Source organism: Gemmatimonas aurantiaca T-27 (assembly GCF_000010305.1).
Classification (GTDB): Bacteria; Gemmatimonadota; Gemmatimonadetes; order Gemmatimonadales; family Gemmatimonadaceae; genus Gemmatimonas; species Gemmatimonas aurantiaca.
On the sequence record NC_012489.1, the window covers coordinates 345,339 to 402,215 of the forward strand.

Sequence of the window (56,877 nt, forward strand, 5' to 3'; positions counted from 1 at the left end):
GTGGCTGGCACGGATGGTGACGTCGTGGCGGCGGTCGCCGGTGCTGGTGACGTGCCCTGTGTCGAACTCGGTGACGGGGCTGGTGGGAGCGGCGTCGTGGAAGGAACGGGTGCGGGGCGATCCGTCCGGCGCGGTGTGGGGCGTGGACGTTCCGCGCTCGCCACAGTGGTCGGTGGCGCCGCAGACGGTCGCGGTGAGGCGGGGGCACTGGGGGCGATGGCCGTATCACCGATCGCGACCGCAGACGAGGCCGATGAGGCCAGCGTCAGGTCACGGGCGAGTGCGGAATCGACGGTGGCCGTCTTCGTGTCTCGACCACAGGCACCCATCAGTATCGCACCGGCCAACAGCGCCGTGCCCGATATGACCCGACGCATCGGGCGTCCGTGCCATCGTGTCGCAGAATCGAACGGATCCTGATCAAGTTGCCACATATGCAGGACGATAATCTGAAGTCGAGCGACGCTGCCACCATTGGCCTTCGAGCCGATGGCCTTCCGTTGAGTACGCCATGGGCCGCACTGCGTTCCCCGTCCTGATCCAGTCGAAATGTCCGCCCGCATGCCTGTCCATGATGTCGATGTGACGCCGCCACCCACGGCGCAGCACGTCTTTATTGCCCGTCAACCGATCTTTGATCGGGCGCCGGATCGTGTGGCGTACGAGTTGTTGTATCGCGCATCGCGTGAAGCGACGGCCGCGACGACCGACATGTCTCCCACGTTCATGTGCGGAGACACCGCCCTGCATGCGCTGCTGTCCATCGGACTGGAACGGTTGACGGCCGGCACGAAGGCCTTCGTGAACATCACCGAAGATCACCTTCTGGGCGAACTCTACAAGATCTTCGATGCGCAGGCGGTCGTGCTGGAGCCGCTGGAGACCATCGACGGGTCGCCGGCCGTGGTGGACGCTTGCAAGCGGGCGGTGGCTGATGGCTACACGCTGGCGCTCGACGACTACGATGGGCGCGTGTCCCTGGATCCGCTGCTGCCGCTGGCCACGATCGTGAAAGTGGATGTGCTGCCGCATACCAAGGCGGGAACACTCGAGCAGCTCGTTCCCCTCGTGGCTCGACTGAAGGGCATGGGACTCACGGTCCTGGCCGAACGGGTAGAGACGGCCGCGGAATTGGCGGCCTGTCGAGCGATGGGCTTCGATCTGTTCCAGGGATATGTGTTCAGTCGCCCTGAAACGCTCGACGGCCGGGCGGCCAATGTGCATCAGGCAGCGGTGTTCCAGATCGTGTCGATGCTGAATGAGCCACGGGTCACCGAATGGGATCTCGAGAACGCGTTCCGCGGTCATCCGTCGTTGTCGTTCACCCTGCTGCGCATCGTGAACTCGGCGTCATTCGGTGGGCGCAGTGTGGATTCCATTCCGCACGCCATCCGGTTGGTGGGTCGCGAGGCTCTGTCGCGTTGGATGATCATCATGCTGGTGGCATCGGTGGGTGCACAAAGTGCCGTGGCGCATGAAGCGGTGATGACGGCGCTGGTGCGTGGTCGTTTCTGCGAAGCGGTGAGTGCACATGCGGGGCACTCGGATCCGGCCGCGCGGTTCCTGGTGGGACTCCTGTCCCGCATGGACGTGCTGCTCGGTTTGCCCATGGACCAGGTGCTGGACCGGTTGCCCGTGAGCAAGGACGTGCGTGATGCGCTGCTGCGGGGCATCGGACCACATGCCGATGTGCTGCGTCTGGCCGATGCCTATGAACGGGCCGATTGGGAACAGGTGGAACAGGAAGTGCCGGGCATGCGGGCCGCATTCACCGAGTTGTACACGGAGTCGGTGATCTGGTCGGGGGATCGACTGGCGAGTGCTGCGCCACAGTAGCAGGAGCGGCACAGCAACACGGCGACGCCCGGAAGGAGACGTTGCCGTTGGCCACAAGAGAAAACGCCGTCGCGCTCACAGCACGACGGCGTTTTGCATCGATACCCGTTGTTCGTTCAGTACGTCTTCTTGATCGGTTCGACGATGCTGTTCACGATGGAATCCCGCTTGCCGTTCGCCAGAGCTTCGGCACTGCCGGCACTCTCCGGTACCACGGTGAACGGAATCAGCACGGAAATCCGACGATTGGCCGGCGCCTTCGGGTCATTGATCACCCGTGGCTTGGTGTCGGCATAGCCACGCACTTCGCTGATGCGCTTGGGGTCGATGCCGGCCGCCTGCAACACGCGACGGGCGGCGTTGGCGCGGTCGGCCGACAATTCCCAGTTCGTGTACGACGCATCCCGACCAAATGGCGCCGCATCGGTGTGCCCTTCGATGATGAGCGACTGCGCGATGGGCGAGAGTTCCTGACCGATGAGCTGCAGTGTCAGCACCGTGGCGCTGTTCATCTGCGACGAACCGATCGGGAAATACACATCGCCCCGCTCCGACTCCACCAGCTCGATGCGCAGTCCTTCCTGCGTCACCTGCACATCCACCTGGGCGTTCAGTCGCTTGAGTGAATCGCTGGTGGCGAGTTTGTCGAGAATGGCCTGCCGCATCTGCTCGAACGTGCGCTGCTCCGTAGAACGCACGATCATGCGCATCGGCGAGCGCTGGAGCGCGTTGACGGCGGACCCGGTGCCCAACGGGCTCGAGCCGGCGCCATATCCCTTCTTGTAACCCACCGGATTGGCGAAGTAGCCCTCGATGGCCTGCTTGGTCTTGTCGTCCATGCCGAGGATCCACATCACCATGAAGAAGGCCATCATGGCGGTCACGAAGTCGGCGTAGGCCACCTTCCATGAGCCGCCGTGGTGTCCACCACCTCCGGCGACCTTCTTCTTGACGATGACGATCTTCTTTCCACCACGAGCGGCCATGACTTACGCCGCCTTCTTGCGGGTGAGTTCTTCCAGCTCGGTGAAGCTCGGGCGCTCGTGCGGCTCGATGTTGCGGCGCGAGAATTCCACGGCGGTCATCGGGGCATCACCACGGGCGAAGGACAGCAGCGCCGTACGAATGCACAGCATGTAGTCATGCTCGGCGTGCAGACGGTTTTCCATGGCCTTGGCGACCGGGCCGAACACGCCGTACGCGAGCAGAATGCCGACGAACGTTCCGACGAGCGCGGCGGCCACCTTTTCGCCGATTTCGGACGCCGCGCCACCGATCGAGCCCATCGTGATGATAACGCCGAGCACGGCGGCCACGATGCCGAAGCCCGGCATGGCGTCACCGACGGTGGTGATGGCGTGCGGGGCCAGCATGCCCTCGTGGTGGTGCTTCTCGAGGTCGACGTCGAGGATTTCGGCGAGATTGTGGTCTTCCACCGTGCCCGTGAGCAGCACCTTGAGCGTGTCACACAGCAGCGACACGGCATGGTGATTGTTCGTGAACGACGGATACTTCTGGAAGATGTCGCTGCTTTCCGGCGCTTCGATGTGCGCTTCGAGGCCGACGAGACCGTCCTTGCGGGCCTTCTGGAACACTTCGTAGAGTACCTGCAGCAATTCGGCATAGGCCGACGCACCGTACGGATTGGGCTTGAGCAGGCCGAGCGTCTGAGCCACGCAGGCCTTGAGCACCGCCGGTGGGTTGGCGATGATCAGCGTGCCCAGACCGGCGCCGCCGATGATGATGAATTCGTTGATCTGAAACAGCACCGCGATTTGGCCATGGTGCATGACATAGCCACCGATGACGGAACCGAAGACAACAACCAGGCCAATGATGACAAACACGCGAGCGGTTCCCGGGTGCGAGTGGAGAGATCAGCGATGACCGACGCGCGTGGACACCTGACCCCGGGAGGGGCAGCCGCTGGAGAGGCGGCTGGTATCGCGCGATGGCTCACCGTACATGACGATTTGCTGCGTGGCCTGGCACATGCGGTGAGCAACCGTCTGGCGACGGTGTCCGCGATGGCTGGCATGCTGGAGGGCGGCGGCGCCCTGGACCCACGATTCGTGCGCGGGCTGCAGGGCGATGCCGAGCAGCTCGAGGGGTTGCTGCAGACGCTGCGCATGCTGCCGCGCCGCGAGGAGTCGGGTGTCGAGCCGATGCTGGTGAGCGATGCGGCCGATGCGGCGCGTCGCCTGGTGGAGCATCATCCCGCCCTGCGCGACGTGACCATCCAAGTGGAGGCGCTGAATGACGTGATGCCGGTGCTGGCCGATGCCACGGCGCTGGCCCACGCCATCGCGGTGAGTCTGCTGGGCGCTGCCCGCCGCATGGGGACGACGCGCGCCCTCACCGTCACCCTCGCCACAGCGGGCGACGATGTGCAGATCCGGACCCAGGCCACCGACGCGTTGTCCGGTGATGACGCCGACGATGCCATCGATCGTGCCGCCATCGACTGGCTGCTGGCCAGGAGTCATGGTCGCGCCGACACGAGTGCCCCGGGGTGCGGCATCAGCGTGACCACCCTCCAGGCATCGCGTCGCCGTACCTGACATCAGGCCGTCTCGGTGGATGCCGAGGCGTCGGCCGAGGGGGCAACAGGAGCGGACACGGCCGCCGGGGTCGCCGCTGGTGCCACCGGAGCGCCGAGCGTCGCGAGCCAGGAGGCATCGGTCGGCGCGGCAGCCCGCTGGTTTTCCTGAGCGACCTGCTGCGCGATCTCGCCACGCAGAATCTTGACGGTGCTCGGCGCTTCAATGCCGATACGCACGCCACCACGGTCGCAGGATACGACGACGATACGGATACCGCCGTCGATGATGATCGAGTCGCCTTCGCGACGTCCAAGAATTAGCATCGCCGTCAGACGAGGTTGATCAGTGTCTTGAGCATCTCGTCCGCGGCGGTGATCATCTTCGCGGCAGCCTGATACGACTGCTGCACGCGCAGCATGTTCACCAGTTCTTCATCGGTGTTCACTCCACTCACCGACTGCCGACGGATTTCGGCTTGCTGGACGAGATTCTCCGCCACCGCGGCGGAGTCATTGGCCGAAGCCGTATCCACGCCGAGGCGTGTGACAAGGCCACGAAAGAAGCCGACGAAAGAACCGGATTCCGTGGTGCCGTTGGGGGCGGTCCACGTCACGGTGCCATCGGCGATGCGCAGCGCGGCGAGTGCCTGGGCCGTGCCATTGCTGGTCGGTCCGTTGGCGTCGTTGCTGGCTGCGATCTTGCCCGGGTCGGCCGAGATGGCGTTGTCGAGCTTGATGTTGGAAGCGCGCACCGGGTTGGTGACCGTGCCCGCTTCGAAAAAGTTGCCAGCGGCGGTGCCTGGCACCGTGTTGCCGCTGAACACGTAACCAGCGGTGTGCGCGGTGTTGACCGCCGTCACGATCTGGCTGGCCATCGCGTCGAGACGACCGCGCGTGGCCGGGATGTCTTCGTTGAGCACCTTCACGATGGCCGATAGCTGACCATCGAGCGGTGCGAGTCGGTCCGGAGAATCACCGAGGCGGATCTTCACCGGCACATCGGTGAGCGGCACCGCCGGCGTCGGCACCGGCGGCTCCAACTGCGCCGACACCTTGTTCCAGGTATCCCCTTCCACGAGCGTCGAATTGCCGATGACCACGGTCACCGTGCCATTCGGCTGGTTCACCACCCGGGTGCCGGCCACGTTCGCGAGTTCGTCGAGCCGCAGATCGCGCATGTCGCGCAGGTCATTGGCCACATGGCCATTGCCTTCGCTGGCGAGAATGCGCGTGTTCAGTTCCGCGACCTGCGACGCCAGCGCGTTGATGCGACCGACGGTGTTGTCGAGCAGTTCGAGGTTTGACGTGCGCTGCTGCGTGAGCTGCGTGTCGTAGTCGTTGAACAACTGTCCGAGCTGACGACCGCGCTGCTGTACCACGGCACGCGCCGCGAGACTGTTGGGCTGCGCGGAGAGGTCGCTCCAGGAATTCCAGAACTGATCGAGGGCATTGGACATGCCCGTTTCACTCGGCTCACCGAAGACGTCTTCCACCTTCTGCATGAGATCGCGGCGCATGGTCGAGTTGCCCGCGAGCACATTGGCCGAGCGATAATTGTCGTCGAGCAACAGATCGCGCTTGCGCTGGATCGTTGCCACGTGCACACCCGTACCGACGTTGCCGTTGTAGAGGCGGACGGGGGTGTTGGCCGCCAGCACGGCCTCCTGCCGCGAAAAGCCCGGCGTTTCCGCGTTCGCCACATTGTGCGAAATCGTCTGGAGCGCCGTCTGATGCGACAGCAGGGCGCTGCGCGCGATGCTGAACAGGCCTGATCCCATCTTACACCGTCCGGTTCACGAGCACACCGCGCGAGCCGGCGGGTGTCGTGGGGAGAACGCCTTCGGATGCGTACGTGGCCGACATGGCCGCGCCTCCGGACAGCGTGCGTACATGCTGATTGGTGTTGCTGAGCGCTTCGCGCAGGAGCTTGCGGTTCATGCCCACTTCGCGCGTGAGCACGTCGGCCGCCTGCTGCAGACGCAGACGCGCGTCACGCAGGCGCTCATCGACACGATCGCCGAGCAGTTCTTCGAGTTCCCGCAGGGTGCATTCTTCGGAGCCGCCGAGCAGCACGTTGAGCTGGCGACGGCGCTGGCGCGCCTGGCCCAGGGTGGCCAGGATGCGATGCGTGGCGAAGGTGCTTTCGTCGACGCTATCGATATCGTCGGCCCCGACGGCCGTGCGCTGGCGACGCATCTGCGCGATGAGATCATCGAGCAGACGCCGTTCGCTGAACAGCGCGTCGTAAAGCGCTTCGAGCATCGCGGGCGAAACGCTCACGGCGCGAGAAGCGGTATCAGATGCGAGCAGAGTCGTCGGCGACATCAGTTCGTGGGTGAAACGGTGTTCATGGATGCGACATCGGAAGAGCGGTCTGCAGGGCTGGCGGGAAGAAAGCCGCGCAACTGACGGTACAACGCCTCGGAAAGACCGCTTCCCAATTGATTAGGAGTTTCGGCAGCAAGGTGCTCGTCCATCAGTCCGGTGAACATGTCTTCACCGGCACCGCCTGAAACGAAGCCTTCCTGCTGCGGAACGGTCTGTCGCATGACTTTGAAGAGCTGTTGGACGAAGAGGCCTTCGAGCTGCTTCGCCGTCTCACGCAGCTTGGTGTCAGCATCAGCGGAACGGGGAGGGGTGCCGGAGGTACTTGTGACACCCATTGCGCGCGACGTAACGGAGTCGATCATCTGACGATCACCTCGGCGGTGATGGCACCAACTTCACGGAGCGCCGCAAAGATCGCCGCGATCTCGTTCACCGGTGTTTGCACGGCGTGCAGGGCGGTGGCCACCCGTTGCACCGGGATGCCGGCCGGGAGACGCACGCTGCCGGGAATGGCGGCGGTGTCGTTGTCGGCCACCTTGCCGATGGCCAGGGTAATGGCGCCGTGGCTCACCGTGGCGGAACCCACCACCATGTCGCCACCAGCGACCACCGTACCGTCACGACCATCGATCACCAGGCGGGGACGCGATTCCGGCGCGATGGCCAGTTCGCGGATCTTCGCCATGGCCAGCGGCTTGGAGCCGGAGTCGGCGAGTGTGATGATCACCGCGCCTTCGTCTTCCACCAGTGCGGTCTTTTCGCCCATCGAGCCATTGATGGCGGCCGCAATCTTGGTGGCCATGCCGAGATCTGGTTCACGCAGCAGCAGACGCGACACCGCGGCAATGGCCGGACGCGGCAGGTCCGCTTCGAGCACACCACCGCTCGGAATGCGCGCGGTGGTTTCGTGGGTCGGCGTATAGCGCTGGACGGCACCACCATCACTCACCAGCAGCGCGCCCTGCGCCGAGGCCAGTGCGGGACCGTTGGCGTCCGCCACCAGCGGCGTCATGTACAGCACGCCACCACGCAGCGAGCGGGCGTCACCCATGCTCGACACGTGAATCTCGAAACGACCACCCGCGCGCAGGAACGGCGAGACTTCAGCCGTGACCAGCACGGCGGCCACGTTGCGCATGCGGATCAGATCCGCCGGCACTTCGATGTTGAAACGGCGGAGCGTGTTGATCACGCCCTGCACGGTGGGACCGGCGGTCTGGCCACCGATCGCACGATCACCCGTGCCATCGAGACCAACCGCGAGTCCGTATCCCACGAGGCGAACCGGCATCGCGCCTTCCTGCGCGGTGAGGTCGCGAATCTTGATGTCGTTCTGGGCCAGCACCGCGGACGGGGCGACCACCACCAGCGCGAGTGCCACTGCGCCAAGGATACGAGCGTTGATGTGGATCACGGCCAGAGTGCTCCCAGCACCTTGGTGAGGATACCCTGCTTGGGCTTGCCGAGCGGGCCGGGCGACGCATAGCCGATCTGCAGATCCGCGACGCGGCTGGATTCCACGAGATTGGCCACCGAGATGTCCTGCGCTCGCACCCACCCGGTGAAGACGATGTCCTGCTTGGACTTGTCGACGTCGATGATCTTCGAACCCTTCACTTGCAGCAGGCCGTTCTGCCCCACGGCGACCACGCGCACGCTGAGTTCATTCTGGAAGCGATTTTCGCGGCGCGCCTGGCCACGCTGTGTCTGGTCGGCGGCGTTGCGTGAATCGATGCCGACGCTCTTGGAGCTTTCGGGCATGCGGGCATTCACCGACAGGCCACGCGTGCGCGTATCCGACGAGACGTTTTCCTTCACGGCCGTGGTGATCGTGTAGTCATCCACCAGCACCGTGATGATGTCACCCACTGCGAAGGCTCGGCGGTCCGCCGTCCACGAGGTGCGTGGCACGATGGTTGGCGCGGGTGGGACACCCGGCGCGGCATTGGCGGCAGCCGGTGCTGCACCGGTGGCTGCGGCACCAGCCGTCTGGCCAGCAGCCTGCCCGGTCGGTGGGGCCTGGGCGATAAGCTGCTTGGGGGTGCCGAGCACGATCGCACCGGCAGCACCGAGTGTGGCAATGGTCTGCAGCAGCCGTGAACGCAGAAGTTCGGTCATGGCAAAGTTCTCAGCGAAGGCGAACAGTATTCGGCGCGATGGCGATGCCATCGAGTCGACGATTGCGGTCGATGCGCACACTGACCGGTGCGCCAACCGCTGCTGTGTTGGTGGCCACGCCCGCAAGGACGAGGCGAAGCGGTCCATCCTGCCAGATGGCCGTCACAGCGGCCCCACTGGTTACGACCGGTGGCGCCATCACGGCCGGTGCGCGCAGCACTTCGCCAGCGGCGATGGCACGACGCGTCACCCAACCCGCCGACGGACGCGTGGTGTCCGGATCGATCGAGCTCCACCGCCACACGATCGTGGTATCCACGAGGGTGATGTCTTCGGCCTGCAACGTCTCACCACGCACCATCGCGCGCGCCGCCACGGCGAGCGTGATCTGACGCTGATCGCGACGCAGTTGCGGCGCCGCCGACGGCGTGGCTGAGGATGCCGAGGACACCTGCGTGATCGACGCCGACACGTTGCCGGTCTGCGCGCGCAGTGCACATGCCGCGCCGAGCGACATGGCGACGACCACGAGGATGCGGGAGAGCCAAAGAGGCATGGTGCTGACTTACCGCGCGATGTTGTTGGCGATCTGACCCATCTCGTCGGCCGTCTTGATGGCCTTGGAGTTGATCTCGTATGCCCGCATCGCGGCGATCATTTCGACCATTTCCTGCACGATCTCGACGTTCGAGCCTTCGAGGCTGTTCTGCTGCAGGCGGCCCATGCCGGCGTCGTTCGGATAGCCGACCACCGGCTGGCCCGAGGCGGCGGTGGGTGCGAGCAGGTTCTGGCCGAGCGAGAGCAAGCCGGACGGATTCGCAAAGCGCGCGAGTTCGATGCGGCCGATTTCGGTGGGCTGGATATCGTTGCCGCGACGTACACTCACCACGCCCGTCGCGGACACGGTGAATTCCGATGCGTCATCGGGAATGCGCACCGGCGGCTGCAGCGCGTAGCCTGCGCTCGTCACGAGCACACCCTGATCGGAGATCTGCAGACTGCCGTCGCGCGAGTAGGCGGTTTCTCCCGAGGGAAGCTGAATCTGGAAGAAGCCTTCGCCTTCGATGGCGATATCGAGATTGCGCCCCGTTTCTTCGATGGGGCCCTGTTCATGCAGGCGCTGTACACCGGCCAGGCGCGTGCCGCGTCCGACCTGAATGGCGGGCGTGATCTGCGTATCGTTTTCGCCCAGCACCTGCTGACCCTGCACGGTTTGATAGAGCAGGTCTTCGAAGTGTGCACGGCTCCGCTTGAAGCCGGGCGTGTTCACGTTGGCGAGGTTGTGGGCGATGACTTCGGTGCGTGTCTGCTGCGCCATCATGCCGGTAGCGGCGGCGCGAAGTGCCGGATCCATACGTACTCCTTAGACGGGCTTGGCGAGGTCGGTCACGGCGATCCCGCGTACCGCATCGATGGTGGACAAGGTCTGCTGCGCGGCGCCGTAGCGATGCAGCACGGTCAGCATCTCGGTCATCGCCGACATCGGATTCACGTTCGATTCTTCAAGGAACCCCTGCTTCACCGTGCGTTCGGTGGGCGGGATGACCTGGCGTGAGGCGTCGGGAATGAAGCGGGTGCCACCTTCGTGCTCGAGATCGGTGCCGGATGCGACGCGTTCCACGCGAAGCCGCTGCTGGGGCTTCCCGTTCACGGTGATCAGGCCGGTGGCGTCGACTTCGATGGTTCCCTGCGGGAGGGAGATGGCGCCGTTTTCGCCGAGAACAGGGTTGCCCTGTTCGTCGGTGAGATGGCGGTTGGCATCGAGTCGGAAGTTGCCGTTGCGGACGAACCGCTCCCCGGCGGGCGTATCCACCACGAAGAACCCGTCCCCTTCGAGCGCGAGGTCGAGGGAGTTGTGGGTTTCGGTGAGGGTGCCGGGGGTGAGGTCGATGGCAGTGTCGGCCTTGGCCAGCTGGTTGCCCATCATGCGTGCGAACGTCGTCTCCGCCTTGAAGCCGCGGGTGGACGCGTTGGCGAGGTTGTTGGCGAGCACCTGCTGCTTCCGCTCCAGCATCTGGAGCGCGGAAGCGGCGCTGGACAACCCATTGTTCTGAACGGGACCTGGCATGTCGTGATCGGGATAGGGTGCACGAACTCACCAGGTGAGAAAGCAATGGGCGGGCCACGGTCGCTTGGTGGCGGGAGAATGTCTTAAGTCATTGCATTGCAACGCATTGTGCTGATATGCGGAAAATCGTGCCGCTGGGTTTTGGGGCCGGACATGCGGCAATTCGTGCCGGATGGGGGGTGTGGCGGCGGGAGTTGCCGGAGGGAGCGGGGCTGGGGGCCGCCTGCGGCGGCGATACCCGCAGGATTTTCTGGAGATAAGGGGCAGGATCAAGCCAATGAAACACGGAGTAATCGAAAGTCGCATTCAAAATCGAGCTGAATGATATCGCTGGTGCTATTATGTCATTATATTGGCTTGTTGTAGGCGTAAATTTCTGCTGCAATTACCTTCAGTATCGAATGGATAGCCGCTGCGGCGCGGACACTGTTCGCGGTTGGGGAGACCGAAGATGGGTATTCCATGTATGAGCCGCGGTGGTAGGGTCCGTTAAGTTCAGGTCCACAGGCTCTCCCAGACACCCTCTGTCCTTGCTGCCCACCGCGTGAAACGATCGGCCTGGCTTTCCCTCACCTGCTGCGCGCTGATGACGGCCCTCGGCACCGGTGCCGCTTGGCAGGCGCGCAGGGTGGTCGATCAACGGGGCAAGACCCACGAGTTCCGCAGTCCCGCCGAACGGGTCGTCACGATCGCCATTCCATTGTATTGGCACTTTCTGACCGTCGATGGCAGCGAGAAGCGTGTCGTGGGCGCCAATGCTGTGGCGGTGGAACAGATGCGCGAGGGGATCGTGTCACGGGTGTTTCCCAACGCATCCGCGGTTCCCACCGCGATTACCCGTGGGGGCACCTTCACCCCCAACGTGGAAGCGTTGCTGGCCCTCAGGCCGGACGCGGTTTTTCAGTGGGCGGATCGTGGCAATGCGTTGGTGGACGTGCTCGACGAGGTCGGGCTGCGCACGCTGGGTGTCAAGAATACCAACGCCGAATCGGACATCGACGCCTGGATCCGCATGAGCGGTGCGGCGTCAGGCAAGGTCGCACGTGCGGACTCGATCATTCGGTACATGCGCAACGGCAACAACCGGTTCGATGCCATCGCGGCAAAAATTCCCGCCACCCAGCGGCCACGCGTGCTGATGCTGACCGAGTACTCGCGCCAGATCACACCCAACGGGCCGGTGTCGTACGGCAATCTCATCATACGCCGTGCGGGCGGCATCAACGCCGCGACCACCGATGGCATTGTGAGCATCGAGCAGGTGCTCGCGTGGAATCCCGAGGTGATCCTGCTCACGCCCTTCGAGCGCAAGACACCGGCGGATCTCATGCAGGACCCGTTGTGGTCGCGCACCCCAGCGGCCCGTATGCGACGCGTTTACAAATTGCCATTCGGCCTGACCCGCTGGGGTGGCTATGGACCTGAGTCACCCATGTTTCTGGCCTGGCTGACCACGTTGCTGCACCCCGAGTTGCCGGGGATCGCGTTGCGTGACGAGATGCGCTCGGCGTATCGCTCGTTATATCGGTTCAGCGCCACGGACGCCGATCTCGATCAGGTGCTGCAGATGCACGTGAATCGTGAATCGGCCGGGTATTCGCGTTTCCAGTCGACTGCACGCCCATGAACGTCCAGGCAACGGTGCACACTCAGCAGCACTATCGTGTCCGAATCGTCCTGCTGGTGTTGAGTGTCCTGCTCGCGGCGTTGATGCTGTTGTCATTGTGTCTCGGTCGGTATCCGGTCTCCCCACATACGGCGCTGCAGATTCTGTGGAGTGGCATGACGGGGCTCGTGCCCAGCGTTCCCACGTGGACCGGCACCGATGTGCTGGTGGTGAACACGGTGCGACTGCCACGGGTTGTGGTCGCGTCGCTTGCGGGCGCCGCACTCGGATTGAGTGGTGCTACGCTGCAGGGATTGTTTCGCAATCCGTTGGTGGGGCCTCAGGTGGTCGGCATCTCCAACGGCGCAGCATGGGGCGGGGTGGTCGCCATTCTGCTGGGCGCGAGCTCTGTAGGATCTCTCGCGTGGACCTTCGGCTTTGCCATGCTCGCCCTCGTGGCCGTGTTCAGCCTGAGTCGACTCAGCGGCAATGCCAGCATCATGTCCGTTGTGCTGGCCGGCATCATCGTGAGTGCGTTTTTCACCGCGTTGGTGGGGCTCGCCGAATTTCTGGCCGATGCGGAGCGTCAGTTGCCGGGCATCGTGTACTGGCTGCTGGGCAGCTTTGCCACGGTCACGCGCACCTCGTTGTGGGTGATTGGCCTGCCTGTACTGATCGCGGGCATCCCTTTGCTGCTCATGCGGTGGCATATCAACGTGCTTTCACTCGGCGACGAAACCGCGACCGCACTGGGGCTGCGGGCTCCCCAGTTGCGCTGGCTGGTGCTGTGTCTCGTCACCTTGCTGGTGACGGCGCAGGTGTCGGTGAGTGGCGCGGTCGGCTGGGTTGGGCTGGTGGTGCCACATATTGCGCGACGCCTGGTGGGACCCAACCATCAGGCGTTGCTGCCGGCGTCCACGTTGCTGGGTGCGCTCTACCTGCTGGGCATGGACGACATCGCACGCACGATGGCCGAGCAGGAGTTGCCGATCGGTGTGCTGACGGCACTGATGGGTGCGCCCGTGTTTGCGGTGGTGTTCTGGCGATCGCAGGCGAGGGGGTGGGTGCGTGAGTGACGAATCGACACCCGTGGCCGTGAACACCGACGCGATCGTGTTGCGCGATGTGTCGTTTGCCTATCGCGCGGGCACACCGGTCATTGCGCACTGCTCGTTGCGCGCGCCGCGTGGTCGTATCCTGGCGCTGCTGGGTCCCAATGGCAGCGGAAAGACCACACTGCTCAAGTTGATTGCCGGCGCACTTGCACCAGAGCACGGCGTGGTGGAGCGAAGCGGCCTGGTTGGGTATGTGCCCCAACTGCTGCACCTCAACTTCGCGTACTCGGTGCTGGACGTGGTGCTGATGGGTCGGGCGCGACAGATCGGATTGTTTGCCACACCATCACGCCGGGATGTCGATGCAGCGATGACCGCGCTGGGCCGGGTGGGCATGCGAGGGTTCGCCGAACGTTCCTTCGATGAGTTGTCGGGCGGTGAACGGCAGTTGGTCGCACTGGCGCGGGCGTTGGCGGCGCATGCGGAGATACTCGTGCTCGATGAGCCCACATCGGCGCTGGACCTGCGCCACCAGGAGATGGTGCTGCAATGGATGCAGGCGTTGGTGCGTGAGGATGGCCTGACGGTGGTGTTCAGCACGCACCAGCCACAGCACGCCGATGCTGTAGCGCACGAGGTGGCGCTGGTGCAGGGCCCCGGTCATGTGGATGTGGGGCCGGCGGCGCGCATGCTGGATGCCGATGTGGTGGGCCGGTTGTTCGGCGTCGAGATACAGCGGGTGAGGGTGGACACCCTCGACGTGCTCACGCCGCGGTGGAAGCTGCGTCGCGGTTGAGCTCTGCGGGAACCGCGCGTCTTCCTGATTGATGGGCACGTTTTGGGGGCGCCAATGCAAATGAGGTCGTCGCGATCTCTCTCATCGCAACGACCTCTATGGCACTTCCCCTGCGTTGATACGTTACCGGGCTACAACTGCCGGTCCCGAGATCTGCAGCAGCATCGCGACGGCGTCCACTGGCAGTCCCATCTTTCGTGCAATCTCGGTGGGCGCGGCGCCTGCCGCTGCCAATGCCTGCACGGTGTGCGGGGTTTTCGACTTGCCGGCACCCCGCATGTTCATCGATGGCATGGCCGTCGCGCGCGTGCTGCGCAGGCGACGCTGGCGCAGGGCGTCGCGTGTCCACGCCACCACACGCATCACACCGTAGCCGAGTGCCACGAGCAGCGCGAACGCCGTCAGACCCATCGCGCCCATGATGCGCTGTTCCTTGCTCACGGCCGGTGACATGATGAGTGCGCCGGCCACCAGGCCCACGCCGGTCACCACGACCAACAACACCAGCAGCTTGAGCGTCTGTGCGATGCTCCGCCACACCGAGCGACGCGGGGTACGATCGGGAATAGCGCGCATGTTGCCCGCCGAACGGGTGGCCATCGTCTGCGTCGCCATTGTCACGCCACCTGATCGCGCAGCGGCTTGAGCTCCACACGCAGCTTGCTCAGCGCCTTGCTGCGGATCTGCGAGACACGCGACTCGGTCAGTTCGAGCACCTTGGCAATTTCGTGCAGCTTGAGCTCTTCGAAGTAGTACAGCGACAGCACGATGCGCTCCTGTTCCTTGAGTCGCAGGATCGCATCCTTGAGGTGTGACACTTCCTGTTCGTGCGTGAGGCTGTCTTCCACACCACTTTCTTCACCCGACGTCAGGACTTCGGCTGGCACGGGCGTGGTGTTTTCGCGTTCGCCCGGCGCGCGGTCGAGCGGAATATGATGGGCACCTTCCACATCGGCCTGCCAGCGCCACAGCGTCTCGAGATCGACGTTCAGTTGTTCGGCGAGCTCCCGGTCTTCCGGGGCACGGCCACTGGCCCGCTGGAACGCTTCGCGCGCCGCCGTGATCTCACGGGTCTTGCGACGGATGGAACGGGGCACGTGGTCCTGCTTGCGCAGCTCGTCGAGGATCGCGCCACGAATGCGGGGCGCCGCGAAGGTGCTGAACGCCAGGCCGCGCGAGGCGTCGAATCCCTCGAGCGCGGTCATGAGGCCAATGGTTCCGGCGCTCACCAGTTCGTCGAAGTCGGCGCGAACCGCCAACGTGCGCGACACCTGGCGAGCGACATGGTGCACGAGGCCAAGATGCTCTTCGAGCAGACGGTCACGGGCAGACGGATTGCCTGCCTGATACGACTGCCAGAGCTTGTTGTTCATGGCGACGGATCCCTGGGAGAGAGCGAGGGGCACGATCAAACACCGGAGCGAGAAAGGGGGCGGACAGTCAACGCGCGCGTCACGACATCGTGGGCGGCGACCGCTGCTGGCGACCCTGCTGCTGCATCTGCAAAGGTCATGCCTTTGCGAAGTGCCGCATCAAGCGTCGGATCAGCAGGAATTGCGCCAGCGAGACGCAACGAAAGACCGAGGAACTGGCGGGCACCGGCGTCGATGGCGTCGAAGCAACGCGCTGCTTCGCTCCCTTCCAGTCGATTGACGAGCAGCTCCACCGGAAGGGCACCGTGTCGAGTGGCCACCGCCTTGCAGAGCGCGTACGTCGAAGCAAGACCAACAGGGTCAGCGCCGGAGGCAATCGCCACCAACCGCTCACCCGAGTGTGGTGTGATGGCCGCCAGCACCGACTCGAGTCGGGCACCGCAGTCAATCACGACCAAATCCATCCCTTCAGAGAGTGCACTGAGTCGACGCAGGCAGGCCTTTCGTTCCGCACTGGTCAACTGTGGCGCTCCTTCACCGGCAAGACGTGCCGCACCGCCTGCCACCAGGGTGAGCGTGGTGCTCACCGGGGTGGCCACATCGGCCGGCGATACACGACCGCCACGCAAGTCCTGCCAACTGGCACGAGGTGTCACACCGAGGGTCATCGCCAGCGGTCCGACAAAATCGTCCGCGTCGATGAGCAGCACCCGATGCCCTTCACCGGCCGCCGCCACGGCAAGCAATGCCGAGATGAGTGTGGTGCCCGAACCGCCACGACCACTCGCGCAGAGCAGCGTGGTGGGGCCGATGGCATCACCGCTTCCCGTACGACGCGCCGCATACGCGGCTCCGCCGGCCAGCGCGTCGGCCTGCGAGCGATTCGACGAAGCGGACGACATGAGCGGAAGACTCATGCGGGCATCCAATCCGGCTCGGCATCGGCGCTCAGGCCGAGGTTGCGCAGCAGTCGCGCGACGCCGGGCTTGAGATCGGCCGGGACATCCTGGCCATCGGCAATCCAGCGTGTCGGCATTTCCAGCGACAGCGCCAGATCGGTCACACCGGTTTCGCGCGGCACTTCATCGAGCTTCGACAACAACAGATGGGTCGTGCCGCAGTGTGCGCGCGTGCCCCGATAGGCTCGGCCAATATCCACGGCGAGATCCGCACGCAACGTCGCCGGGATCACGAGATGCACTTCATCGGGCGCAATCGTGTCGAGCAGGGAACGCCACCGTTCGGTGAGTTCGGCGCTCGCGGGGCTGCGGCCCGGTGTGTCCACGATGACGATGTCGCACGTCTGCGAGAGACGCTTCATCGCCGCATCCACTTCCTTCTCATCGTACACCACTTCGAACGGCACATCGGCCAGCTCGGCGTACGTGGCCAACTGTTCCATGCCACCCACACGATACGTGTCGATGGTGAGCAGCCCCGGGCGCGCGGCGCCGAACATGCCACGACGTACGGCAAGCTTGGCGGCAGTCGTCGTCTTGCCGGCGCCGGTGGGACCCACCAGCGCGATGCAGTACGGACGACCATCCACCTTGCGCAGCTTGGGCGGCAACGGCGCGGGCTCGAGACGTGCACGCACCCGATCGATGGTCGAACCGGCCGCGGCGAGCACTTCCACCATCGGCACGCCTTCGTCACGGACCGTGCGGGTGTGCATGATCATCACGTCATCGCCGAGCAGGCGACGGGCGCGCTCGGAGACACGGGACAGATCGGCGCCGCGGAAACGCTCCATCGGCGTGTGATACGTGGTCGTCGACGGCTGGTTAGCCATTGGACATCTCCCAGGTGGTCACGCTGCTGAGCGTGATTTGCGCGGGCAGTTCCGCGAGTGAAATCACCGGCAGGCTCGGGAGCACAGGTTCGATGAGGCGCCGCACGCCCACGCGCAACGACGGCGGGGTGATGAGCGGCAACGGACGGCCATCCACGGCGTACGTGGTGGCGAGATGATTGAGGTCGCGCAGCATGGCAGCCAACGATTCCGGCGTGAGCATCGGTGCGTTCGGCTGCGACGAGCGCGGCGAGAACAATCCGACGAGTGCCGATTCGAGACGACCACCGATGGTGATGCCACGCACCGTACCGGTCTGGTCGGCGAACAACCGCGCAATGACGTTGGTGAGGGCCCGGCGCGCCACTTCGGTGAGCGCTTCGGGATCGCGCGTGGACTCCGCACCGTCGCCCAACGCTTCGAGGATCGTGACGAGATCGCGAATGGGCACACGCTCGCGCAGCAGACGCTGCAACACACGGTGCAACACACTGAGCGACACCTTGCCCGGGATGATTTCTTCCACGAGTGCGGGGTGCGACTTCTTGAGCGTCTCGACCATCTCCTGCACTTCCTGACGACCGAGCAGTTCGGAGGCGCTGAGCTTGAGCGTTTCGAGCAGATGCGTGGCGACCACCGTGGTGGGTTCCACCACCACGTAGCCAAGGGCCTCCGCTTCCGTGCGGCGGGCCGACGCCACCCAGCGCGCGGGCATCCCAAATGACGGATCCACGGTCTCCATCCCGTCGATCTCAGCCACCACACTGCCGGTGTTGAGCGCCATCAGAAAGCGCGGCAGCACTTCGGCGCGCGCCACTTCGGAGCCACGCAGCTTGATGACGTATTCGTTGGCCGGCAGCCGGATGTCGTCGCGAATGCGGATGGCCGGGATGAGAATGCCGAGTTCGAGTGCGGCCTGCTTGCGCAGCAGCGAGATGCGTTCGAGCAGGTCGCCGCCCTGGCCTTCGTCGATGAGCGGGATGAGCGCGTAACCCACTTCGAGTTCGATGGGATCGATCTGCAGCAGATCGCGCATCGGATCGGGCGGTGGCGGCAATTCTTCCATTTCCACCGGTGCGCTGATCGTCGCCAGTTCCAGGCGACGCGTCTCGGCCTTGGTCGCGGTGCGCGCCAGCAGCGCGGCACCGGCAGCCATGGCCAGGAACGGAAACATCGGCAAGCCGGGGATGAGCGCGAACGAACCGAGCACGCCGGCAGCGACCCACATCGCGCGCGGGTGATTGCCGAGCTGTTTGCTCAGCACCGCGCCCATCTTGTCGTTGTTGGTGGCGGCCGTGACCATGAGGCCGGCCGCGGTGCTGATGATCAGTGCCGGCACCTGCGTGACGAGGCCGTCACCCACCGTGAGGATGGTGTAGGTGCTCGCGGCCTTGCCGATCTCCATGCCACGCTGGATGACACCGATGAAGATGCCGCCCACAATGTTGACGATGACGACGAGAATGCCGAGGATCGCGTCGCCCTTCACGTACTTGGAGGCGCCGTCCATGGCGCCGTAGAAGTCGGCGGTGCGCGCGATTTCGTCGCGGCGCGTGCGAGCTTCCTTTTCGTCGATCAGGCCGGCCGACAGATCGGCGTCGATCGCCATCTGCTTGCCGGGCATCGCATCGAGGGTGAAGCGCGCGGCCACTTCCGCGATGCGCCCGGCACCCTTGGTGATGACGATGAAATTGATGCCGGTCAGGATCAGGAAGATGACAATACCGACCGCATAGTTGCCGCCGATGACGAACTGACCGAAGGCTTCAATGACCTTGCCGGCGTGCGCCTCGGAGAGAATCAGACGTGTCGACGACACGCTGAGCCCCATGCGGAAGAGCGTCAGCAGGAGCAGCAGCGCCGGAAAACTGCTGAAATCGAGCGGGTTGGTGGTCTGCAACGAGACCAGCAGTACCACCAGCGACAGTCCGATGCTCGCCGCGAGGCAGAGATCGAGCAGCACCGGCGGCAGGGGTACCACGATAAGGGCGATGAACAGCACCACCACCAGGGCAATGGCGATTTCCGCCTTCTTTGCCCCGGCAGAATTTGCCGGAATCGGGAGCGCAGCGCTGGTCATATATCACTCACTATGCAGCGACCGTGCCACGCCATTTGGCGCCGTACCGTTCGCGCTGGCGCATGACAAAGGCGAGCACTTCCGCCACCGCCAGGTACATCTCCACCGGAATGACCGTGCCCACCTTGGCGACCTTGATCAGGGCCCGGGCCAGCGGCTTGTTCTCGATGACCGGCACGCCGTGCTGGAAGGCCAGCTCCTTGATGCGCTGGGCGATCTTGCGCTCGCCGAGGGCCACGACGTACGGGGCCGGGGCGACATTTGGGTCGTACTTGATGGCAATGGCGATGTGCACCGGGTTCACGATGATCACGTCGGCCTTGGGTACCGCGGCAAACATCTGCCGGCGGATGCGCTCGCGGGCGATCGCCCGGCGGCGTCCCTTCACTTCCGGATTGCCTTCCTGCGACTTGTGCTCTTCCTTGACCTCTTGCTTGGTCATCTTGAGGTCTTCCATGGTCTTCCAGCGCTGGTAGCCGTAGTCGGCCATCGCGAGGACCAGGAACATCATGCCGGCATTCTTGATCAGGGCGAAGCCGTACTTCTGCACGACCTCGAGCAGTGCCATCGGTGAGGCATTGAGTGCCAGCGCCTGCAGATCGGGCCAGGCATCGGACACCGTCATGTACACGGCGTATCCGACGATCATCATCTTGAGCAGCGCTTTGGCGAGCTCGACAATGGACTGCTTGCCGAGGATGCGCCCGGCGTTGCTCATCGGATTGAGACGCTCGAACTTGGGCGCGAGGGTCTTGGTGGTGAGCAGACCACCGGTCTGCGCGGCCTGCACCGCCACGGCCACGACCGCCATGGCCGCGACGGCGCCGAGCATGGCGACGATGGTACGGAAGCTGATGACCTGCATCCAGGGGATGAGTCCCGCGCCCATGTGTTCGCTATCGCCGGCGGTGGCCAGCGAGGTGCCCATGGTATCCAGCAGAAAGCGCCAGAGCTGGGGGCCCGTGAACGAGAAGACGAGGAGAAATCCGAGGAGGAAGGCGGCGGTGGCAAACTCGGGGCTTTTGGCGATCTGCCCCTTCTCGCGCGCTTCCTCCAGTCGTTTGCCAGAGGCTTCTTCTGTCTTCTCTCCGCCGGATTCGCTTTCAGCCATGGACGGTCAACGCCCCTCGGCGGAAGGGGCAACGGCAGCCCCTTGGCTCATGGCCGGCAGACGTGGGGCCGTCTGGACGCTCGTCGTCTGGACCGTCGCCACACGGGCTCCCCGCACAAATGCATCAATGGTCTTGCCGTAGGGCGTCGTCCATTCACCGAGTGCGTGCACGATGAGTCCGACGGAACCGGCGAAGGTGAGCAGGCCAATGCCGATCTGCAGCGGGAAGGCCAGGCTCATGATCTGAAGCTGCGGCGCTGCACGGCCGAGGATGGCCAGCGCGATGTTCGTAACGAGAATGGCCGCGATGACCGGAGCGGCGAATTGCAGACCGGTGGCGAAGATGGTGCCGCCAGCCTTGGTCAGGGCCAGAAAGCCGGCCTGCATGTCGATGGGTGCGCCCAGCGGCAGCACGGAAAAGCTCTTGGCGATGGCCTCGATCATGACGATGTGGCCGCCGGTGATCAGCAGGAGCGTGAGCGCCATGAGCTGCATGAAGGAGCCGAAGATGGCGCCCTGGGTGTTGTTGACCGGGTCGAAGATGGCCGCGCCGGAGAGGCCGATCGTGGTGGTCATCAGTTCGCCAGCGAACTCTGCGCCGGCAATTACCAGTGCGGCCGCAAAACCGAACGCGAATCCGATAGCGGTCTCAGCCAGAAAAGTGGCCGGTGTGATCGCGAGCGTAGCGCGGTCGGTGGTGGCCAGTGCCGTGGGGAGCAACAGGACGGCAAAGAGCACGAGCATCGCGGTGCGCAGCTTCATCGGCACACTCTTGGCCGACCAGGCAGGGGCGATGAGCAGCAGGCCGCCAATACGGAGCGCGGTCAGCACGAGGGCTGTCGCGACGCCAGGGGCGGAGAAATCGGGGAGTCCGAAGATCAGATCGGCGCCCATGGGGCTGCTCGGATTCACCGGGGGCTGGTGGTCAGCCGACCATCGCGGGAATGCCGCGAATGATCTGGGTGGTGAACTTGATCATGATCTGCATCAGCCAGGGCAGGCCGACGATGAAGGCACCGCCGACCAAGATGAGCTTGGGCACAAAGACCAGCGTCTGCTCCTGGATCTGAGTGACCGACTGGATGATCGCGATGATGAGACCGACCCCGAGCGCCAGCAGGAGCAGCGGCGCCGAGACCATGAGGGCGGTCATGATGGCGTCGCGGGTCAGGTCGATGACGATCTGGTGTGACAAGGCGGTGGCCTGGGTTCGGGGACGTACGCGATTGGCGATGTAGGTGAAAGCAAGGGAGGGGCCAGTGAATCGGATTGTGTAAATGCGATCGTAAGTTGTTTGTGGAAAACAGGTTACGATGTTCTTGGTTCCTGCGGTCGATACCCCAAACACGGCAAAAAATGCCGAGTGCCTTGAGCGTCGATGAAGACGGCATGGCACCCGGCAGGAATTGCACGGTTGGCATGCGTGCGCTTCAGGTCGTGCCCGGCGTATTGCTCTCGTTGGCACCTTGGTCGCGCATCGACGCCGATTGACACCGCCGGCCCGGGGCGGAGAATTGGGGTATTGCTGGTGGGACTCTTTTGCCCGGGACAGAAGCAATGGTCGGAAGCATTGGTGCCTGGTCGCGAGGCCGGCTTTTGCTGGGAACGCTGGTCATCGTGCTCGCGATGTTGTCCGGGCCGGCGCATGCCGTCGGCGGGCTGATGGACGCTCAGGAATCCCCGGCCGGGTCACCGGCGCCGGCGGGCGATGCCAAGCTCGGAGCATTGGTGCTTCACATCGTGAATGCAGCCGGTGCGCCGGTGGCGTCGGCCGAAGTCACGCTACGTGGTGAGAAGAAGCAGGATTTTGTACAGCGCACCGATACGGCCGGCCGTGCCGTCTTTGCCGATCTCGCGCCGGGTTTCTGGGTCGCGGGTGTTCGGCGACTCGGCCTCAAGCCGGTCAGTGGAAGTCTGCGCGTGGGTGCCGGGCAAAACGCCTACACCATGCGAGTCGAAGACGAGGCGATGACCCTTGTGGGTGTGCGGGTCATGGGCGGCCGCGACTACTCGCCGCGTCTCTACGATTTCGAGCGACGACGGTTGGCCGGATTGCCCAGTGCCGTGGTCACGCAGGAGCAGATCGATCGGCTTGGACCGGTCCACATCTCACGCATGCTGCGTGGCATGTCAGGGCTGCGCATTGGTGACTCGTCAGGCGTGACGGTGGCCATTTCGACGCGGGGCATGAAACCATCGCGGCCGCTGCGAGGGGCGGCGCCGTTCGGTCTGGTGCAGTGTGTGATGCGGGTGTCGGTCGACGGGATCATCCTGCCGGCGCTCACCAACATCGACCAGATCGTGCCGAAGGATGTACATGGCATCGAGGTGTACTACGGACCGGCGCGCATGCCGCCGGAGCTCGAGGGGATGCGCACGGACAATTGGTGCGGATTGATTGCGATCTGGACGCGGGATCGGTAGGCAGACACTGCCTACGGTGTTTGTCGCGACGCGCATTCGGCAGATGGTTGTAGGGATCCGGGTGGTAGGCGGTGTGCTGTAGGTAGTAAGGAGCTCGCTGCCTCGTCGGCACCAATGCTGGCCGCTCCCTACCACCTATCACCTACCACCTAGTACCAAGCCCCCTATTACCACCTACTCAAGAATTCCCCGTATCACCGCTCTTACTTGAAGCTCTGCACCAAACTGGTAATGGTGAGACTCCATCCATCCACCAGCACAAACAGCAGCAATTTGAATGGCAAGGAAATCATGGCCGGTGGCAACATGAACATACCCATGCTCATGAGCACCGACGCCACCACCGCATCGATGATGATGAACGGCAGATAGATCGCAAAACCGATCTGAAACGCCGTCCGCAGTTCGCTCGCGACAAACGCCGACATGAGCACGTGCAGTGGCACATCATCCACGGTGTTCGGCTGCGGCATGCGGCTCAACTTCACAAACGTTTCCACATCCGACTGGCGCGTCTGCTTCAGCATGAACGTGCGCAACGGCTGCACACCCGTCTTCATCATTTCCACCTGAGTGATCTGGCCATCGAGCCAGGGCGTGATCGCGGTGCGATTCACTTCACTCAATGTCGGGCCCATGACAAAGCCCGTGAGCAACAGAGCCATGCCGGCCAGCAAGGCTCCCGGCGGTGCGCTCTGGGTACCCATGGCCTGCTTGAGGAACTGCAGCACGATGAGGATACGGGTGAAACCCGTCATCATCAGCATCAGCGTGGGCAGGAGCGTGAGCAGCCCCATCATGACCACGATGCCCACGGTGCCGTTCAGGCGCAGACCGCCGTCTTCGCCACTGCCGCCCAGTTGCACATCCATCTGCGGCATCATGCGCATGATGGCGTCGTCGGCGGCGATGGGTGCCGGACTGGCCGCAGCGGCCTTGTTGTTCGGTTCCTGCACCGGTGTCGTGATCATCTGCGACATCGGACGTGGCGCGGAGGTGCCACGATTGGTCGTGGCCGCGCCGTTGCCTTCACGCGGCGGCTGTGCGGCGGCCGTGGATGACTGGGCTTTTGCCGTGGCGTTCGTGATGCCGCCACGCGCGCTCGACGAAGCGCGCGTGTTGCGACGATCGGCCGGCACCAGTGGCGGCGCATCCAGCGTGCGGGGGGCCACCGGCGGCTGCAGCGATGGCGTCGCGGCCGCAGCGGCCGGGCGAGCGGTCTGTGTGGCTGCTCCGGCCCCGGCCGGCGCCACGGTAGGAGCCACCGGCGCCGCAGGCGGCTGTACAACCGGCCGCTGAGCACCCTGTTGCGCCCCTTGCTGTGCACCCTGGCTGGCTGCCTGTGCGTGCAACACTGGCGCGGCCATGGTAATCATTGCCACAGCGAACACCACCAGGCGCGTGGCACCGCTCAACGACACACCGAGCATGCTCCGGAAATCGCGGTCGGCAGAGACGCTGGCCATGGCGACATTGGCCATCGTGGCCCGCGGACCATACGTGTTGATCGCGCCCGTGCTGGTCGTGGCCGGTGCCGTGAGAAAACGTGGCACCTCCACCGGCTCAGCCATGGAGAACGGCTTCGGTGCCGATACCGCCGGCGTCACGGATGCGATGACCGGCGCCTCGGCCACCGGCGCCACAATGGGCGCCATCAACGGCTGCTGCTTGATCGCGCGTCCCAGCATGGTGCCAAATGTGCTGGCCATGCTCGCCGGCGTTGCCGGAGCAAAGGCCGCCGTGGCTTCCGCGCTCGAAATCTGCAGTTGTGGCACGGTGCTCGTGGCGATCACTCGCTGGCGATCCGCCTCATCGAGTTCGAACAACTGGCGTACACCACCTTCACCGACGCTGAGTGCCATCACCTTCTCACCCACGCGCACCACGGCGAGCCCAGTCTTGGGACCAAGCTGCACACGCTGCACCACCTCCACCGGCACCCGTGAACGCGGACGGAGCGCACCCGTGCCCCAGCGCTTGAGCGCATAGACGCACAGCGCGCCCAGGCCCAGCACGAAAGCAAGTGCGGCAACAATGCCCATTCCGGCGATCAGCATCGGTGTGGTTGGCGGTCAGTGAGAGAGACGCGGAAACTCAGGTGGTCGGCGGAACGGTATCGGTCATCATCATGTCGATCATCATCGCTTCCAGCCGCTTATGCGGCGTTGACGGCGGCGGAGGCCGTCGGGTTGGCCAGCACGCGCGTGATGCGCACGCCGAAGTGTTCGCCCAGCACCACCACTTCGCCTTCCGCGAAGCGACGGTCGCCGACGTAGATGTCGATCGGTTCACCCGCGAGGCGGTCGAGCTGAATCACCGAGCCACGACCGAGGCGCAGAATTTCCTGCACCGTCATGCTGGTGCGACCGAGTTCGATCGACACGGGCAAGGTGAGATCGAGCAGCATGCCGATCGGCACTTCGGTGGTGCCGAGCATCGTCTGCTCGAAGTCGGTGAGCTGCGGCGCCCGAGCCTGCGGCGCGGCGGCGACCGTCTCTTCCTTGAGCGACGAGATCGGTTGCCCGGCAGCCTTGGCCGCCTGGGCGCTGGCGACGAGCGCGTCGATTTCGGCGGGATTCATGCGGAGGTCCGGGAGTCAGGGGTCGAAACAGAGGGCAGCGCATCGACGATGCGCACCGCGAGATTGCCGTTCACACGACCGGCATGGCCGATGAACCGTTCCTGCGTGCCGGCGCGGATGAGCACGCGGGCGTCCTTCGGGATAGCCGTCGGGATGACACTCCCTTCGGTGATCTGCGCGAGATCGCGCATCGAGAGCTGAAAGTCGGGCAGGCGCGCGGTGAGCGGCACCTTCGTAGCGCGCAGGGCGGCTTCACTGCGCTGCCGGGTCGCTTCGCGTTCCTGTTCGTTCGTGTTGAGCAACGCGAGGCGTTGCTGACCATTCGACGTGAAGAACTTGTCGAGCACCGAGAACGGAAGGCACAGCAACAACAGGCTGCTCACGCTCCCGGTGTTCACTTCGACGTTCGCCACCAGTACCGGGTCTTCGCGATTCACGACCTGCAGAATTTCCGGTGACGATTCGAAGCCGGTGATATTGAGATCCATCGCGACATGATCCTGCCAGATCTCCTGGAGGAGGCCCGTGATCTTGTCCGCGACGTTGCGTACCGCCATGCGTTCGATCGGCGTGAGGGCGCGCGTGAGCGCCGAGCCCGTGCCTTCGCCGCCGAACAGACGGTCGACGATGTAGGTGCTGAATTCGGGGCCGACATCGATCACGCCCTTCTGACCCGTGCCGGCGATATCGAAGATGTACGACGAGCAAGGCATCGGCAGCGACAGCGTGAATTCGCCGAACGAAAACTGCTCGACGCTCTGCAGGCGCACTTCGATCTGGCCGCGCACGCGCGAGATGAGCCACGCTTCGAATCCCTTCACGAGACGTTCGTACATCGCTTCCAGCGTACGCAGGCGCTCCTTGGAGACGCGGTGCGGACGACGGAAGTCGTACACCTGCACATCGAGCCCCGCGGATGCGGCCGCGTTGCCGCGGCTGGCGCCGCCAAGCAGGCGATCGATGTCGGTTTGACTGAGCGTTTCCGAAGTCATGAGCGGGAGCGAGCGTGAGCGAAGAAGGCGGTCGTGCGGATTACTGCACGACGAACTGCGGGAAGTAGAGGCGCTTCACGGTCTGTTTGCCGAAGCGGCCATCCACCGCGGCCTGCAACTCTGTCTTGAAGATTTCGCGCTTCGAGATGTCCGTGAGCTCGTCCACCGTCTTGGTGCCCAATGCGGTCAGGATGATGTCGCGCAACTCGGCGTCGCGGGCCTTGAACTGCTCGAGCGCCGTAGCCTTGCCGGCCTCGATGGCGACGGACAGCAGGAGGAAGCGGCTGCCACCGCTACCCGCCGGATTGAGGACCAGGTTCTCCAGAAGCAGCACCGAAGCCGCTGCGCCTGCTTCCTTGCCTTCCGCGCCACCGTGTTCGCCACCAGCGGCTGCCTCTCCATGCTCGCCCTCGGCGCCTTCTGCGCCGCTGTCGGCGTGGGCGGCCGCGACGATGGGCGTGGTCTTGCCCATCTTCTTGGCGACCATCGGACCGAGGAGGGCGGCACCCGTGCCGCCACCAACAGCGAGGCCGACCGCCACCATGCCGATCAGGATCGGCAACTTGGGCTTGGACGGGGCGGCTTCGGCTTGGGGCTGTTCGCTGGACATAGAGAAGGCGGAAGAAGTGAATTCGACGCCATAGGGAAAAGCACTCCTCATGCCACGACGAGGGGTTCCGGGGTAATTCTCCGTAAACACCTGTGAGTAAACAGCTTACGGTGTTTGTGGATCGACTGGAGGGAGCCTGGGCTTCGACCTCACGACCGGCAAATACTGGCAGAACCGGCAATTTCCGGCAGAAAGTGCCGGGACATTCGTAGCGAACTCTTCAATTTCGAGCGGTACCGCCGACCCCGGCAATACGGGGTCGGCGGCCTCCACTCAGCCCATCAGCGCGACTAGCGCTTGATCGTCATCAGTTCCTGCAGCATCTCGTCCGAGGTGCTGACCACCTTGCCGTTGGCCTGGAAACCGCGCTGGGCCACGATCATGTTCGTGAATTCCTGCGCCAGATCGACGTTGGACATTTCCAGCGCGCCGCTGGTCATCTGCGACTGAGAACCTTCCAGGGCGAAGCCGAGCACGGCACCGCCGGAGTTCGCCGACTCCTGGTACATGTTGTCGCCGATACGGAGCAGACCGCTCGGGTTGTTGAAGTCGGCGAGCACGATGCGGGCGAGCGGCGACGTCGTGCCGTTCGTGAAGAAACCCGTGATGAGGCCGAACCGGTCGATCGAGAAGTTCTGCAGCGTGCCGGCCGTGTAGCCGTTCTGGTCGCGCAGCACGGCCGTCGACGACGTCGACGCGAACTGCGTCAGGCCGTTCACGCCGCCACCGAGCGTCAGGTCGATGCGCACCGGGTTGGCACCCGGCACCGCGAAGTTCAGCGACGCGCTGATGTTCGTGTTGAGCAGGCCGGCGTTGTCGAACGTGAACGTGCCGCTGTTCTCGCTCGGCGTGGCCGAATCGGGGCTCATGAAGTAGCCGATCTTGATCTGCGAGTTCACCGGCATGTTGGCCGTGAACTGCACCGCCGGCGGCGGGCCAGCCGAGAACGAGTAGTCGGCCGGGTTGTTGTACTCCACGCCCGTGGCGCTGTACACACGCACGTTGTCCGGCAGCACTTCGTAGCCGGCGGGCGGCGTCGGCAGCGGGATATCACTCGGCGGCGAGTTGCCGTCGGTCTCCACTTCGAACGTCTGCGCCGACGCAATGGGATCGATACGCCAATCCCACGAGTTCGGGCCGGTCTTCCACATCTGCAGCTTCACGTCGTGCTTCGTACCCTGTGAATCGAACACACCGATCTGCGTTTCCGTCCACGCCTTCTCGTTGATCGGCAGCGCGCGATCCATCGGATCGTTGAAGTCACCCTGGAACACCGGGGCCGACGCGTTCAGGTTGCCGGCAAGCTTCATGTCGGTGGTCGGGTTGGCCGACACCTTCTGACCGAACGGCAGGCGGATGTCCTGGATACCATCCTGCAACTGACCGTTTTCGTACATACGGCCCTGCACGATGAAGCCGTTCGCGGGCGAGACGAGCTGGCCGAGCGCGTCCACCTGGAAGTTGCCGGCGCGCGTGTAGAAGCTCTGGTTGCCCTTTCGCACGACGAAGAACGAATCACCCTGGATCGCGATGTCGGTGTTGAGACCCGTCGTTTCGAGATTACCCTGGTTGAAGATCTGGTCGATGGAGCCGATCTGCATGCCGAGGCCGATCTGGATCGGGTTGATACCACCCTGATCGCCAGGCGGACGGCTCGCACCGGCGAGCAGCTGCGCGAAGCCTTCCTTGAAGGTCACGCGGCCGGCCTTGAAGGCGACCGTGTTCACGTTGGCGATGTTGTTACCGATCACGTCCATGCGCACCTGGTTGTTGCGCAGTCCGGATACGCCGGCGTAGAGAGAACGAAGCATGGTGTGTAGTCCTTGGTGTCAGGTCGCGATCAGGCGCGGATCTGGGTGAGCTGGGACATCGGCACTGAGAGCGAGTCGCCGATGATCAGAATCGGATTGCCATTTTCGTACTTCATGCCGGTGATGCGACCGGCGGTGTACGTCGTGGCACTCTGGTACAGGCCGCCATCCTTTGCGACGTCGAACTTGTAGGTGTACTGGCCGGGCTCGAGCGGTGGATCAAACTCGTAGTCGCCGACATTGAACGAGGCCTGCCCGGGCTTCACCGCACCGACAATGGCCTGTCCGACTGCTTCGCCCTTGCTGTTGATCATCGTGATGCGTCCCGTGCCGGAGAGCGAGCCGGCATCCACGACCAGCGTGCCATTGCCTTCCTTGTCGACCCACGCGTTGTTGCCCGGGGTGACGCCCGTCTTCCCGACGGTGGCCATGGCCATCTGTCCTTCGATGAGCTGCGCGAGTTCGTCGGCGCGCTCGTTCTGTGTTTCTTCGAGTGACACGATGGCATCCTTCATTTCGGCCGTAGCCGACTTCTGCGCATCGAGCGACTCGTTCATCTTGAGCAGTTGTTCGACCGTGGAGAACTGGGCGAGCTGCGCGGCCATGTCCTTGCCGTCCATCGGATTGAGCGGATCCTGATTCTTGAGCTGCGCCACGAGCATCTTGAGAAACTCGTCGCGACCCATGCCGTTCGGATTCGTCGGCAGGTCACGTGGCGCGGAGGGCTCCGCCGGACCGACTGGTGGCTCGGCAGCGGGCGGTTGATCCGCCGCTGTCGTGTTGAACATCGAGCTGTAGCTGTTGTAGCTGCTGCGTGCGGCGGAGATCATCACTCGTTCCCGAGGAAGAAGTTGGGACGGCGCTGCCGCCCCTGCTGCTCTTGCCGGTCTTCACGGGCCTGTGCGGCCTGTTCCCGACGCGAAGAATCCTGCTGTGAATCGCGCGACGACTGACGTTCCCACGGTGCGCGTTCGCGTTGACCGTTGCTCGCAGCACCGTCCTGCGACGCCGTCGTCAGCGTCTTGATCGCATCGCGTTCGAGACCGGTCACCCGTGTGGGGTCGGCCTGTTCCTGACGCGTCCCGCTCACCCGCACCGTGTCTCCATCGAGTCCGTGACGTCCGAGTGCATCCTGCAATTCCGCCGTACGCAACCGCATGGAGCCGGCCGTCGAGGCATCGGTGGAGATGTGCGTGCTCACCGTGTTGCCACGGAGATCCACCGTGATCTGCTCCTTCGTGCCGTTGGCGTTGTCGACGTTGAGCGTCATGCGTGAGAGGGGTGCGGCGGGAGCGTCATCGCGCATCTGCTGGATATCAGCAACACGCTGTACCTGATCGCTGCCCGTCGTCTGTACTCCCGATGCACGCTCCGTGCCGGTGGTTGAGCTCGCCATGCCACCATGGCCAAACGTGGCACCGAAGGCCTGCGCGTTGTCCGTCGTGCTACCGATGGCGCTGCCGGCCCGATCACTGCGACGGTGCTCGCTGCGTGACGCTCCACGATCGCGTTCACTCGACGCACCATCTTGATTCGTTGACGCATTGTGACTTCCGCGTCCGGCCTGCTGCTGCGCCACCTGCGTCAGACTATCGGTGTTCACGCCCATGCTGGTGCGCGGCGTGGTCGATGCGTCGGCCACTCGCGCAACCGTTGCCACACCCGCCACCCCGGCAACTCGTGCCACCCCGGCAGCGCTTGCCGAGTCGATTTGGGGCGCAGCGGTCTGCCGTGAGGCGTTCTGCGTCTGCACGGTACCGGCGCCACGACGCGCGAGCTCGAGATGACCGGGATCCTTCATGCCCAGTGTGCGCAGCCCTTCTTCATTGGCGATGCGCTGCAGGCGACCGAAGCCGGCGGCATTCTCGTAGCGCCCATCGATGATCACGTCCACCGCTTCGCCACGCGTGTGCGCGGAGTCGCGCGTCCACGTCACAACGGATCCATCGCGCGAGCGGCCCTGTTCGTACAACCAGTCCTGCCGTTCCTGGGAACGGGTGGTCTCCACGATCGAGACATCGTGCCCGTACTCGTTCTTCATGCGCTCCATCACCCGCTCCACACGTGCGCGTAGCTCGGGATCCAGCCCTTCGAGTGCCTTCACAGGGGTCGCCACATCACCGCTCTTCACGGCCGTGGTCGTCGCGTGTGCTGCGCCGGCGGCGTTGGCCGCTGCAACAAGTGACGCGAGGTCGTTGTCGCCCTGACGCCCAGATGAGAGAGCGCCGAGCAGTTGTTCGTTGTTGGTGTCGCTGTCGTTGCCGCCGAGCAGACTGGCGTTGGTGCCGTTCATGATGGCACGTGCGGCCAGTCGGGCGCCGGCGGGCGTGCCGGCCTGCGCGAGCAGCGCGTCGAGCGCGGCCCGTGCATCGGCCCCCTTCGCGTCGCCCAGCGCCAGCAACTGTTCCACTGATGAGCCGCGGCGCGACGAGACCCGCGACAGGGCATCGAGCATGCGCGCACGCTGCGCACCGGCATCGCCGCCCTGCACAACGGGATCGTCGGATCCCTGTTCGGCGGGCTGCGATGTGCTGCGCCCCGTGCCGTTGTTCGTCGGTTCCACAGACATGGCCAACGCGTCCTTCTGCTTCGACCGCGCATAAGCGGCCAGGTCGATGACATCGGAGGCGCCGTGATCGTCGGCGCTCAGCTTGAGCAGACCGTACCGCAGCGCTTCGTCGGCGGATGGGGCATCGGGATCGATCGTACCAGTGTCGCCTTCCAGCAGGCGGTCCACGATCGAGGCCGCATCTTCGGGGAGCTGTTCGGCCAGCCCTTCGCGCACGGACGGGCCCATACCGGAAAGCAGCGCCAGCAGGGCCGAAAACTCGGCCTTGCTCACCGGGCGCTCGCGCTCGGTTTCCTGCGTGCTCTCGTCGTCGATGCGCGCTTCCGCGCGCGACTCGGCGCGGGTCGGGCGGCTGGTGCTGCGCGCAGACGGGCGTACCGTGTCGCGCACCGCATCACGGGAAGACTCCCGGGGTGTGGCGCGGGTCGGAACCCAGTTCACATCCATGCGACTCACGGGGTGGTGGGGGTCGGCTTGGCGACGCTCTTCGTGATGGAGGCGGCGCGGTTGGCCGGCATCACGGTCAGAATCGCCGCCGCCTGCTTGTCGCCCATCAGGGCCAGAATGCCGCGGATATCCGAGTCGCTCATCTGGTCGAGCACCTTGGCCGCATCCTTGGCGGGCATGGCGCTGAAGATCTTGGCCAGGCGCTGTTCCGGGAGCGGCGTGTTGAGGGCCGCATCGCGCGCCGTCTTCACGATCGTGGCGGCCGTCGCAGCGGTGGCCTTGGGGTCTTCCTTGGTCTCCGGCTTGTCGGTGGCCTTGGGCGCCGCGTGAGCATCCTTCGCATCGGTCTTGGAAGCCGACGCCTTGGGGTCCGCCTTCACCGTTCCCGAGGCCGTTGGCGTACCGTGTGCCGCCTTCGAGCCGGCATTGGCACCGTTGGCGCCAGGATTCGTCCGCCCCTTCCGGAGCTCGGCGCGAGCGGCCTCGAGAACACGAATGCTGTCGGCCGGGGTGAGCGACACATCGTCCGGGCTACCATGATCGGTCGCCTTGGCCGAGTCCGCCGCACCGTGCGCGGAATCGCCGGCGGCAGGAGTTGCATGACCATCTGCCCCATGGCCTTCGCCCTCGGCCTTGCTGGAGTCGGCCGGATGATTCTTCAGGCTATCAGCCAAATGTGCCGAGTCGGCGGAAAACTTCGCCGACGCGCGCATGTACGAATAGCCGGAGCCGCCGCCCAATCCGGCGAGCAGTCCAACGACTATGGGTATGATCAACGGCTTCATCGGGTCGATCCATCACGAGGAGGTACATTCTCAGTCGAGTCGGCAGAGCGCGGAGCCGACTGATCCTGCTTGCGAGCGAACTGCATGAGGGCCACTTCATCCATCAGGGTGCGGTCGCGCTGGGCCTCGTCCGAACGCCATGCATCGGCATGACGGGACTTCAAACGGTCCAACACGCGACGGTCGCGTGCAGCCTCTTCAAGCAACTCCTGTGCCTGACGCACTTCGGCATCGGCTTCCTTCACGGCGTCGCCTGCCACGACCAGGCGTTCGTCCAGGGCGGTGAGCACCGTACCCAGTTGGGTCAGGTGACCAATGCGCGGGCCATTGCCCCGCGCGGCATGCAATTGCGCCTCCGAATCGGAGCGCAGGGTCTGGAGGGAGAGTCGGGCCTCGGCCGCTCGATCGGCGGCATCCCGGGCCGAGGCCAGCTCACGCGCCTTGGCCTGTTCGTGCTGCTCCCGCAGTTCCAGAATGCGCTGCAGGCGGAATCGGAACATCAGCGCCTCTTCACCGACGCTTCGATCGCTTCCGCGATGTCATTCAGCGCCTGATAGGTGTCCCCGTACGGGGTGATCTCGTCGGGCCGTTGCTGCAGGAATTCGAGCACACGGTGCCGATAGGCGATGGCGGCATCCACGTAGGGATCACTCCCCTTCTGGTACGCGCCCACCATGATGAGATCTTCTTTTTCACGATACGCCGCTTCCAGCCGGAGCATTGCCGCACCGCTGCGTCGCTGCGCTTCGTTCGTGATGTGATCCTTCACGCGGCTTTTCGAATCGAGCACATCGATGGCCGGGAAGTGATTCTGTGCGGCCAGGCGTCGCGTGAGCACGATGTGCCCGTCGAGAATCGATCGAGCGGCGTCGGCGACCGGTTCGTTGAAGTCGTCACCGTCCACGAGCACCGTGTAGATGCCCGTGATGCCGCCGCGCTCCCCATTGCCGGCGCGTTCGAGCAGCCGTGGCAGGTTCGCGAACACCGATGGCGGATAGCCCTTCGTGGTGGGCGGCTCGCCCGTGGCCAGGCCGATTTCGCGCCATGCCATCGCCACACGCGTCACCGAGTCCACCATCAGCAACACTTCCTTGCCCTGATCCCGGAAGTATTCGGCAATGGCCGTTGCGACCAGCGCACCGCGGGCGCGCACCAGCGCAGCCTGATCACCGGTGGCCACAATCACCACAGACCGCGCCAGTCCTTCCGCACCCAGCGAATTCTCGAGGAACTCGCGCACTTCACGACCACGCTCACCCAGCAGCGCGATCACGTTCACATCGGCTTTCGCAGAGCGCGCCACCATGCCCAGCATGGTGCTCTTGCCCACGCCGGAACCGGCGAAGATGCCAACACGCTGACCACGGCCGATGGTGAGCAGGCCATCGATCGCGCGCACTCCCGTCTCCATCGGGCGGTCGATCGTTTCGCGTTGCAGTGGGTTGGGCGGTTCAGCCGACAGCGACACCCGCTCGATGGTATCGAGCTTGCCCTTGCCATCGATCGGATGCCCCAGGCCGTTGAGTACACGACCCAACAAGCCAGGTCCCACGTCCACGCCAAATGAGCGCCCCAGTGGCTGCACACTCGCGCCGGCATGCAGGCCATCGAGCTCACCCAATGGCATCAGCAGTACGTTGCGTTCGTTGAAGCCCACCACTTCCGCCAGCACCGATCGGTCGCGTGCATGGTTGGTCACGCGGCACAACGACCCCAGGCCCACATCGATGCCGGTGGCTTCCACCACCAGACCCACGACGCGCGTCACCCGACCATACGGTGCAAACCGCTCCGCACGTCCCAAGCGATCGGTCAACGCATCCAGCGGCGACTCGGCGTCACTGAGCGCCGTGTTGTAGACGGGAGTCTTCATGGACACGGTCACGCCTGGATGCCCGCGAGCATGCGGTAGGCACGCTCGAGCGACGTATCCACACGACCGTCGATGATGCGCTCGCGGCCTTCGGTGAGGCAGCCGCCACGCTGAATGTTGGTGTCGGCCAGCCAGCGCAGCGTACGCACGCCGGCACCGGGCGCCCGATCGAGCACGGGACGACATGCCGCCAGATCATCCGGATGCAGGCGCACCGTGATCTCTTCGTCAATCGGATACTGCTCGATGGCGGTGGTCACGAGATCGCACACAAACGTGCGATCGGCCAGGATCTCGCGCTGCAGTACATGACGCGCCACCAGCACCGACAAGGCGGCGATGTTCTCTTCGGCATTGCTCAACCACCGGGCTTCATGCATCTGCACCGAGAGCACCGCCTCGTTGAGCGCACTGGTGGTGTGGGCAATGGTTTCTTCCAGCGTCGCACGGGCCGCGCGCTCACCATCGGCTCGGCCGCGCGCGTACGCGTCGGCTTCGATGCGGGCGCGTTCGGCTGAGAGCCGCACGGCAAAATCGGCTTCGAGATGCTCCAGCGACACGGCTGGGATGGCGGGCAGTGCGGCATCCGGTGCCGGCACGTCCGCGAAATCCGCGAACGTGTCGACCATCGGAAATTCATCGAGGGACCAGGGCGTGGCGTGCATGGGATTCCGCTCAGACGATGACATCATCGGTACCCGCGCTCAACACGATTTCGCCCGTCTCTTCCAGTGCGCGCACCTTCGAGACGATGTCCGTCTGTGCCGCTTCGACATCGCGCATCTTGACCGGTCCCAGGAACTCCATCTCTTCCTTGAGGCCTGCCACGGCGCGCTGCGACATGGTGCCCATGATCTTCTGCTTGAGGTCCGGGCTCGCGGCCTTGAGAGCCAGCGCGAGCTGCTTGACGTCCACTTCGCGCAGCAGACGCTGCAGGGACTTGTCGTCGAGCGAGGACAGATCCTCGAACACGAACATGAGGTTCTTGATCTGATCGCTGAGATGCGGATCCTTCTCGGCCACCAGGTCGAGCACTTCCTTCTCGAGCGACGAGCTGACGAGGTTGAGCACTGCGGCCACTGCGGCCGGGCCACCCACGCTCGACATACCCTGCGAAAACGCGAGGTCCGCTTCGTTGCCGATCGCGCGCTCGACCAGCGAGATCATCTCGGGCGACACCTTCTCCATGCGGGCAATGCGGAACATGACCTCGCCACCGAGCGCGGGGTCGAATTCACGAATGATCGCGGCCACGTGTGCCGGGTCGAGATGCGCGAGGATCAGCGCGATGGTCTGCGGGTGTTCACCGCGCAGTGTGTTGCCAAGCTGCTGCGGATCGGCACGACGCAGACGGCCAAAACGATCGCTATCAGCGAGCTGACCCTGGATACGCTTGAGGATCTGTTGCGCCTTGGCCGGACCAAACGCCTTCTCGAGTACGTCCTTGGCGAACTCCACGCCGCCGGTGGTGATCGAGTCCACGCCGAGCGTGATCTCGAGCCACTCGAGCAGCACGGCATCGATCGTGGTGGGCGGCACCCGATCGAGCTGCGCCATTTCCAGCGCGACGATTTCGGCTTCTTCCGGGTGCAGACCGCCGGTGATCTTGGCGGCATGCTCGGCACCGATCGCCATGCACAGGATCGCCACCTTCTGGCGTCCCGTCAGGCGATCCGGTGCGTACCGATCGTCGGTGTTCTTGTTGCGGGCAACGGCAGTCATGGTGTTTCCGGCGCTCACTGACGGAGCCAGTTGCGGACGACGCGAAGTGCGGCATCCGGGCGCTGGTCAACGGTGGCCATGGCTTGTTCGCGCTCCGGCGTCGTCGGCGGCGGCGGCAGCACGATCTGACGGCGCTGTTCTTCGATGAGCGCCATCTGATCCATCGGTTCTTCGTCGAGCATTTCCTGCATGGCCTGCTGCATCTGCGTGCTGGCCGGCAATTCGGCATACGCAGGAGCTGCAGGAAGCACGGCCGGCGCTTCGATCTGCTGCTTCTTCGGACGGAGCAGCACCACCGTCACCAGCGCCAGGATGAGCAGTACCACGAGGGCGGCGATCGCCACCACCGGCTTCGGGTTGCTCTGAATGCGACCCAGCAGATCGGTGGGCACCGGATTGGTTTCCTTCACGGCCACTACCGGCGCCGGCATATCAAACGGCGCGCTGACCACCGAGATCATGTCGCCGCGCGTGGAGTCGACGCCCAGTGCATTGCGCACCAGCGCTTCGATGCGCGTGAGTTCGTCCGGCGTACGGGTTTCGATGGTCGGCGCTACCGGCGGCAGAGCCGCAGCGGCTGCAGCAGCGGCGGAATCGGCCGGCACCGGAGCGGCCGGCGGCAGCACCACCCGATCGGCCACCAGCACGGCCACCGTGAGCTTCTTGATGTTGCCGACGGCGCCCGTGAAATTCTCGACGCTGCGGGTGTTTTCGTATGACGTAGCCGTGGTGGAGTAACCCGCACCCTGCTGCGGATTGCTCGGTGTCACTTCGGCCTTCTGTTCCGTGGCAATGGCCTGCCGGTCAGGATCAACCGCCTGCACCGTGCGTTCGACCTTGTCGAAGTTCATCGACGCCGACACCTGCACACGCGCATTGCCCGAACCCACCAGGCTCGAGAGCAACTTGTCGGCCTTCTGTTCGAGGTAGGACTCGGCTTCGCGCTGCACCGAGAGCTGCCGGCTGGTCAGGCCGGCCATCGAACCATCGTCTTCCATGGTGAGTGCTTCGCCACGTTCGTCCACGATGGTGACATGTTCGGGCTCGAGGCCACCCACGCTGCTGGCCACCAGGCTGGCGATGCCACGCACGGCTTCTGCGCGCGGCGCAATGCTGTTGTTCATCGCCAGCGTCACGGAAGCCTTCGACGGGCGCTCGTTCTGCTTGAAGAGCTGATCATCCTCGATGGCGAGGTGGACCTTCACGCTCTTCACGTCTTTCATCTTGCTGATGGTGCGCTCGAGTTCCCCTTCGAGTGCCCGGCGATAGTTCACCTTCTGCGTGAAGTCCGTCATGCCCCAGGTGGGCTTGTCGAACAGTTCGAGGCCCGGGCGTCCGGAATTCGGCACGGTGCCCGCCGCGAGATCCACACGGGCGCGCGCCAGGTCGGCGCTCTGCACCATGATCGTCGAGCCGGTCCGATCGAGTTCGTACGTGATGCCGGCTTCGGTGAGCTTGTCGGTCATCGCCTTGACCTGCTCCACCGGCACATCGGCGTAGAGCGGGACCATCGTGGGCTTGGTGGCCCAGCGGGAGACGCCAAACACCAATGCCGTCACGACGACACCGACAGCGATGATCATCGCCTGTCGTGCGCCGCCGAGCCGGCCGGTGAGGGATTCGAGCAAAGAGTTCATGGAGGGGATGCGCGACGCTTAGGACTGCATGCTGATGACACTGCGATAGGCTTCGACGACCTTGTTCCGGAGCTCGATGAGCATGTCGAGGGCGATGCCGGCTTCTTCCGAGGCGGCCATCACTTCGTGCAGTTCGACGTTTTCGCCGGCGGCGAATCGCTTCGTCAGATCACCGGAGCGATCGCGCGCGTCGCTGACTTCATTGATCGCGCGGGTGAGCGTGTTGCCGAAGGAGTTCTCGCCGGTGCCGACGTCTCCGACGGGCACCTGTGTGGTCAGGCCACGATCCTGGCCGAACTGCGGCAGGCTGCGGGTGATCAGGTCGAGACGCGTCTGCATGGGGGCGGTGTCAGGAGAAAGCGAAACGGAGAACGAGCGAGATCAGAACGACGGATCAGTGACGCGGAGGCGTTACGCGAGTGCCTTAGGCGCGCACATCGAGGCGCACACCACGAGCGGCCGGCGGCGCCGGATTCGTGGCTTCCTTGATGCGGCTGTACGTCAGTGGGCCGAGGGCGGCGGTCTTCGCGAAGAAATTCCGCTCTTCGCTCGTGAGCACGCTCCACAACGTGGGATCGGTGCCGGCCGGTGCTTCGGGTGGCACGCTGCTCTGCGTGGCACCGGCGCCGGCAATCGGCGTCTGCGGCTTGAGCGTGTTGGCCTGCGCGGCGCGGGCCTGCTGACCCGCCTGCTGCGCCGTCCCCGTCTGTCCGTTCTGCGCCGCGCGATTGGCATCGCGATTCGCATCGGGACGCGAGAGCGGACCGAAGGAGTTCAGGGGATTGTTGTTGATGCCGTTGACGCTCATGGGATTCTCGAGTGGTGCTTTAGGAGTGAAGCGGCGAGCCGGGAACCGATGCGGTGTCGGAGAGGAGGAGGAGGAGGAGGAAGTGACCTCACACCGATTCCCGGACCCGCCGCTGTGTTACTCAGGTGTTGCGAGTCGTTCAGATGTCGAGTGCTGCGCGGAGCATGGACTTCGCGGTCTGGAAGACCGCCGCGTTGGCTTCGTAGATGCGCTTGGCATCCATCAGCTTCACGAGTTCCTGCGTGGTGTCGATATCGGGGTAGCGCACATAGCCGTTGCCGTCGGCGTCGGGATGACCGGGCTCGTACACGAGACGGCCTTCGCCCTGGTCTTCCGCCACGCCAGCCACACGCACGCCGAACTCACCGCCCATCACACCATCCGCGCCGCCGGTGACCGGTAGGACCGGCACCTGGAAGGTCTGCGCCGCATCCGTGATGGGCACTTCGAAGGCCGGTGCACCGGCGACGTTCTGGTTGCCCAGCGTCTGCGCCGTGACATTGCCGGGGTTGAACAGCGCGTTCTGCGCGGTGGCCGATTCGAGCACCACTTCGCGACGCTTGTACGGCGTGCCATCGGTGCCGCGCGTGACGTCGGCGTTGGCGATGTTCTGCGCGATGGTTTCCATGCGCTGGCGCTGCGCGGAGATCCCGCTGGCGGCGATCCCCATCGACTTGAACATCGGGCGCACCGGCGACTGTCCCGGAATCGGGAGCAGCGCGAGCGGGCGGGTCGGATTGATCGGCATCAACCGCCTCCACCCTTGATCGCGGTGCGCAGGCTCTGGTACGTCTTTTCGAGCAGGCGTGACGTGGCGAGAAAGCGGAGCTGCTCATCGGCGAGCGCCACCATCTCGTCTTCGACATTCACCGGATTGACGGTGGCCTGCGCGTTCCCGGTCTTCGCTTCCAGCGCGAAGCCGTCGCCATTGTTCACGGTCGCCTTGGCGACACGATCGGCGATCCCTCGCGAACGGTCCACGCTCTTGTCCAGCGCCGCCTTGAGAGGCGACGCCGAGGTCGTGCGTTCTATGAGTCCGAAGAGTTTCATGGGTAACCGGAGTGAGGGAGAACTATCCGGGCCCAGTAAAAGCAATGGGCGGGCCAAACGTTCAGAGGGTGAACGTCGGGACCCGCCCTATGATGCTAAGTCATTAATTCAGATAATGTTACAAGTGTCTGCCGGTATGCGCCCCGCAGTACATCCTTCTATCCGGATCATTGGAAATAGGCCATGATATGGCAATATTTGCCGCTTCCCATGTGACCCAAGTTGCCGTGTGACCGCTGACGCGCGATCCGGCAACTCGTGCCGGATCGACCACCTGCTCACTCCTCGTCGTTCTCGCGACCAGGGCCGTTCAGCTTGTTGCGCAGGGTGCGTACGCTGATCCCGAGCATGTCAGCAGCCTTCGTTCGGTTATTATCGGCAGCTGCCAGCGCATGCTGAATAAGAACCCGCTCCGCATCGGCAACATTGAGCGATGACAGGGCGATGCCGCCGTTGGGCGGGGTGTTCATGCTCCCGGGGGCAGCAGCGGCTCCGCTGACGGCGAGCACCGGCTGCGCCCCCGGCGTGGCAATGGCCCGCGGGCGCATGTTCGGCGCACCGAGGGAATGGGCGAGACCAAACCGCGTCCCTTCGAGGCAGTGCGGCTGAATGATCGGGTCGGGAGTCAAAATGACCGCCCGTTCGATGACATGCTGCAGCTCGCGGATATTGCCGGGCCATGGATACTGCTGGAGTGATTCCAGCGCGTCCTGCGACAGCCCTTCGATCTTCTTGCCGATCTCGGCCGCGGTGCGCATGGCAAACCGCAGGGCCAGCACGGGCACGTCTTCCGCGCGATCCCGCAGGGGCGGGATCAGGACGGGAATGGTGGACAGTCTATAGTAGAGGTCCTGCCGGAACGTCCCGTGATCGGCTTCCATGGCCAGATCGCGGTTGGTGGTGGCCACAATACGGACATCCACCTTGATGGGTGACGTTCCACCAACCCGCTCGAACTCCTGTTCCTGCAGTACACGCAGCAGCTTGGCCTGCAGGTCCAGCCGCATCTCGGAAATTTCGTCCAGCAGCAGGGTGCCGCGGTTGGCCCGCTCGAACGCACCCTCCACCCGCTTGATGGCTCCGGTGAAAGCGCCCTTTTCGTGTCCAAACAGCGCCGATTCGACCAGCCCTTCGGGCAGGGCGGCGCAGTTGAGCTTGATGAAAGGCTTGTCCCGCCGCTCGCTCTGATCGTGAATGGCCCGGGCGAACAGTTCCTTGCCGGTACCGGACTCGCCCTGGAGCAGCACGGTCGCCCGGGTGGGTGCAGCCATGGAGACGGTCTGCAGAATGCGCCGGATGGCGGGCGAATCTCCAATGATCTGCCGCTCATTCCGGAACTGCATGACCTCCTTCCGGAGCGTCTCGTTCTCTCGGCGCAGTCGTACGAACTCCAGCGCCTGGTCCACCGCCAGCTCGAGCTGCTGCGGGCGGACCGGCTTGGTGATGTAGTCGATCGCGCCGGCCTTGATCGACGTCACCGCGTGTTCGATGCTCGCATGCCCGGTGAGCATGATGAGCGGGATGTCGTATCCCTCCCGGGTCAGGAGCTGGATGAACTCCAGCCCCGTCAGTCCGGGCATGCGGTAGTCGGAAATGATGAGGTCGATGCCACCCCGCTCCAGCACTTGCAGCGCTTCCGGAACGTTCCGGGCGCCGACGGGGGTGTGACCGGCCTGTGCGAGGGTGTCCTCGAGGATCAGGCCGACCGCGACTTCGTCATCGACGTACAGGATCGTGGCCATTGCGGCGCGAACGGAAAGGCGGGATGTCCCGGCGCTGTAAGGCTGGTGCCAGCCGGGTGACGCGTGGCGCGCCTGTGCGTCCTTCTCAGGAAGCGCACCCGGCAAAAATAGCCGCATGGATCACAAAACGCGACGGTTTGCCTCGCGTCGCGGTGGTCCGGCCCTTGCATCTCTCAAGCTTGCCGGGGGCGTTCCGATACTTCCAGAAGGAAGATTCTACCGGCAGGATCGCCGCTTCCGCGACGGGTCCGCACCGGTCCTATCAGATTCTCGATGCGCGTTACCAATTCGATCATCACCGCGAACAGCAAGCTTCGCCTGCAGACGGGTCTGCAGGGGATCGATCGCTTGCGCGATGACATCTCGACCGGCGTGACGATCCGGAAGATTTCGGACAACGCGACGAGCGGTGGTGAGATCGTGCGTATCGGCAGCTCGATGCGCGCCCTGACGCAGTTCAAGCGCAACACCGACTCTGGCATCGCGCGTGCGCAGGCGGAAGAAGGCGTGCTGAATCAGCTCACCAACACCGTCACGCGCGCGTCGGAAATTGCGCTCACGCAGATCGGCACCACGGCCACCGCGCAATCACGTCTGGTCGTGAAAGCCGAAGTGGATCAGTTGCTGAACCTCGCGTCGTCACTCGGCAACACCCGTTTCGGCGACGAGTATCTCTTTGGCGGCAATCGCGCCAACGAAGCACCGCTCTTCGATCCGGCACCGGCTACGGGTTCGTTCTCCCGTCTCATGTTGGCCGGCAATCCCGTCGATCCGAGCGGCAACATCACGCTCGAAGTGGGCGACAACAAGTTTGTCACGCCCACACACAACGCGACGCAGGTATTCCTCGATACGGATGCCCTCGCAGCGCTGCGCGATCTGTCCACCGCACTGGGGGACAATGACACGGCGGCCATTCAGGCGGCGACGGCGCGCCTCAACACGGCGACCAGCAATGTCCAGACGTTGATCGGCGCGCAGGGTGCGCGCGTCAACGAGATGGAAGATGCGAAGGTGAATCTCGCGACGATGGAGATGAACCTGAAAATGTTCCGATCCGATTTGCGTGACACCGAGATCGATCAGGCGATGGTCGAATTGGTAGGCAAACAAACACTGTATCAGGCCGCGATGAGCGCGACGTCGCGCATCCTGGGCCTGAGTCTCGCCAACTATCTGTAAAATCCCATGGGACTGGCAGTCATGAACGCATCGCAGGGCACGGTTACGATCACGCATCACTTCGGGACGATCGAAGTCTCGGAGGAAGCGATGATGACCTTTCCGACGGGTGGCCTCTTCGGCTTCGAGCGCGTCACGCAGTTCGCGCTTCTTCCCGCCGCGCGGCAGGGGCTCTGGTGGCTCATTGCACCAAACGCCGACGCCACGACCTTCGTGTTGGCCGATCCCTTCGTGCTCGACGGCGATTACGCCATCGATCTCGGTGAGCGGGAAGGCGCAGACCTCGCGCTCGACGACGCGAACGACGCATTTGCCCTGGTGATGCTCACGTTGCCGGAAGGCGCCGCGCCCACGGCCAACATGCGCGCGCCGATCGTGTTCAACCTGGCCAAGCGTCTGGCGGCGCAGGTGGTGAGCCGCGATGAGTCGCACGAGCTGCAGAAGCCGGCAAATCTTGCGCTGTATCCACTGCAGGAAGGCGGCGTGTCGCTGGCCTGATCGTGTGATCGGCTGCTGCCGCGTCTGACGGGAAACGCCGGTGTTCGCCATTGCGAATGCCGGCGTTTTGGCTTGGCGGGTAACAGCGGGGGGAACACTGATGACACAGAAACGGCACGGAACCGCACGGATACAGCACTCGTTTCTGCACGGTCCGTGCAACGCACTGAGAATGCTTTTTTGAAATGAAAACGGGCGCATCAGATGCCCCCGATTCAATCAAAAAAAATGGTCACGAATCACTTCGAACTCATCGCCGCGCGTGTTGTATCCGTGCGGTTCCGTGCCGTTTCTGTGTCATCAGTGTTCCCCCCGCTGTTCCCCACTATGCCGCCGAACGCTCCGCACTTTCCGGAAGCACACCTGTCGCATCAGCCGGCAACGGATAGGCAAACGATTCATGCGCGAGTCGATCGAACAGCCCCTGCAGCGCATGGCCATAGTCCGATAGCGCGAGAAACGGGGCCGTCGGGAGTGCGGCGCGCATCTTTTCGCACACCTGGGCCCGGAACGGAGCATCGGTGGCCAGTCGGACAGTGAGATCGACGTAGGCATCAGCATCGGCCGCCACGAGCTCGTCGAGGCCAATCGACTGCACAATGCTTGCGTCACCGGTGCCACGCAGCCAGGGAGAACGACGCGTCACCGCGGGCACGCCGGCCTGCAGGGCGAGTGCCACGGAGGTGGAGCTGCCATGCGGGAACGTACCAAGGTACACGGTGGCCAGCTCGTACAGTTGATGCGTGTCTCTCGGTGAGAGTTCACGCAGTACGATGATACGCCGCGGATCCACACGGTGAGTGCGACAGGTCGACTCGATCAGGCCATGCAGGCTCGTCGCACCACTCACCCCTGACCAGCCCGGATTGAATGGCGCGAGAACGAGCACACTGCCTGGAATGCGTGCCAATGCCCGCACCCACGCATCCAACTGCACGGGCACGATCTTGTCCACCGCGCCGCCGTTGTAGAGCACCACGGCGTTGGCCGAGATGCGGAGCGCTGCGCGGTTGATCGGACGCACCGCCGGTTGTGGTACAAACGGCAGATAACTGAGCAACACACGCGGAATCTCGGCGAACTCCTCACGACACTCGCCGAGCAGCGACGCACGCGACTCCGGCGCCGGCGCCACGGTGGCGACATGCGTGAAACTGGAGAAACCCGTGGACATCGGCACGTAGCTGTTCATCAGGATCTGCACCCGCGCCAGTCGTGAACTCACCAGCAGATCGGTTGGCGACGCGCCAATCGTCGCCGCATAGGAATACACGAACACGTCGAGATCATCGGCATGAATGCGATCGACCATCTGCCGCACATCCAGACCATTGAGCGTGCGGACCGCACTGACAAAGCGAAACAGGCGCTGGTACAGCGAGATGTCATGCTCGCACTGCCGGTCCACGAGATCCTGCGAGTACACGATGATCTCGTACCGTTCCTGGTCGAAATGCTCGAATTGCGAGCAGAACGCCTGAGGGTCGGGGTGTTTCATGATCGTCCGCAGCAGGATGCCAAGCCGAATGCGACGATTGGCCGGACGCAGTGCGGTCGGACCGGGGCCCGACCCGTGCAGCGTCTCGATCTGTCGGGTCATCGCCTCGATGAGGCCGGCGCGGGCATCCAGCACGGGGCGTACCTGCACATCCGAGTAGATGACCATGCCGATGTCGAGGTGTCGGATGGTCGTGTTGATCAACGCCGCGAGTCGCTGGCGCAGAGCCGGCGCATCCACCTGCTGCTTCAGCCAATCGAGCATTTCCGGCAACCAGGCCACGTACTTGGCATCGTCACCGATCGCCCGGTACACCGGCCGCACGAACAGCCAGGTCAGGTATCGCTCCATGACATGTTCGGGACAGGTGTGCAGGTCCCGCATGATCGGCATTTCCCATGGCTGGGCATCGAGCACCGCAATCGTGAAGGCATGCGCGGCCATCGGATGCGACCAGCCGGCTGCCATGATTTCACGCGCCGCCGCGATACGGCTGGCGACTGCGGCCGGTCGATCGAACACCAACCCGAGCTGCGTCGACACATCGGGGCGCTGGAACAGACGCGCGCGCAGCACCGTCTCCACTTCTTCCCGGGAACACTGACTCAATGACGCACACAACTGCTCGCGTGAGCTGCGCAGCAACGCCAACCACTCCGCGCGTGGCGGAGGAGCGAGCAGCGGCCAATCCTGACCATTGCGGAACCAACTTGCCACATCAGCCATACCATCGGCCAGCGTAGCGCACTTTGATGCAGCGTCTTGCGACATTGGCATTGTTGAATCAGGCAGCCTGATCGGCGGCTGCGTCCGGAGCGGTGGGCAGGATCATCGAAGCTGCCTGAGCATCGACGCGATCCGGATGGGGAAGGGGAAGGCCTTCGCGATGACGGTCAATCACGGAGCCCAGGTGCTGCACCAGCGTATGCAACGAGAACCGTTCACGGGCACACGCCTGGCCACGCTCGGCGCGTGCCTGTGCCTCCGGTGAGGAGGCCGTGCGCAGCGTGTCGGCCACCACATCGGCGATCGTGCGTGCATCACCGTCCCACCAGGTGAATTGCTCACGACCAATCTGTGCATCGATGAAACGATTGCTGTCCGAGATCACGGCCGATCCGGCCTGCAACCCGAGCAGGAACCGATCGTGTACCGAGTCGGTGGTACCGGGCTGCACATTCAGCACGCCGATCGCCGCCGCCATCAAACGCCGCACATCCGGCAGCGGCGTACCAGGCAGGAACGTCGCACCAGATGTGGCGGCGTCGAGATGATGCCATTCACCGCCGACAAACGTGACCGGCAGCGAACGCAGCGCGCGCGCCACCGCCGTTGCGCGGCGAATGCGGGCGAGGTGATCACCATGGGCGGCCAACGCGTGCCATCGGGTGTCGCACAGACTGGCCGGCATGACCGCGCGAGCAACATCCCACAGACGCAGCGGCACAGGAGACGCGCCCAATGCGTCGGCGATGGCCAACACGGCGCGTAGTCCTTGCGCATCGACGGTGCGGCGCAGCATCGACTCGTACTGCAACGGATCGCCGCCCTTGCTTGCAAAGAGTACCGTGCCGGTTCGCTCAGCGAGAGGCAGGGATGCGCGCGTCCATCGTGATGTGGCCAGCCGAAACAGCCCGCGGTGACTGCCGGCGGGCGAAATGGCGACCGAGGTATCGTGGTGACCGTCGTCGCCGTGCAGAAAGACCGTGTGTGTCGACGGGGTCTCGTGTCTGGTGGGATAGTAGCTCGGACTGTCGAGCATCAAACCCACGTAGGGCACGCCCAGTGTGTCGTAGGCCGACGTGCCATCGGCGCCGGCAATGTTGGCGCCATACCCCGAGTAACCGCAGAAAAACGCCGTACGGTTCTCCATGACGATGCGTCGCAGCTCGGTGGGCGTGGACAGGCGCGACAGATCGAGCACCTCAGCGCTCCACCCGGCGTCCACAAAAGCCCGCGCGAGATCGTTGGAGAGGTACGACAACACATCGTAGCTGCTGACGCCCGTGCACAACACGACATGACGTCGTGCTTGCCGATTGGCATCTCCTGCGACGGTCATGCGATCAGCGACCGAAAAACGCGCGCACAACCTGAACGACACGCCCCACCTGATCTTCAGAGAGCGTCGGGAACATCGGCAGACTCAGGAGTTCAGCGGCGGTGCGTTCGGTGATCGGCAGCGCACCTTCGGCGTACCCGAGATGGGCATAGGCTTCCTGACGATGCAGAGGCACTGGGTAGTGCAGGCCCGCGCCGATACGCGCCGCGGTGAGCACGCGGCGCAGCTTCTCTCGTACCGGTGTGCGTACCACATACAGGTGCCACACATGTTCGGCCCACGAAGCGACCTGCGGCAACGACAATTCCCCGATGTCCCCCAGTGCTTCCTGATACCATCGCGCCACCCGCTGGCGTCCGGCCGTGGCCGCATCCAGATCCTGCAGTTTGATGCGCAATACCGCGGCTTGAATGGCATGCAGGCGGCCGTTGTACCCCTCGCTCACATGTACGTACTTCTCGCGCTGACCGTGTTCCCGCAACCGGCGCACGCCCTCGAGCACCCGCGGATCATTCGTGGTGACGGCACCGCCTTCACCCACCGATCCAAGATTCTTGCCGGGATAGAACGAGAAGGATCCGGCGACACCCATGGTACCGGCCGAGCGTCCGCGATAGCGCGCGCCATGGGCCTGCGCCGCGTCTTCCACGATCCAGAGGTGGTGCTTTGCCGCGAGGGCGAGCAGCGGGTCCATGTCGGCTGTCTGGCCGTACAGATGCACCGGTACAATGCCCACCGTGCGCGGACCGATCGCCGCCGCCACAGCGGCCGGATCGAGTGTCATCGTGATGGGATCAATGTCCACGAACACCGGTCGCCCGCCGGCCTGCGAAATCGCCTCTGACGTGGCGATGAAGGTATGGGACGCGGTGATCACCTCATCGCCGGGCTTGATGCCGAGCGACAGAAAGATGAAACGCAACGAGTCTGTGCCGTTGGCCACGCCGATGGCGTGCTGTGTGCCCACATAGGCCGCGAACTCCCGCTCGAAGCCTTCCACTTCGGGACCGCCGACAAAGGCGGCCGAACGCAACGCACGGCGAAACGCGGCGACAAATTCCTCTTCGCGCGCCCGATGGGGTTCCACGAGATCGAGGAACGGGATCGGCGCTGCGTCCGTGATGAGGGTGTCGAGCGCAGACACAAGACTGTTGGACATCAGGCAGCCCCTCGCAGCGTCGTCAGACCTGCGTGCTGGAGTTCACGAAGGGAGTTGAGCTGGTGCTGTGCGGCTTCGAGGATACGGACCACGCGCAGGCCGGCGCGGCCATCGCTGCGTGGTGTCTTGCCGTTGTGAATGCAATCCACGAGGTGTTCCACTTCCACGGCCAGCGCTTCACGGCCGCTGAGTTGCGGCACGAGCATGTCGCCCTGCCGGTAGCTCACGAACTGCTGGTAGATCTCGCCGGGAGACGCTTCCTTGGCGATCGACACACCGCGGTCGTAGATGCGCACCTTCTCCGACGGCTCCACGTCATCGTACACGATCATGCGCTGCGAGCCGCCGACAATGGTGCGGCGCACCTTGGCCGGCGCCAACCAGTTCACGTGCACATGCGCGAGCACGTTGCCCGGGTACGTGACCGTGAGATACGCGATGTTCTCTTGGGATCCGCCGGCGTGTGTGGCGCCCAGGCAGTGCACGGACACCGGATCCTGGCCATCGAGCAGATAGTCGATGATGCTGAGGTCGTGCGGAGCGAGATCCCAGATCACGTTCACGTCACTCTGGAACAGTCCGAGGTTGATGCGCACACTGTCGATGTAGAACAGGTCGCCCATCGAGCCGTCATGCAAGGTGTCGTACATCTTCTGCACGGCCCCGGTATAGACAAAGGTGTGGTCGACGGCACACACCAGTCCATTGCGCTCCGCCAAGGCGATCAGCTCTTCGGCGTGTTCGGCGCTCGTGGTGAATGGCTTCATCACCAGCACATGTTTGCCGGCCAGCAGAGCACGCTTGGCGAGCTGGTAGTGCGAGGCGGCCGGCGTGGCGATCACCACCAGGCGCACCCGCGGATCATCGATCACCGAGCCCGGATCATCATTGGCCGCCGGTACGTGGAATTCACGCGCCACCGCTTCCGCGCGCTCGCGGCGCATGTCGGCCACACGCTCCACGCGACAGCGCGGGTGACGGTTGAAGTTGCGGATGAGGTTGGGACCCCAGTATCCGCAGCCAATGATGCCAACGCCAATGTCTGCCTGATGATTGCTGGTCATGGGAAAGACCGGGTGTGATACATGGTGATGCCGCGGGAAGACCTTCGCCTTCCGATATCACGATCCCTAGAAGCAAAAACCGAGCCAGTTATAAACTATTGATATTCAACACCTTACGATTGGTCGGCCAACGCATTTTCTGCATCGAATTCCACGGGTCGGCAATTTGTGCCGGTGTTACGCGGCAGGTCTTTGCTGTTCCCTGGAATGCTCGCTCATGACACGGTCTCCCAGTGATCGACGGACCAGCGACGCCAGCCGACCGTGCCCGGCATCGGTCAGGTGGATGTGGTCGAGAAACGAGATGGCTCCCCCGGCCAGTTCGTCGGCCGTATTGGCGTCCACGAACTGCACCCCGGACGCGGTACAGGCCTGCGCCAGCCAGCGTGTGAAAGGTGCGGCATGGGACCGCAGCACACCCGAGGCATGGAGGGGACGAAAGGCGCCGAGCTCCTGCACAAATGCGCCGGCCAAACGCGCCTCCGCGGGCTCCGGTGCTCGTGCAAGGAAATCGAGGTGTGGCTGAAGCACGTAGAGTACGTGGGCGTTTCGGGACTCAGCCAACAGGCCAAGGGCTTGCAGCTCCCGCATCATGAGCAGGGCCGCGGGATCCTCCGGCCACGCGTTGGGCTCAAGAGCCCAACCCGCGTCGCGCGTGAGATCACCATCTCCGGCGTTCCAGAAGGGCAACGTGCCATGTGCGGCATCACGAGGCCACGACAGTGCGAAGATCAGATCGAGGACTCCACCCACCACCACCGCGGTGCCACCCTCAGGAAGACAGGCCTCCACCATCAGGCGCTGCTGTACGAGGTTGCTCCCTTTCACCGACGCATTGAACGCACAGAGATCGCCGTGGGCGTTGAGCCGGCTAGCCACATGCGCACTATCGCTCTGCACACCAACACCCCAGCTCGTACTGTTGCCAACGACCAGCACCTGTGGATGGGAGGACGCGAGCCACTGCGCGCGGCTCAGCGGTGCCTCGCCGCGCATGGTGATGCGGTATCCGTCAGCATCGGTGCGAATGCCGACCAGCGCGACGTTGGGCGCCGCCATCGTCATCAGATACGGTGCCGGCACGAGCGGGACCGCATAACCGCGCAGCACGTCGGCGCCATGCCGGGCAATGGTGAGGAGTCGGCGATCGGCATCATCGAGGTCGAACGATGTCTCCGCATGCACCTCACGGTCTCCACACAGGCGTGAGATCTCGGCGAGCGCCGATTCGCGCAATGCCGTCTCCCACCAATGGGCACGCAATCGCCCCAGCGCCATGCGCAGGAACAGTGCGTCGGCGACATGGCTCATTGGAGCGGCGCGCCGATCACTTCACCACCCCTGAGGCGCGATGTGCACGCGACGGGTGAATTGCTGGAAAAGATCGTAGCCATCCCAGACGTGATGAAACGCCAGTGCCTGGCCCACGGGTACAAATCGATCGATCCCGCGCCCGTTGAAATGGCGTGCCGCCTGCACGATGTCTTCGCGCGATAGACCAAACACGGTCAACGTCTGATCGCGGCGGGCGAGGTGCGACCCCAGCGCTTCGAGCGACGGCAACACCACATCGTGAAACAGACCGCCGCCCGGAGCGACGCGCCGCAGCGTGTCGAGCGTGCCGAGTTGCACGACGGTGACTTCCGGTGATACGGTGAGCACATGGGTGGCGCCTTCATCGATGGTGGCACGTGCCGCTTCTGTGAGTTTGGCCAACACCGTGCCCGCCTCACTGTACACACCACGTCGGGTGGCCGCTGCCGCCACACGCTGCCAGAAATCGCCGCGCACCCGGTCGGCGGTGACAGCGTCACCGATCCACGCCACCAGGCGGGGAGAAGCGCAGGCATTCTGATCGAACCAGAAGGCATCATTGGCAAAGCGATCGGCCAGCGCATCACGTGCCGACTCGTCGAGCGCTTCCACCGCACCGGCATGCAAAGCGGAGGCGCTGTACCGATCGGGAAAGACCAGCTCGATGGCGTGTGGTGGCAACGGCAGGGCCCGCAGCGACGATACGGCCGCGTCACCACCCCACAGCACCCGGACATCACACAGCGCGGAGAGCGCCGTGGTGAGCGCATCGTCATGACCGTAGCGCACGAACACGGCACCGGCCGCCACATCGGCGTGCTCACTGTCCTGCAGCACGGTTTCCACCACCGTAGCGACCCGCGCGCCAATGCCGCTCAGACGCTGAGACAATCGGACCACGTTGCGATTGCCCATCAGCAAGGAGAGGATCCACGAGTACACGAACAGCGTGTCGACATTCGACGGTGGCACATGGAACACGGTGCCGCGCGGCACGAGCACGGACTCGCTTCTTTCCACGGCCCGCAGATGTGTCTCGAGCCGGCGGGTCTCCACCGGACGAAGCCAGAACGCGAGTGCCTGAACCGCGCCTTCCCGGCGCAGCGATGGATCCGAGGACAGGGCACGCGACAGAGCGTGCGTGAACGCCAGCGTCCGCGCATCGAACGGTACCAAGGACGGTGCCGCGTGCAGTTGTTGCGCGATCTGTTCAATATCTACCGTCATCACAGGCTCGCTGCCGCCGTCGTCGCAATCACATCACTGCATCCGCGCAACTCGGCGCGCGGCACACGACCGAGCACCACAAATCCCTTGCCACGACGTGATGCACCCGGTGCATCTTCGTGCACGATCACGCCGCGGTCTTCGGTCAGGATGGAATGACCGGGATAACTGCGCGGCAAAAGGCTCAACACCTGGATCACGCCCTCGGTGCCATGCGGTACCACGTCCAGTGTACGCGGGTCGCGGACAATCACATCGGCAAAATCCGGCGGATACAGCAGGCCATCGTCACCCTCGAGGAAGACGCCGCCGATCTGCTCCACCATGCCGTAAAAATTGTGTACGCGGGCGAGGCCTGTCTGTTCGCGCAGGCGATCCTTGAATACCACGTCGGACACGGAGCGTTCGATCAGCTTCTTCCAGCCACCCGAATGCACCAGAATGCCCTGCGACAGATCCATGCTGCCGGCCGGCATCTGCTCTACCAGGGCCTGCCAGGCCAGGAACGTGAAGCCGAACATGAGAAACGGCGCATGACCATGCCGTTCGAGGAACCGGGCGATGATCTCCGGCTGCGGCACCAACGTGTCGTCGAGCGCAAAGGCATGCGCGGCACCAAACGTCATCATGCCTAGGACACCGGCGCCACGGGCGCTGAGTGCACCCCGCCCTTTGATGATGGACGGGGTGTCGATCACCAGCATCGGCAAGCGCTTGGGGCCGAGCAAGGTACCCATGATGCTCGCCAGCGCCGTGCGTTGCTGTGCGGCCGCCTCACGATCGAGCACGATGCGGCTTGGCTGTTGTCCGCTGGTGCCGCTCGACACGAGCACGGTGGCGATATCCGTATCGGCAATGCTCTGGAGCTGGTGGCTCTTGAACAGCCCCACCGGCACCCAGGGCACATCGGCCAACGAGGAAATGCCGTGTTGCACGTGAGGAAACAGGGCATTCACCATTCGGGCGTACGGCTCGGAGCACGCCCGATGATGCGATGTCAGCGCTGCCAGCTCTGCCCGCAGTCGCTCTGACTTGGTCTCCTGCGGGTGTGTGTACTGCGGCACGGCCAGCAGGTCGGCAAGTGCCGTCGCATGATCCGAAGCCGCGATCACCGATTCGGCGATCACCGATTCGGCGAGCACGGGTTCAACGAGTACAGGTTCTGCGATCATAGTGCCCGCCGGAGTGCGGGGTAGTCCACCTTGCCTGACGAAGTGCGTGGCAGCGCCTCGATCGGCTTCACGACGATGTTGCGCTGCTGGACCCGCAACTGTGACGAGAGCTGCTGTACCAGAGAACGCAGTGCCGGATCGTCAGGCGTTGCGGCAGGCATCACCGTGAAGACCACCAGTTGATTGTCCGTTTCGATCACCGCTGCCGGGAACGCCACGGACAGTTGCCGTTCGATGGCATCGAGATCGATACGCACACCAAACAGTTTGCCGATACGCTTCACACGACCGGTGATCGTAAGACATCCATCGGCATCGAGGTGGCCAATGTCTCCCGTGCGCAGCGATCCACCCAGTTCGTCACCCAGTGCCAGCTCCTCACGTGTGGTGGCATACCCCAGCATGACATTGGGACCGCGGTACCACACTTCACCGTCCTCGTCATGGGCGAGCAGCGGACCAGCGGCCGCACCATCGACGAGCTGACGAATCTCGATGGTGCCACCGGGAATGACACGTCCCGCACTGCCGACGCGGGCGGGCAGCCAGTCGTGCGGCATCACGGTGATGCGGGCCGTCGCTTCGGTCTGGCCGTACATCACATGAAAGCGTCCGCCCCGAAGCTGCATGAAGGCGTGCAGGCGCTCCACCGATTCATCGCGTAGTCGTCCGCCTGCCTGTGTCATGACCCGCACGGATGACGGGACTGCACGCGCTGCTCCCAGTCGTTCGAGCATTTCGTACATGTACGGCACACCAGCCAGTGCGGTGACGTTGTGTTGTTTCACCGCGCTCCAGAAGGCACCATCCATGAAACCCTTGTCTGTCACCACCACAGATGCGCCGGTGGCCAGGTGACTGGTGAGCAGCGAAAGCCCGTATGCGTAGTGCAACGGCAGGCACGTAATCGCCCGATCCGACGCGTCGATGGACAATGCCTCGGCAATGCTGCGTGCGTTGGCCACCACGGCCTGTTCGGTCAGGCGCACCAGTTTTGGGCTCCCTGTCGAACCCGACGTAGCCAGGCCAAACGCAAACGTGTCATGCACAGTGGCGAGGCCGTACTGATCGGCCACGGGGGAACGAAAGAGCCCGTTCACAGTGGCGATCGGCTGCGGATCGGACACCGATTGCGCGTCCGATGTCACCACACACACCGGCCGATAGGTTGCGATGAGTCCATCGCGCACCTGCGTGTCGAGTGATCCGTCCACCAGCACCACGCCAAACCCGGCGGCGCGCAGCGACAGCAGCGCCACGATGGATGCGATGTCGTTGCGTACCTGCAGGAACACCAAGGCGGGAGCGCGCAGGTGTCTGTCGACGCACTCTGGTGCGAGGTCCCGCAACCAAGCCGCGCGCGCGGTATCCACACGCTCTCGCAGATCCTGGTAGCGCACAGTCTCGCCACTCGTCGCGTCGATCAGTGCGATCGCGTCAGGTGCTCCGGCGTCGAGCAACATCATGGCACGTACCCGCCATCGACCGGCAGTACGACACCGGTGATATAGGAGGAGGCATCGCTGGCCAGGAAGGTGATGGCGCGCGCGACTTCTTCCGGTCGGCCCACACGTCCCATCGGTACGCGGGCGCGAATGGCGTCCTGCTCCGATGTTGAGTATTCCGCAACCAGATCCGTGTCGATCCACCCCGGTGCGACGGCGTTCACGCGAATACCCCACGAGGCACACTCGGCGGCGGCTGTGCGCGTCGCGGCTTCCAGCGCGGCTTTTGACGCGGCATAGGCGGTGCGGCCCGCCACGCCGTGGGAAGCGAGCACGGACGACACATTGATGATGGCGCCATGCCGTGCGCGCTGCATCAGACGCATGGCGCTTTGCAGACACAGGATGGCACCCGTGGTGTTCACCGCAAAGGCCGCGTCGATGGCCGCACGATCGAGGGTGCCCAGCAGGCCGCTCGGCATGACGCCGGCATTGTTCACCAGCACATCGAGACGCTTGCTGTGCGAGAAGATCGTACGAAACGCGTCGGCAATGGACGTTGCCTCGCTCACGTCGAGCAGCAGTGGTACGGCCGTTCCCGGGCCGAGCGCGGTCAGCCGTTCTGCGACACGCTCGCAGGCGGCGCGCTCTCGCCCGGCCACGAAGACGGTGGCGCCATCGCGGACAAACTGTTCCGCGGTGGCGGCCCCGATACCGCGGGTTGCCCCGGTCACACACACCACCGGTGACGACATCAGAACGTGATGCCGTGTTTGCCGAGAATGGTGCGCGCTTCGGGGAAGCTGCTGAGGGCGAGCACTTCTTCCGTTTCGAGCATCACATCGAATGCTCCTTCGATGGCCACGATGAGCTGCATGTGAGCCACCGAATCCCACGTCGGTGTTTCGCGATAGGCCAGCGTCTCATGGTCGACACCCGGCGCCAGTTCGAGCGCCGCGGTGAAGGCGTCGCGCAGTCGGGTGAGTGCGTCGGTCTGTGCTGGGGAAGTCACGATGGACATGATGAGAGGACGAAGATGATGAAGTCGAGCGAGCGTGTGTTGGGGCGGGCCTGTGTCGTGCCCGTGTCGTGCCCGTGTCGTGCCTATGCCGCGCGCGACCGGCGACGGGCCCAGGCGTCCACGGTGGCCTGCAACGGGGCGGGCTGGTAGCGGTCAGGCGTGAGCACGTAGTCGAAGTACTCCACCCCCCGGATGTCGTGCTGGCCGGAGCGCACGAACCCGAGTCGGGCATTGATGCTCTGCATGACACCGTTGTCGTCCCGCACACAGGTCTCGATGCGCGCGATACCCAGCGAGTCAAACGCGACACCGAGCAACAACAGCTCGGCTTCCAGTGTGTAGGGCGCCTCGCGTGCGCGGGTGTCGTCGATCACGAGACGACCCTTTTCCGCGCGTGAGCGGTCCTCCGCAATACCATAGAGTGCCGTGGCGCCCACCACGACGCCGTCCTTGCGTGTGATCGCCCACTGGATATCGTCTCGCCGATCCTGATAGCCCGCAAACCACTTCGACTGCTTCTCCACCGTGAGTGGCTCCGGTTGATGCAGGAAGTACGAGGCCCGTTCGGTGTTGCGGAATCCGATGACGGTGTCGTGATGCTCGGGGCCGTAGGGCACCAGATCGATCAGGGCTCCCAACACGGGCTGTGCGCGGAAGGCCAGCACCTGGTCGGCTACGGCAGGAGAGGATGTCCCACTCACGTTATGCTCCGCTCAAGGTGTCGATGAATCGTTCGGTGAGCGCAAACGCGGTGGTTGCGCCGCATCCGATGGGGAACGGGCTCAGAGTCATCTCTCCGTCTTCTTCCACCATGACAAACGACGACGCGCCCAACTGCTCGAGTTCCTGCTGGACATAGAAGGCGACTGAAGCGTCGGCTGCATCCCAGGCAAAGGCGATGGCATGATCGCGCCACCCACTGCCCGCTGAGACGACCGACGAAGCCGGCAGGCTGCCTAGGTGCACGATGGTGCGTGCCGGGGTGATCAGGTCCGTGGCTTCGGCGATATCGCTGACGATCTGCACCAGCGGCACCTGTTGGTCGGATGGCGTCACGCCTTCATCGCGGCCGAACTGTTGTGCATTGCGGGCGATGAGCTGCTGCAGCACGGGGTCGGCGGTGACCGCTACCATACGCCCCGACGACATCGTGCATGCCGACAGCACACCGGCACCTGCTCCGGGGTCGAGATCGATGTAGTTGTCATCACCGAGCAGTGCCTGCTCGAGGAAGTTGCGGAGTTCCGCCTGGGCGCCGGTGTCCTGTTCGGCCCGCAGGAAGGCGAGCACGGTGGGGTGTCCGAGTTCCGCCTCGGTCACGCCGAACTGGAATCGTGGTGCGCCCGGCGCGTATTCGGTCAGACTCGGGATGACCACCAATTCGCCCGCGATCTGCCGCTGCTGCACTGCGGCGTCGGCACTGGCGCACTGGTCGAGCAACCGGCGCGCGTGCTGCATGGCCGGATGGTCAAATGGCAG

The 56,877-nt window shown here is 64.3% G+C and carries 58 protein-coding genes (2 of these 58 running past the window's edge); 9 read left to right on the forward strand and 49 right to left on the reverse strand.

The window, feature by feature from the left end; translation table 11 throughout:
- Positions 1–420, forward strand: the 3' portion of a protein-coding gene (locus GAU_RS01510) for a hypothetical protein (RefSeq protein WP_156798856.1). The gene continues 57 nt to the left of window position 1, outside the view; the window shows 420 of its 477 coding nt (coding positions 58–477); its start codon lies beyond the left edge, outside the window; it ends in the stop codon at positions 418–420.
- 129 nt (positions 421–549) lie between these two features.
- On the forward strand, positions 550–1,836 hold the full coding sequence (locus GAU_RS01515; RefSeq protein WP_041265152.1) for an EAL and HDOD domain-containing protein: 1,287 nt from the start codon (positions 550–552) through the stop codon (positions 1,834–1,836).
- Positions 1,837–1,952: 116 nt separating this feature from the next.
- Here the strand turns inward: GAU_RS01515 and GAU_RS01520 are convergent, their stop codons facing one another.
- Together GAU_RS01520 and motA are read right to left on the reverse strand one after the other, a co-directional pair.
- A complete protein-coding gene (locus GAU_RS01520) occupies positions 1,953–2,822 on the reverse strand; it encodes a flagellar motor protein MotB (RefSeq protein WP_012681785.1) in 870 nt (289 codons plus the stop codon).
- Between the two features lie 3 nt (positions 2,823–2,825).
- Positions 2,826–3,683 carry a flagellar motor stator protein MotA gene (gene motA, locus GAU_RS01525; RefSeq protein ID WP_012681786.1) on the reverse strand — a complete coding sequence of 286 codons (858 nt, stop codon included), beginning with the start codon at positions 3,681–3,683 and terminating at the stop codon, positions 2,826–2,828.
- 36 nt (positions 3,684–3,719) lie between these two features.
- Here motA and GAU_RS01530 point away from each other — a divergent pair, with 36 nt between their 5' ends.
- Positions 3,720–4,397 (forward strand): HAMP domain-containing histidine kinase, encoded by a 678-nt coding sequence (locus tag GAU_RS01530; RefSeq protein ID WP_012681787.1) that lies wholly within the window; start codon positions 3,720–3,722, stop codon positions 4,395–4,397.
- A 2-nt stretch (positions 4,398–4,399) separates the two neighbouring features.
- On the opposite strand, the gene GAU_RS01535 is transcribed toward GAU_RS01530, so the two are convergent.
- The 9 genes from GAU_RS01535 to GAU_RS01575 are packed head-to-tail and all read right to left on the reverse strand — an operon-like array spanning position 4,400 to position 10,892.
- Positions 4,400–4,702, reverse strand: coding sequence for a carbon storage regulator (locus GAU_RS01535; RefSeq protein WP_012681788.1), 303 nt, complete (start codon positions 4,700–4,702; stop codon positions 4,400–4,402).
- A gap of 5 nt (positions 4,703–4,707) precedes the next feature.
- Positions 4,708–6,156: a flagellar hook-associated protein FlgK gene (gene flgK, locus GAU_RS01540; protein ID WP_012681789.1), complete on the reverse strand. Its 1,449-nt coding sequence runs from the start codon at positions 6,154–6,156 to the stop codon at positions 4,708–4,710.
- A 1-nt stretch (position 6,157) separates the two neighbouring features.
- Positions 6,158–6,658 carry a flagellar export chaperone FlgN gene (gene flgN / locus GAU_RS01545; protein WP_169307559.1) on the reverse strand — a complete coding sequence of 167 codons (501 nt, stop codon included), beginning with the start codon at positions 6,656–6,658 and terminating at the stop codon, positions 6,158–6,160.
- A 44-nt stretch (positions 6,659–6,702) separates the two neighbouring features.
- Positions 6,703–7,068 carry a rod-binding protein gene (locus GAU_RS01550; protein WP_012681791.1) on the reverse strand — a complete coding sequence of 122 codons (366 nt, stop codon included), beginning with the start codon at positions 7,066–7,068 and terminating at the stop codon, positions 6,703–6,705.
- Positions 7,065–8,120 (reverse strand): flagellar basal body P-ring protein FlgI, encoded by a 1,056-nt coding sequence (locus tag GAU_RS01555; protein ID WP_012681792.1) that lies wholly within the window; start codon positions 8,118–8,120, stop codon positions 7,065–7,067. Before GAU_RS01555 ends, GAU_RS01550 begins: the two co-directional genes overlap by 4 nt.
- Complete coding sequence (locus GAU_RS01560) at positions 8,117–8,824, reverse strand: flagellar basal body L-ring protein FlgH (protein WP_012681793.1); 708 nt, start codon at positions 8,822–8,824, stop codon at positions 8,117–8,119. The genes GAU_RS01555 and GAU_RS01560 overlap by 4 nt, the downstream gene beginning before the upstream one ends.
- Before the next feature lie 10 nt (positions 8,825–8,834).
- Positions 8,835–9,380, reverse strand: coding sequence for a flagellar basal body P-ring formation chaperone FlgA (gene flgA / locus GAU_RS01565; RefSeq protein WP_012681794.1), 546 nt, complete (start codon positions 9,378–9,380; stop codon positions 8,835–8,837).
- A gap of 9 nt (positions 9,381–9,389) precedes the next feature.
- Positions 9,390–10,178 carry a flagellar basal-body rod protein FlgG gene (flgG, locus tag GAU_RS01570; protein WP_012681795.1) on the reverse strand — a complete coding sequence of 263 codons (789 nt, stop codon included), beginning with the start codon at positions 10,176–10,178 and terminating at the stop codon, positions 9,390–9,392.
- Between the two features lie 9 nt (positions 10,179–10,187).
- Entirely contained in the window at positions 10,188–10,892 is a 705-nt protein-coding gene (locus GAU_RS01575) for a flagellar hook-basal body protein (RefSeq protein ID WP_012681796.1), read from the reverse strand.
- A gap of 544 nt (positions 10,893–11,436) precedes the next feature.
- Here GAU_RS01575 and GAU_RS01580 point away from each other — a divergent pair.
- The 3 genes from GAU_RS01580 to GAU_RS01590 are packed head-to-tail and all read left to right on the forward strand — an operon-like array spanning position 11,437 to position 14,349.
- Positions 11,437–12,519, forward strand: a complete 1,083-nt coding sequence (locus GAU_RS01580) for an ABC transporter substrate-binding protein (RefSeq protein WP_012681797.1) — start codon at positions 11,437–11,439, stop codon at positions 12,517–12,519.
- A complete protein-coding gene (locus tag GAU_RS01585; RefSeq protein WP_012681798.1) occupies positions 12,516–13,574 on the forward strand; it encodes a FecCD family ABC transporter permease in 1,059 nt (352 codons plus the stop codon). The genes GAU_RS01580 and GAU_RS01585 overlap by 4 nt, the downstream gene beginning before the upstream one ends.
- A complete protein-coding gene (locus GAU_RS01590; RefSeq protein WP_012681799.1) occupies positions 13,567–14,349 on the forward strand; it encodes an ABC transporter ATP-binding protein in 783 nt (260 codons plus the stop codon). Before GAU_RS01585 ends, GAU_RS01590 begins: the two co-directional genes overlap by 8 nt.
- A gap of 123 nt (positions 14,350–14,472) precedes the next feature.
- Here the strand turns inward: GAU_RS01590 and GAU_RS01595 are convergent, their stop codons facing one another.
- Genes GAU_RS01595 through GAU_RS01630 form a run of 8 tightly spaced genes read right to left on the reverse strand, consistent with a single transcriptional unit; the run spans position 14,473 to position 21,900 of the window.
- Positions 14,473–14,964, reverse strand: coding sequence for a hypothetical protein (locus tag GAU_RS01595; RefSeq protein WP_012681800.1), 492 nt, complete (start codon positions 14,962–14,964; stop codon positions 14,473–14,475).
- A 2-nt stretch (positions 14,965–14,966) separates the two neighbouring features.
- Positions 14,967–15,722 (reverse strand): sigma-70 family RNA polymerase sigma factor, encoded by a 756-nt coding sequence (locus tag GAU_RS01600; protein ID WP_012681801.1) that lies wholly within the window; start codon positions 15,720–15,722, stop codon positions 14,967–14,969.
- Positions 15,723–15,757: 35 nt separating this feature from the next.
- Complete coding sequence (locus tag GAU_RS01605) at positions 15,758–16,639, reverse strand: cellulose synthase operon protein YhjQ/BcsQ (protein WP_083765376.1); 882 nt, start codon at positions 16,637–16,639, stop codon at positions 15,758–15,760.
- The gene (locus GAU_RS20195; protein ID WP_012681803.1) at positions 16,636–17,514 is read right to left on the reverse strand and encodes a putative flagellar biosynthesis protein FlhF; all 879 of its coding nucleotides are present in this window, start codon (positions 17,512–17,514) and stop codon (positions 16,636–16,638) included. The genes GAU_RS01605 and GAU_RS20195 overlap by 4 nt, the downstream gene beginning before the upstream one ends.
- On the reverse strand, positions 17,507–19,594 hold the full coding sequence (flhA, locus tag GAU_RS01615; protein ID WP_012681804.1) for a flagellar biosynthesis protein FlhA: 2,088 nt from the start codon (positions 19,592–19,594) through the stop codon (positions 17,507–17,509). The genes GAU_RS20195 and flhA overlap by 8 nt, the downstream gene beginning before the upstream one ends.
- Before the next feature lie 10 nt (positions 19,595–19,604).
- Positions 19,605–20,705, reverse strand: a complete 1,101-nt coding sequence (locus GAU_RS01620) for an EscU/YscU/HrcU family type III secretion system export apparatus switch protein (protein ID WP_012681805.1) — start codon at positions 20,703–20,705, stop codon at positions 19,605–19,607.
- Between the two features lie 6 nt (positions 20,706–20,711).
- Positions 20,712–21,599, reverse strand: a complete 888-nt coding sequence (locus GAU_RS01625) for a flagellar biosynthetic protein FliR (RefSeq protein ID WP_012681806.1) — start codon at positions 21,597–21,599, stop codon at positions 20,712–20,714.
- Positions 21,600–21,630: 31 nt separating this feature from the next.
- On the reverse strand, positions 21,631–21,900 hold the full coding sequence (locus tag GAU_RS01630; protein WP_012681807.1) for a flagellar biosynthetic protein FliQ: 270 nt from the start codon (positions 21,898–21,900) through the stop codon (positions 21,631–21,633).
- A 362-nt stretch (positions 21,901–22,262) separates the two neighbouring features.
- Here GAU_RS01630 and GAU_RS01635 point away from each other — a divergent pair, with 362 nt between their 5' ends.
- The gene (locus GAU_RS01635; protein WP_012681808.1) at positions 22,263–23,129 is read left to right on the forward strand and encodes a carboxypeptidase-like regulatory domain-containing protein; all 867 of its coding nucleotides are present in this window, start codon (positions 22,263–22,265) and stop codon (positions 23,127–23,129) included.
- A gap of 203 nt (positions 23,130–23,332) precedes the next feature.
- Here the strand turns inward: GAU_RS01635 and fliP are convergent, their stop codons facing one another.
- The 18 genes from fliP to GAU_RS01725 form a co-directional block, all read right to left on the reverse strand.
- Positions 23,333–25,186 carry a flagellar type III secretion system pore protein FliP gene (gene fliP / locus GAU_RS21705; RefSeq protein WP_083765377.1) on the reverse strand — a complete coding sequence of 618 codons (1,854 nt, stop codon included), beginning with the start codon at positions 25,184–25,186 and terminating at the stop codon, positions 23,333–23,335.
- Positions 25,187–25,284: 98 nt separating this feature from the next.
- Entirely contained in the window at positions 25,285–25,710 is a 426-nt protein-coding gene (gene fliN, locus GAU_RS01645; protein ID WP_012681810.1) for a flagellar motor switch protein FliN, read from the reverse strand.
- Positions 25,707–26,702: a flagellar motor switch protein FliM gene (locus GAU_RS01650; RefSeq protein WP_012681811.1), complete on the reverse strand. Its 996-nt coding sequence runs from the start codon at positions 26,700–26,702 to the stop codon at positions 25,707–25,709. The genes fliN and GAU_RS01650 overlap by 4 nt, the downstream gene beginning before the upstream one ends.
- A 40-nt stretch (positions 26,703–26,742) precedes the next feature.
- The gene (locus tag GAU_RS20200; RefSeq protein WP_012681812.1) at positions 26,743–27,312 is read right to left on the reverse strand and encodes a flagellar basal body-associated FliL family protein; all 570 of its coding nucleotides are present in this window, start codon (positions 27,310–27,312) and stop codon (positions 26,743–26,745) included.
- A 290-nt stretch (positions 27,313–27,602) separates the two neighbouring features.
- Positions 27,603–29,123 (reverse strand): flagellar hook protein FlgE, encoded by a 1,521-nt coding sequence (locus GAU_RS01660; RefSeq protein WP_012681813.1) that lies wholly within the window; start codon positions 29,121–29,123, stop codon positions 27,603–27,605.
- Between the two features lie 29 nt (positions 29,124–29,152).
- The gene (locus GAU_RS01665; RefSeq protein WP_041265154.1) at positions 29,153–29,953 is read right to left on the reverse strand and encodes a flagellar hook assembly protein FlgD; all 801 of its coding nucleotides are present in this window, start codon (positions 29,951–29,953) and stop codon (positions 29,153–29,155) included.
- Positions 29,953–32,139 carry a M15 family metallopeptidase gene (locus tag GAU_RS01670; protein ID WP_169307560.1) on the reverse strand — a complete coding sequence of 729 codons (2,187 nt, stop codon included), beginning with the start codon at positions 32,137–32,139 and terminating at the stop codon, positions 29,953–29,955. Before GAU_RS01670 ends, GAU_RS01665 begins: the two co-directional genes overlap by 1 nt.
- A gap of 5 nt (positions 32,140–32,144) precedes the next feature.
- A complete protein-coding gene (locus GAU_RS01675; RefSeq protein WP_012681816.1) occupies positions 32,145–32,924 on the reverse strand; it encodes a magnesium transporter MgtE N-terminal domain-containing protein in 780 nt (259 codons plus the stop codon).
- Positions 32,921–33,424, reverse strand: a complete 504-nt coding sequence (fliJ, locus tag GAU_RS01680) for a flagellar export protein FliJ (RefSeq protein WP_012681817.1) — start codon at positions 33,422–33,424, stop codon at positions 32,921–32,923. Before fliJ ends, GAU_RS01675 begins: the two co-directional genes overlap by 4 nt.
- Positions 33,424–34,797 carry a FliI/YscN family ATPase gene (locus GAU_RS01685; RefSeq protein WP_012681818.1) on the reverse strand — a complete coding sequence of 458 codons (1,374 nt, stop codon included), beginning with the start codon at positions 34,795–34,797 and terminating at the stop codon, positions 33,424–33,426. Before GAU_RS01685 ends, fliJ begins: the two co-directional genes overlap by 1 nt.
- A gap of 8 nt (positions 34,798–34,805) precedes the next feature.
- Entirely contained in the window at positions 34,806–35,489 is a 684-nt protein-coding gene (locus tag GAU_RS01690; RefSeq protein WP_012681819.1) for a FliH/SctL family protein, read from the reverse strand.
- Complete coding sequence (fliG, locus tag GAU_RS01695) at positions 35,473–36,519, reverse strand: flagellar motor switch protein FliG (RefSeq protein ID WP_012681820.1); 1,047 nt, start codon at positions 36,517–36,519, stop codon at positions 35,473–35,475. Before fliG ends, GAU_RS01690 begins: the two co-directional genes overlap by 17 nt.
- A 14-nt stretch (positions 36,520–36,533) precedes the next feature.
- Positions 36,534–38,156 carry a flagellar basal-body MS-ring/collar protein FliF gene (gene fliF / locus GAU_RS01700; protein ID WP_012681821.1) on the reverse strand — a complete coding sequence of 541 codons (1,623 nt, stop codon included), beginning with the start codon at positions 38,154–38,156 and terminating at the stop codon, positions 36,534–36,536.
- An 18-nt stretch (positions 38,157–38,174) separates the two neighbouring features.
- Positions 38,175–38,495, reverse strand: a complete 321-nt coding sequence (fliE, locus tag GAU_RS01705; protein WP_012681822.1) for a flagellar hook-basal body complex protein FliE — start codon at positions 38,493–38,495, stop codon at positions 38,175–38,177.
- 85 nt (positions 38,496–38,580) lie between these two features.
- Entirely contained in the window at positions 38,581–38,964 is a 384-nt protein-coding gene (locus GAU_RS01710) for a hypothetical protein (protein WP_012681823.1), read from the reverse strand.
- Positions 38,965–39,103: 139 nt separating this feature from the next.
- On the reverse strand, positions 39,104–39,712 hold the full coding sequence (flgC, locus tag GAU_RS01715; protein WP_083765379.1) for a flagellar basal body rod protein FlgC: 609 nt from the start codon (positions 39,710–39,712) through the stop codon (positions 39,104–39,106).
- Positions 39,712–40,014 (reverse strand): hypothetical protein, encoded by a 303-nt coding sequence (locus tag GAU_RS01720; protein WP_041265156.1) that lies wholly within the window; start codon positions 40,012–40,014, stop codon positions 39,712–39,714. Before GAU_RS01720 ends, flgC begins: the two co-directional genes overlap by 1 nt.
- Positions 40,015–40,292: 278 nt before the next feature.
- Entirely contained in the window at positions 40,293–41,756 is a 1,464-nt protein-coding gene (locus GAU_RS01725) for a sigma-54-dependent transcriptional regulator (protein WP_041265157.1), read from the reverse strand.
- Positions 41,757–42,029: 273 nt separating this feature from the next.
- Between GAU_RS01725 and GAU_RS01730 the strand changes: the two genes are divergently transcribed.
- A complete protein-coding gene (locus GAU_RS01730) occupies positions 42,030–42,938 on the forward strand; it encodes a flagellin (protein ID WP_012681827.1) in 909 nt (302 codons plus the stop codon).
- A gap of 21 nt (positions 42,939–42,959) precedes the next feature.
- Positions 42,960–43,436 (forward strand): flagellar assembly protein FliW, encoded by a 477-nt coding sequence (gene fliW / locus GAU_RS01735; protein ID WP_012681828.1) that lies wholly within the window; start codon positions 42,960–42,962, stop codon positions 43,434–43,436.
- Positions 43,437–43,761: 325 nt separating this feature from the next.
- Here the strand turns inward: fliW and GAU_RS01740 are convergent, their stop codons facing one another.
- The 12 genes from GAU_RS01740 to GAU_RS01795 all read right to left on the reverse strand — a co-directional run.
- Positions 43,762–45,660: a hypothetical protein gene (locus GAU_RS01740; protein ID WP_169307561.1), complete on the reverse strand. Its 1,899-nt coding sequence runs from the start codon at positions 45,658–45,660 to the stop codon at positions 43,762–43,764.
- 58 nt (positions 45,661–45,718) lie between these two features.
- On the reverse strand, positions 45,719–46,996 hold the full coding sequence (locus GAU_RS01745; RefSeq protein ID WP_012681830.1) for a hypothetical protein: 1,278 nt from the start codon (positions 46,994–46,996) through the stop codon (positions 45,719–45,721).
- 4 nt (positions 46,997–47,000) lie between these two features.
- Positions 47,001–48,155, reverse strand: a complete 1,155-nt coding sequence (locus GAU_RS01750; RefSeq protein ID WP_052574183.1) for a DegT/DnrJ/EryC1/StrS family aminotransferase — start codon at positions 48,153–48,155, stop codon at positions 47,001–47,003.
- Positions 48,155–49,219, reverse strand: coding sequence for a Gfo/Idh/MocA family protein (locus GAU_RS01755; protein ID WP_012681832.1), 1,065 nt, complete (start codon positions 49,217–49,219; stop codon positions 48,155–48,157). The genes GAU_RS01750 and GAU_RS01755 overlap by 1 nt, the downstream gene beginning before the upstream one ends.
- 177 nt (positions 49,220–49,396) lie before the next feature.
- Entirely contained in the window at positions 49,397–50,530 is a 1,134-nt protein-coding gene (locus GAU_RS01760; RefSeq protein WP_012681833.1) for a hypothetical protein, read from the reverse strand.
- 21 nt (positions 50,531–50,551) lie between these two features.
- Positions 50,552–51,760 carry an acyl-CoA reductase gene (locus GAU_RS01765; RefSeq protein ID WP_012681834.1) on the reverse strand — a complete coding sequence of 403 codons (1,209 nt, stop codon included), beginning with the start codon at positions 51,758–51,760 and terminating at the stop codon, positions 50,552–50,554.
- On the reverse strand, positions 51,760–52,830 hold the full coding sequence (locus GAU_RS01770) for an acyl-protein synthetase (protein ID WP_041265862.1): 1,071 nt from the start codon (positions 52,828–52,830) through the stop codon (positions 51,760–51,762). Before GAU_RS01770 ends, GAU_RS01765 begins: the two co-directional genes overlap by 1 nt.
- Before the next feature lie 98 nt (positions 52,831–52,928).
- Complete coding sequence (locus GAU_RS01775) at positions 52,929–54,398, reverse strand: AMP-binding protein (RefSeq protein WP_012681836.1); 1,470 nt, start codon at positions 54,396–54,398, stop codon at positions 52,929–52,931.
- Positions 54,395–55,132: an SDR family NAD(P)-dependent oxidoreductase gene (locus GAU_RS01780; protein ID WP_012681837.1), complete on the reverse strand. Its 738-nt coding sequence runs from the start codon at positions 55,130–55,132 to the stop codon at positions 54,395–54,397. Before GAU_RS01780 ends, GAU_RS01775 begins: the two co-directional genes overlap by 4 nt.
- Positions 55,132–55,398: an acyl carrier protein gene (locus GAU_RS01785; RefSeq protein ID WP_012681838.1), complete on the reverse strand. Its 267-nt coding sequence runs from the start codon at positions 55,396–55,398 to the stop codon at positions 55,132–55,134. The genes GAU_RS01780 and GAU_RS01785 overlap by 1 nt, the downstream gene beginning before the upstream one ends.
- Positions 55,399–55,481: 83 nt before the next feature.
- Positions 55,482–56,099: a GNAT family N-acetyltransferase gene (locus GAU_RS01790; RefSeq protein WP_012681839.1), complete on the reverse strand. Its 618-nt coding sequence runs from the start codon at positions 56,097–56,099 to the stop codon at positions 55,482–55,484.
- A 1-nt stretch (position 56,100) separates the two neighbouring features.
- Positions 56,101–56,877, reverse strand: the 3' portion of a protein-coding gene (locus GAU_RS01795) for a hypothetical protein (RefSeq protein ID WP_012681840.1). The gene runs 180 nt beyond the window's last position; only the last 777 of its 957 coding nucleotides appear in the window; the start codon falls outside the window, past its right edge; it ends in the stop codon at positions 56,101–56,103.

Bases quoted from the DNA above. Each gene is read 5' to 3' on its own strand.
- GAU_RS01585 (WP_012681798.1), top strand. From the start codon at position 12,516: ATGAACGTCCAGGCAACGGTGCACACTCAGCAGCACTATCGTGTCCGA.
- GAU_RS01740 (WP_169307561.1), bottom strand. From the start codon at position 45,660: ATGGCTGATGTGGCAAGTTGGTTCCGCAATGGTCAGGATTGGCCGCTG.
- fliP (WP_083765377.1), bottom strand. From the start codon at position 25,186: ATGCTGATCGCCGGAATGGGCATTGTTGCCGCACTTGCTTTCGTGCTG.
- GAU_RS01595 (WP_012681800.1), bottom strand. From the start codon at position 14,964: ATGGCGACGCAGACGATGGCCACCCGTTCGGCGGGCAACATGCGCGCT.
- GAU_RS01665 (WP_041265154.1), bottom strand. From the start codon at position 29,953: ATGATCTCCGCCGCACGCAGCAGCTACAACAGCTACAGCTCGATGTTC.
- GAU_RS01785 (WP_012681838.1), bottom strand. From the start codon at position 55,398: ATGTCCATCGTGACTTCCCCAGCACAGACCGACGCACTCACCCGACTG.
- GAU_RS01725 (WP_041265157.1), bottom strand. From the start codon at position 41,756: ATGGCCACGATCCTGTACGTCGATGACGAAGTCGCGGTCGGCCTGATC.
- GAU_RS01515 (WP_041265152.1), top strand. From the start codon at position 550: ATGTCCGCCCGCATGCCTGTCCATGATGTCGATGTGACGCCGCCACCC.
- fliW (WP_012681828.1), top strand. From the start codon at position 42,960: ATGAACGCATCGCAGGGCACGGTTACGATCACGCATCACTTCGGGACG.
- GAU_RS01600 (WP_012681801.1), bottom strand. From the start codon at position 15,722: ATGAACAACAAGCTCTGGCAGTCGTATCAGGCAGGCAATCCGTCTGCC.
- GAU_RS01520 (WP_012681785.1), bottom strand. From the start codon at position 2,822: ATGGCCGCTCGTGGTGGAAAGAAGATCGTCATCGTCAAGAAGAAGGTC.
- GAU_RS01745 (WP_012681830.1), bottom strand. From the start codon at position 46,996: ATGACCGTCGCAGGAGATGCCAATCGGCAAGCACGACGTCATGTCGTG.
- GAU_RS01625 (WP_012681806.1), bottom strand. From the start codon at position 21,599: ATGGGCGCCGATCTGATCTTCGGACTCCCCGATTTCTCCGCCCCTGGC.
- flgC (WP_083765379.1), bottom strand. From the start codon at position 39,712: ATGCCGATCAATCCGACCCGCCCGCTCGCGCTGCTCCCGATTCCGGGA.
- GAU_RS01755 (WP_012681832.1), bottom strand. From the start codon at position 49,219: ATGACCAGCAATCATCAGGCAGACATTGGCGTTGGCATCATTGGCTGC.
- GAU_RS01620 (WP_012681805.1), bottom strand. From the start codon at position 20,705: ATGGCTGAAAGCGAATCCGGCGGAGAGAAGACAGAAGAAGCCTCTGGC.
- fliG (WP_012681820.1), bottom strand. From the start codon at position 36,519: ATGACTGCCGTTGCCCGCAACAAGAACACCGACGATCGGTACGCACCG.
- GAU_RS01685 (WP_012681818.1), bottom strand. From the start codon at position 34,797: ATGAAGACTCCCGTCTACAACACGGCGCTCAGTGACGCCGAGTCGCCG.
- fliJ (WP_012681817.1), bottom strand. From the start codon at position 33,424: ATGTTCCGATTCCGCCTGCAGCGCATTCTGGAACTGCGGGAGCAGCAC.
- flgK (WP_012681789.1), bottom strand. From the start codon at position 6,156: ATGGGATCAGGCCTGTTCAGCATCGCGCGCAGCGCCCTGCTGTCGCAT.
- GAU_RS01750 (WP_052574183.1), bottom strand. From the start codon at position 48,155: ATGTCCAACAGTCTTGTGTCTGCGCTCGACACCCTCATCACGGACGCA.
- GAU_RS01675 (WP_012681816.1), bottom strand. From the start codon at position 32,924: ATGAAGCCGTTGATCATACCCATAGTCGTTGGACTGCTCGCCGGATTG.
- GAU_RS01730 (WP_012681827.1), top strand. From the start codon at position 42,030: ATGCGCGTTACCAATTCGATCATCACCGCGAACAGCAAGCTTCGCCTG.
- GAU_RS01605 (WP_083765376.1), bottom strand. From the start codon at position 16,639: ATGAGTCTTCCGCTCATGTCGTCCGCTTCGTCGAATCGCTCGCAGGCC.
- GAU_RS20200 (WP_012681812.1), bottom strand. From the start codon at position 27,312: ATGTCCAGCGAACAGCCCCAAGCCGAAGCCGCCCCGTCCAAGCCCAAG.
- GAU_RS01765 (WP_012681834.1), bottom strand. From the start codon at position 51,760: ATGACGGTAGATATTGAACAGATCGCGCAACAACTGCACGCGGCACCG.
- GAU_RS01775 (WP_012681836.1), bottom strand. From the start codon at position 54,398: ATGATGTTGCTCGACGCCGGAGCACCTGACGCGATCGCACTGATCGAC.
- flhA (WP_012681804.1), bottom strand. From the start codon at position 19,594: ATGACCAGCGCTGCGCTCCCGATTCCGGCAAATTCTGCCGGGGCAAAG.
- GAU_RS01710 (WP_012681823.1), bottom strand. From the start codon at position 38,964: ATGAGCGTCAACGGCATCAACAACAATCCCCTGAACTCCTTCGGTCCG.
- GAU_RS01560 (WP_012681793.1), bottom strand. From the start codon at position 8,824: ATGACCGAACTTCTGCGTTCACGGCTGCTGCAGACCATTGCCACACTC.
- GAU_RS01535 (WP_012681788.1), bottom strand. From the start codon at position 4,702: ATGCTAATTCTTGGACGTCGCGAAGGCGACTCGATCATCATCGACGGC.
- GAU_RS01550 (WP_012681791.1), bottom strand. From the start codon at position 7,068: ATGATCGACTCCGTTACGTCGCGCGCAATGGGTGTCACAAGTACCTCC.
- GAU_RS01690 (WP_012681819.1), bottom strand. From the start codon at position 35,489: ATGATGTCATCGTCTGAGCGGAATCCCATGCACGCCACGCCCTGGTCC.
- GAU_RS01720 (WP_041265156.1), bottom strand. From the start codon at position 40,014: ATGAAACTCTTCGGACTCATAGAACGCACGACCTCGGCGTCGCCTCTC.
- GAU_RS01780 (WP_012681837.1), bottom strand. From the start codon at position 55,132: ATGTCGTCACCGGTGGTGTGTGTGACCGGGGCAACCCGCGGTATCGGG.
- GAU_RS01650 (WP_012681811.1), bottom strand. From the start codon at position 26,702: ATGACTTCGGAAACGCTCAGTCAAACCGACATCGATCGCCTGCTTGGC.
- GAU_RS01660 (WP_012681813.1), bottom strand. From the start codon at position 29,123: ATGCTTCGTTCTCTCTACGCCGGCGTATCCGGACTGCGCAACAACCAG.
- GAU_RS01670 (WP_169307560.1), bottom strand. From the start codon at position 32,139: ATGGATGTGAACTGGGTTCCGACCCGCGCCACACCCCGGGAGTCTTCC.
- flgA (WP_012681794.1), bottom strand. From the start codon at position 9,380: ATGCCTCTTTGGCTCTCCCGCATCCTCGTGGTCGTCGCCATGTCGCTC.
- fliN (WP_012681810.1), bottom strand. From the start codon at position 25,710: ATGAATCCCGCCGAAATCGACGCGCTCGTCGCCAGCGCCCAGGCGGCC.
- fliF (WP_012681821.1), bottom strand. From the start codon at position 38,156: ATGAACTCTTTGCTCGAATCCCTCACCGGCCGGCTCGGCGGCGCACGA.
- GAU_RS01530 (WP_012681787.1), top strand. From the start codon at position 3,720: ATGACCGACGCGCGTGGACACCTGACCCCGGGAGGGGCAGCCGCTGGA.
- GAU_RS20195 (WP_012681803.1), bottom strand. From the start codon at position 17,514: ATGGCTAACCAGCCGTCGACGACCACGTATCACACGCCGATGGAGCGT.
- GAU_RS01575 (WP_012681796.1), bottom strand. From the start codon at position 10,892: ATGCCAGGTCCCGTTCAGAACAATGGGTTGTCCAGCGCCGCTTCCGCG.
- flgG (WP_012681795.1), bottom strand. From the start codon at position 10,178: ATGGATCCGGCACTTCGCGCCGCCGCTACCGGCATGATGGCGCAGCAG.
- GAU_RS01760 (WP_012681833.1), bottom strand. From the start codon at position 50,530: ATGAGCCATGTCGCCGACGCACTGTTCCTGCGCATGGCGCTGGGGCGA.
- fliE (WP_012681822.1), bottom strand. From the start codon at position 38,495: ATGCAGACGCGTCTCGACCTGATCACCCGCAGCCTGCCGCAGTTCGGC.
- GAU_RS01635 (WP_012681808.1), top strand. From the start codon at position 22,263: ATGGTCGGAAGCATTGGTGCCTGGTCGCGAGGCCGGCTTTTGCTGGGA.